Source organism: Streptomyces sp. GbtcB6 (genome assembly GCF_019091475.1).
GTDB classification, from domain to species: Bacteria; Actinomycetota; Actinomycetes; order Streptomycetales; family Streptomycetaceae; genus Streptomyces; species Streptomyces hyaluromycini.
On record NZ_JAGXJL010000017.1, the window covers coordinates 1 to 56,138 of the forward strand.

Below are 56,138 nucleotides of genomic sequence, written 5' to 3' on the forward strand. Positions count from 1 at the left end.
CGGTGACATCGAGCAGCAGCGGCAGCAGCGCGTCGCCGTACTTGACGGCCAGGTCGTCCAGGGTGGCGATGTTCCGGACAGTCGCGGCGACCTTGTCGCCACGCTCCAGGGCGGACTCGGCGAACGCGCGGCCGATGCCGCGGGGCGTGCCGGTGGTGAACCAGACCTTGCTCATGTTTTCTCCCTCCGGGTCTGCCGCCACCGTAACCCGAAACTTAGACTCGTCCAAAATGAGACTCGTCCAGGAATCGTGGCGACGGGACGTAGAATGGCGTGAGGGGAGGAACGAAGAACCATGAACCTGCGGGAACGCAAGAAGCTCGCGACCTGGCGCGCCGTCCGGAACGCCGCCATGGAGCTGCTAGCGGAACAGGGCTACGACGCGACGACGGTCGAGCAGATCGCCGCCGCGGCGAACGTGTCACGCGCCACCTTCTTCAACTATTTCGCCAGCAAGGAGGCCGCGGTCCTCGACCCGGACCCCGAGGAGCGACAGGAGTGGCAGGACGCCATGCACGAGCGTCCTGCGGACGAGCCGTTGTGGGATGCGCTGACCGCGATCCTGACGGGTTGGTGTACAGGCCTGCGCGAGCGCATGCCGCTGCAGCGCCGCCTCAAAGCGGAGTCGCCGGCCTTCGCCCAGACCGCCCAGAGCTTCGGCGAGCAGTTCTTCGCCGACCTCAGGGAGTGGGTGTTTTCCCGTACCACCCAGTCCGACCGGTTGACCGCGACCTTGCAGCTGAACGTCGCACTGGCCGCGATCAACACGGCGTACCAGACCTGGCCCGAAGACGAGGCCTTCGACGGCTTTCTGCAGAGGCTCGAACGCTGCCTGCGCCAGGCGCGCCCATCGGTCCAGGACTAGGGCCGCCCCGCGACGCCGGCGTGATCCAAACGACAGGCCCTAGGGCTTGAGGACGATCTTGCCGTGGGTGTGGCGGCGTTCGAGCTCGGTGTAGGCCTCTCGGACCTGCGCCAGCGGGTAGACGTTCGCGATGGGCACCTCAAGGTGTCCGTCGGCGATCAGGCCGGCCAGTTCGGCGAGCACCTTGGCACCCGGCCCGGCCGCGCTCCCCCCGTCGGTTTTCACCCCGTACTTCGCCGCGGCCGCGAAATCAGCGATGGTGTCGATCCGCTCGGCCGCGACACCCAGGGCGAGGGCCAACTCGACGTACCCCTGGCCGAAGGTGTCGATGAAGGCGTCGACGCCGCTCGGCGCGGCGGCCCTGATCCGGTCCGCGACTCCGTCACCGTATGCGACCGGGATCACGCCGTGGCTCTTCAGCCACTCGTGGTTGCCTTCACCGGCCAGGCCGATGACCGTGGCCCCGGTCCGGCGCGCGATCTGAACGGCCAGCGAGCCGACACCCCCGGCGGCTCCGGAGATGACGACGGTCTCGCCCTCCTCGGGCTGGACGGCGTGCACCGCCCCCCACGCGGTCACGCCGACGACGTACAGGCTGCCGGCCACCTCCCACGAGACCTTCTCCGGCTTGCGCGTGAGGTCGCCGGCCTCGACCAGGACCAGCTCGGCCTGGGAGGCCCGCTTGTCGCTGAACCCGATCACCTCGTCGCCGGGCGAGAATCCGCCGACCCCGGCGCCGACCTCCTCGATGACCCCGGCGAGGTCGCTGCCCTGCCCGGACGGGAACGTCGACGGGAATATCTGCGCCACCGCCCCGGTGCGGATGGCCGCCTCGCTGGGGTTGATTCCGGCCGCCTTCACCCGCACGAGGACCTGTCCGTCCGCGGGCACCGGGCGTTCCACGTCGTCGACCCGCAACACGTCGATTCCGCCGAACTGGTCGTACCTGACCGCCTTTGGCATGATCTCTGCATCTCCATTCGACTGGAACCCGCCTGGCAGCACCCCAGGCGGTCCCGCCCTGTCAAGGCTCGACGACGCCTCCGAGCACGTTGACCCGGTGCAGCTCTCGGTGGATAAGGGCTCGGCTCGGCAAGCGTGACGATCAGGTCCCCGAGGCGCTCTCCTCGTTCGCCGCCCGCCATTCGTTGTCATGTAAACAAACCGGTTTCACCCTAAGAGGCAAAGGGTTACATGTCAACAAACTCGGATGGCCCGGCGACCGGCGCGCGACTTCGGGCCGGCCGAGGCGCGCCCACGACATGGCAGCCGACCGTGGCGTGCAGCGGGCAGGACAGCCGTGGGCGCGCGCCCACGCACGTCAGGGAATCCGATCAGGACCCCGCTCCGGCCACCGGGGGCCCCGGCCGTCGCCGCCGTGCGTTCCGGCCCGGCCCAGCCTCAGATCAACGCACCGCCCGACCGAGATGAAGGGTGTCGTCGCGGAGGGCATTGGGCAGGGCGGCGGATATCTCGCGGAGCCCGGGGCGAGTCCGCCGTCGACGGTCCGGCGGGCGAGGCGGGGTGCGCCGTACCGTCAGCCCGCGCCGGGGTGTTCGGCGTGCCTGGGCAGTGCCGCGCTGTAGTGACTGTCGATCGTCTCGGCGCCGGAGCAGTGCTGCGCGCTGTAGTGGGTGTCGATCGCCTCGGCGATGCCGGTGAGGGCGTCGAGCTGCTCCCCGGAGAGCACATCGGCGAAGCAGTGGCGGATTCCCTCCACCCAAGCCGGCCAGGCCGCCTGGAATGCGACCCGGCCCGCGTCGGTCAGCACGACGTCGTAGCCACGGGCGTCGCCCTCACTCGGTGCGCGCGTGACCGTGCCGCGAGCCTCCATCCGAGAGACCTGGCGCGAGAGGCGGCTGCGCTCCCAGTGCAGCGCGACTGCCATGTCGCGGGCACGCAGCCTGTACTCCGGACTTCTGGACAACCTCAACAGGATCACGAAGTCCGCCTCGGTCAGACCGAAGTCGCGCGCCAACCGCCGGGCGAGCACCTCGTTGACCTCGATGCGCATGCGCTGGAACGCGATCCAGGCCCGGGTCTCCCGCTCGTCCAGTCGCTCCTGATCCATACGGCCGAGCCTACCCGGGGCGCCGACACGTACCGCCGGCCGATTCCGCCCCCACTCCCGCCCGTCCCCCAACACGGCGCTGGAGCGCACGCCGCCGCCAGGGGCGCGTCGCCCTCCTCCCTGAGCGCGAGGACCATCGCGGAGTTCCGAGCGAACGAGGGCAAAGCCGGCGGGGCCTTCGAGGGCGCTCCGATCGTCCTGTTGCACCACCGCGGCCGCAGGAGCGGGCGCGAGTACGCACTACGACCTGGTCGCCGCCGGTGACGGCACTGTCGAACGCGGAACCGAGACATACAGTGCGAATGTCCGCGAATTGCCCGGCGCTGAACGCGACCGCATCTACGCCGAGCAGGCGCGGCGCTACCCGGGCTTTGCCGAGTACGCACGCCAGACCGCGGGAGTCCGCACCATCCCCGACCTCGGTCACGACCTGCACGTGGTCGCCGTACGGGAAGAGCGCCTCCCGTCCCACTGGGGTGCGCGGGGTTGGTCGGGCAGGGCGGCACCGCGAATCGGTCAGTCCCGTTCGCCCGGGGCCGTGCCGGCGGCAAGGTCCTCGGCTCCGGGCGAGAGCCCGATCAGATCGCTGCCCGTCGGTGGATCGTCCGGTCGTGCGGAGTGAGGTCGCTGGTGCGGGCGCGGATGGACTCGGGGTCTTCCAGCTCGGCGCGGTGCACGACGAGTTCGCGGCCCAGCAGCAGGGCATGGCGGGAGGCGGCCACCTGGAGGGGGTCGGGCAGGGTCGTCAGGTCGGTGAGATGGGCGAAGCCGATGACGCGGCGGATGATCTCCGTACCCGCGAAGCCGACCGACTCCGTCCAGACGCGGCCCAGGAACCGCTCCAGATACGCGTCGTCGAAGAAGGTGTCGACGCGCGACGGCCAGAGGCGGCGGAACTCGGCCTCGAACCCCTCCCAGCTCAGGCGCAGTTGCTCGGCGTGATCGCCCTCGGCGCCCAGCGCGTGCGCACGGGCCTCGGAGACGAGGACGTTCGCCCAGTACAGGCCGAGGTCGAAGCCGATCGGGCCGACGAAGGAGAACTCGGGGTCGAAGACCCGGACGACCTCGGCGCCGTCCCGCCGGCCCAGCATGACGCTGCCGGTGTGCAGGTCGCCGTGGAGCAGCGCCTGACCGCTCGTCATGAAGACGTGGCGGAGTTCGGCGACCTCGGTGCGCAGCCGGGTGTCGGCGCGGAACCCGGCGGCCAGGTCGTCGAGCCCGGGGTGCCAGTGGTTGTGCTCGTGCTCGACATACGGCTCCGACAGCACCACATCCTCGGTGATCTTGCAGAGTTCCGGGTTGACCGAGGCGGCGATCAGGGCCTTGCGTTCGGCGGAGGGCATGCCGAAGTCGCTGGTGGCGAACGAGAGCTGCGCGACGAGTTCGCCGATGCGGGCCGAGGTGTACGGGCCGTAGGAGCCGCCCTCGTTGAGGTGCGTGCGCAGGACCTGGAGGTCGGACAGGTCCTCCATGACGAGGGCGTGGTTCTCGGCGTCGTAGCCGTGGATCGCGGGGATCTTGTCCGGGGCGGCCTTGGCGATCTGTTCGTAGGCGCGGGCCTCGGCGTCGGAACGGTCGGGGCTCAGCGGCCACGAGGGGCCGGCGACGCGGACCCAGGGCAGGGCCTGCTTCACGGCGAGGCTGCGGGTACCGGCGCTGTTGGCGGCCAGGAACACGCGGTTGAGATTGCCGTCGGAGACCTCGCGGACGTGGATGTCGTCGAGGTCGTCCCAGTGGCCGCGCTCGCGGAGGTAGCCCGGGATGTCGTCGGTGTCCAGGATGCGGTAGCCCATGGTGTCGGTTTCCTTATGCGGTACGGCGCTTGGACAGGGTGAAGCTGAAGACCAGGGCCAGGATGAGGACGGCGCCCTCGACCACGTCCTGCGTGTAGTACGGCAGGCCCTTGATGGTCAGGCCGGTGGTGATGATGCCGATGAGGACCGCGCCCAGGGCCGTGCCCCAGACGTTCGGGCGGCCCCGGCCCAGCACCGAGGTGCCCACGAGGGCGACGGCTACCGCTTCCAGGAGCTGGGAGGTGCCGGCGCTCACGTCGCCCTGGCCGATGCGGGAGGCCAGGATCAGGCCGCCGACCGAGGCGAGCACGCCGGAGATGACGTAGGCCAGGGCGCGGTAGGCGCCGACGCGGATGCCGGCCAGCCGGGAGGCCTCGGGGTTGGCGCCGATGGCGTACAGGACCCGGCCCCAGCGGGTGCGGGCGAGGAAGACCCAGGCGGCGACGGTCAGCGCGCCGAAGATCAGGACCGAGACGGGGATCCCCAGGACCGTGCCGCGGTCGATGCGCAGGAAGCCCGCGGTGAACTTCCCGGGCGCGGTGCTGCCGTCGGACATCGTCATGCCCGGGGTGATGGACTGGCCGTCGACCAGGATGAGTTTGCCGCCCTGGATCACGAACATGGTGCCGAGGGTGGCCAGCATGTCGGGGATCTTGAGCACGACGATCAGGAGTGCGTTGAGCAGCCCTGCGAGGGCGCCCGCCGCCAGCACCGCGACGATCGCGACCGTGCCGACCTGGTTGTGGACGACCATCGTCTGGGCGGCGACCGAGACGCCCAGGCCGGCGACGGCGCCGACGGACATGTCCATTCCGCCGACGGCCATGGTGAGGGTGACGCCGAGGCCGAGGATCGCGGCGACGGAGACGTACCGAAGTGTGTCGAGGAGGGTCGCCGACTCGCGGAAGGTGCCCTCGCTGAGCGCGAAGTACAGGAAGAGCGCGACCGTGACGAGGATGAAGCCGTACTTGATCACGGCGTTCTGGACGCGTGCGGCGGTGGAGGTCGCGGGCCGGGTCGCCGCCTTGGCGGGGGTCCCGGTGCTCTGGGTGGTGGTCATGGGTGCTGCTTCCTTCGGCGGCCGGTGTCGGGGGCTCAGACGGACCCGGCGATGGTCTGGATCACGCGGTCGCGCTCCGCTTCCTCGCCGTACACGTCGAGGTGGACCTCGCCGGCCGCGAGGACGACGACCCGGTCGGCGATCTCGAGGATCTCGTCGACGTCGGCGGACAGGACGAGGACGGCCGAGCCCTCGGCGGCCAGGGCGCGGGCGCGGCGGCCGATGTCGCGGCGGGCGCCGATGTCGACGCCGCGGAACGGCTCGTCCAGGATGAGGACGCGGGGGATCTCGGCGAGCCAGCGGCCGACGACCACCTTCTGCTGGTTGCCGCCGGAGAGTTCCTCCACGGTGCTGTGCTCGTCGCGCGCTACGACACCGAGGGCGTCGATGGTGTCGCGGCCGAGGGCGTCCTCGCGGGAGCGGTTCACCAGGCCCGCGAGGGAGAGGGACCTGAGGAACGGCAGCGAGATGTTCTGCGCCACCGACCAGCCCGGGACGAGCGCGTCGGCGTGCCGGTCCTCGGGGACCAGGTGGATACCGGCCCGGATGGCATCGGCCGGGCGGCGGGGCGCGTAGGCCCTGCCGTCCAGTGCGACGGCCCCGGTGCGGAAGGGCTCGGCGCCGAACAGGCCGCGGGCCAGCTCGGTCTTGCCCGCGCCCAGCAGGCCGACGACACCGGTGACTTCGCCGGTGCGCAGGTCGAGGTCGAGCGGGGCGCGGCCGTCGAAGAGCCGGACCCCGCGCAGGGAGAGGACGGTCTCGCCCTGGTCGCCCTCGCGGGTCGGGCGGGCCGTCTGAGCCTCCTGCGCCTGGGCGAGCATCGCGCGCAGGGCGGCGTCCCAGTCGAAGGGCCTGGCCTGGTCCTCGGTGAGACGGCCGTCGCGCAGCACGACCAGCCGGTCGGCGAGGGTGTCGATCTCGCCGAGGCGGTGGGAGACGTAGAGCACGGCGATGCCGTCGTCGCGCATCTTCTCGACCAGCGCGAAGAGGCGTTCGGCCTCGGCCGCCGAGAGCGCGGAGGTCGGTTCGTCGAGGATGAGGAGGCGGGGGCGGGTGGCCAGGGCGCGGGCGAGGATCAGCAACTGGCGGTCGGAGATGCCGAGGTCGGTGACGTCCTGGCGCAGGACCGCGTCGCTCCAGTCCAGGCCGAGGCCTGCCTGGATCTCACGGGCCCGGGCCAGGGTGCGGGCACCGCTCAGGAACGGGTTGCCGCGCCTTTGGGCGAGCTCCTCGAAGACCAGGTTCTCGGCCACGCTGAGGCCCGGCACGATGCCCTCGCCGATGCGCTGGTGGACCGTCTGGATGCCCAACTGGCGGGCGGCGAGGGGCGACGGGAGAGCTACGGGCTCCCCTGCGACCCGTACCTCACCGCCGTGGCCGGCGTGCACGCCGGACAGGATCTTGATCAGCGTGGATTTTCCGGCGCCGTTCGCCCCGAGCAGCGCGACCACGCTGCCCGGGGCGATGTCGAGCGAGACGCCGGCGAGCACCGTCTTGCCGCCGAAGGCCATGCTGACGTCCGTCAGGCCGACCGCGGGCGTCCCGTCAGGAGCCGTCTCAGTGGGCGACATTGGGGATCCAGTCCGCGGTGCTGACCTTGGAGAGGTTCAGCGCGGGCAGGGCGGTGCGCAGCTGGTCCATGTTCTCGATCTTGTTCTTGACCAGGAAGTCCCGGGTGATGGCGACGGCCGGGAACTCGACCGAGGACTTGTTCAGTTGACCGGCCAGCTCCAGCGCGGCCGTGCGGACCACGGCCGCGCCCACGGCGGACGGGTCGGTGCCGGCGGTGGCGACCCAGGGGCTGTCGGCGGCCGTCATGTTCTGGATGTCGGCGTTGGAGACGTCCGCGCCGAAGACCTTCACCTTGCCCTGGAGCTTCTTGTTCTGCACGGCGAGGACGGTGCCCTTGGCAAGCTCGTCGTAGGGCGCGAAGACGCCTGTCACGTCGGAGTGCTGGGTCAGCGCGGCGGAGACCAGCGGGACGTTGTCGGTGGCGGTCGAGTCGGTGACCTTGCCGACCTTGAACTCCTGGGTCCAGCCGTTGGCGGTGAGCGCCTTCTTCCAGACCGAGTCGCGCTTGTCGAGGGCGGCGTAGCCGGCCACGTTCACATAGCCGACCTTGGCGTTCCTGCCGACCGTCTTGGCCATCACGTCGAGAACGGCCTGCGCCATGCTGGCGTCGTCCTGCTCGGTGCTGACGACGGACTTGTTGGTCTGGTCGACGTCGTACACGACGACCTTGATGCCCTTCTTCACGGCCTGGTCGATCTCCGGCTGGATGGTGGCCGGAAACCCGTGGTCGACGATGATCGCCTGTGCGCCGGAGTTGATGGCGGAGGAGAGGTCGGTGGCCTGCTTGGCGTTGTCGGCCTGGGCGTCGTACACCGTCAGGTCGATACCGAGGGCCTTGGCCTGGGCCTTGGCACCGTTGCCCCACTGCTCGAAGTAGTCACCGGCGCCGCTCTGCCGGACCAGGGCGACCTTGACCGTGCCCTTGCTGAACGGTGCGGGCTTCTTGCCGGTGGCGGCCGAGGCCGAGGCGGCGGTGTCGCTGCCCGTCCGGGTGGAGGCGTCCGAGGACTGCGAGCAGCCGGAGAGGACCAGGGCGGAGACGGACGCCAGCGAGAGCGCGGCGAGGGGCAGGCGGACACGGGACATGACGGGCTCCAGGTGCAAGGGGTGGTGCGAAAGGTGGTGCGAGGGGTGTGCAAAGAGCGAACGCGGGACAGCGCGAGGAAGAAGACAGGGGCTCGGACCGGAGCGGGAACAGGAACGCGCCACTGCACGACCCGTGGCATACGCCCGGACGGCGGGCGTGCAGGGGCTCCGGGAGAGGTCAGCGACAGCTGGCCGTGGTCGACCGGAGCAGGTCCACGTACAGCCGCCGCACGAGCAGCGGCGTCTTCATAGGCAGATCATGGGAACGTTTTCAGCCGTTCGTCAAAGAAATGGAAGCGGTTTCTCACGACGTGAGACGACGATGCGTCACAGCCGGTGATCGTCCGGCCGGGAGTTACCATCACGGGACCGGCACCCGATCCGGCACAGTGAGGCCCCGATGACGACACCCTGCGCGAACACGCTGCCCATGCTTGGCATGTGCCGCTGTACCAGCGCGCGCTGTCGTGGCTGATCCGACGTCCGCTGCCGCCGCGCGCCGTCTCCGATTCCCCGCCCCGCGCGTCCGGTCCGTCTCGGTATCCGGACTTTCCCTCCCCCTCCTGGAGTTGCTCCCATGACGCTGCTGACGACGTGGTCCGAATCCGGCCCCGACACCCCGATCCGCCGCACCTCGGACCCCGCCGAGATCGCGGAGGCGCTCAAGCCGCTCGGTGTGCGCTACGAGCAGTGGCCGATCCGCGAGGACGTGCCGTTCGACGCCGACAGCGAGACCGTGTTCGCCGCGTACGGTCCCGAGATCGACAAGCTGAACGCCGAGGAGGGCTTCACCACGGTCGACGTCCTCGGCCTGCATCCCAGCGACGACCCCGAGTTCCCGGCGAAGGCGAAGGCCGCGCGGGAGAAGTTCCTCCAGGAGCACACCCACGACGACGATGACGAGGTCCGCTTCTTCGTCTCCGGCTCCGGCATCTTCTACCTGCACGTGAACGGGGAGGTGCACGCGGTCTTCTGCGAGAAGGGCGACCTGCTGGGCGTGCCGCGCGGTACCACCCACTGGTTCGACATGGGCACGAAGCCGTCGTTCACCGCGATCCGCTTCTTCCACGAGGAGGACGGCTGGATCGGCAACTTCACCGGCGCGACCATCTCGTCCCGCTTCCCGGACTACGACACGATCGCGGCCGGGTACGAGGCGGACAAGGGCGCGGTGTGAGCCTGCCGGGCCCGGCCCTCCGTTTCGATGTGGACGCCGTGGTGCTCGACATCGAGGGCACCACGAGCGCCACGGGCTTCGTCGTGGACGTGCTGTACCCGTACTCGCGCGCTCGCTTCGCGGCACTGCTCTCCGAGCGGAGCGGTGATCCGGAGGTGGCACGGGCTCTCGCGCAGGTGCGCGAGCTGACCGGCGACCCGCACGCCGACGCGGCCGCGGTCGTGAAGACCCTGGACGCCTGGCTCGACGAGGACCGCAAGGCGACCCCGCTCAAGACCCTCCAGGGCCTCATCTGGTCGGAGGGCTTCGCCCGCGGTGACCTCGTCTCGCACTTCTACGACGACGTCGTACCGGCCCTGCGTGCCTGGCACGCGGCGGGCCTGCGGCTGTACGTGTACTCGTCCGGTTCGGTGGCGGCCCAGCGGGCGTGGTTCTCCTCGACCCCCGAGGGCGACCTGCTGCCCCTGGTCTCCGGCCTCTACGACACCGAGAACGCCGGTCCCAAGCAGGAGCCGGAGTCCTACCGCCGTATCGCGGAGTCGACGGGCCTCGCGCCCGAGCAGCTCCTGTTCCTCTCCGACCGGCCCGGCGAACTGGACGCGGCCCGCGCGGCGGGCTGGCACACCGTCGGGATCCGCCGCCCCGGAGAGCCGTTCCACCGGCAAGGCGTCGGCGACCACGCACAGGCGGGGACGTTCGACGAGATCAGCATCAGCACGACCGGGAGCACCACGTGAGCGCCGACATCACCGCAACCGACCTTCGGGAGGCGGGGGCGGTCCTCGCCGCCGAGTCCGCCCGGTTCGCCTCCTTCGGCTGGATGCGCGGCACGTCCGGCAACCTGTCCGTGGTGCTCTCCCGGGACCCGCTGCGGCTTGCGGTCACCGCGAGCGGCCACGACAAGGGCGAACTGACGCCCGCGGACGTGGTGCTGGTCGACGGACAGGGCGCCGCCGTGGGCGAGGGCAGGCCGTCGGCGGAGGCCGAGCTGCACGCGCGCGTGGCCGCGCTGACGGGCGCGGGCGCGGTGGTGCACGTGCACACCGTGGCCTCGGTGGCGATGGGACACCGGCAGCCGGGCGGGATCGTCTTCAGGGACCTGGAGATGCTCAAGGGCGTCGGACAGCCCGCCCATGACGTCGAGGTGACGCTGCCGGTCATCGGCAACAGCCAGGAGATGAAGGTGCTCGGGGACCGGCTGGAGGCGGCGCGGGATCCGCGGATGCCGGCGGTGGTCGTGGCCGGGCACGGGCTGTACGTGTGGGGCGCCGATCCGCGGCAGGCCCGGCACCACACGGAAGTCGTGGAATGGCTGCTGGAGTTGGAGCTGACGCGACGCTGAGTTGAGTTGAGAGGTACGAAGGCCACGGTCGGTCGACCGTGGCCTTCGGTGTGTTCAGCGCAGCCGGTCCCCGGGCAGCTCCCCCGCCGACACCTCCAGCACGCCCCGCTCGGTCACCAGCCCCGTCACCAGCCGGCCCGGCGTCACGTCGAACGCCGGGTTGTGGCCGCGGGACCCGGCCGGCGCCGTGCGGACGCCCGCCCACTCCAACACCTCGTCCTCGCCGCGGAGTTCGATGTGGATGCCGTCGCCGGTCGGCGTCGACAGGTCGACCGTGGTGGTCGGTGCCGCCACCAGGAACGGGATCCCGGCGTACGCGCACGCGAGGGCCAGCCCCACGGTGCCCACCTTGTTCGCCGTGTCGCCGTTGGCCGCGATCCGGTCGGCGCCGACGATCGCCGCGTCGACCTCGCCGCGCAGAATGGTCCCGGCGGCGGCCGCGTCGGCCTGGACGTAGTGCGGGATGCCCTCCTGGACGAGTTCCCAGGCGGTCAGGCGGGAGCCCTGCAACAGGGGGCGCGTCTCGTCGGCGTAGACGACCTCCAGGCGTCCGCGCGCGTGGAGTTCGCGGATGACGCCGAGCGCCGTGCCCCAGCCGGCCGTGGCCAGCGCGCCCGTGTTGCAGTGGGTGAGGATCCTCAGCGGCCGGTCCTCGCCGGCCTTCTTCAGCAGCCAGTCGGCCCCGTACGCGCCCATCGCGCGGTTGGCCTCGACGTCCTCGCGCTGGACGGCGGCGGCCTCCTCCAGCACGGCGCCGAGGCCCTCCGCGAAGCGGGCCATGACCCGGTCCACGCACACCATCAGGTTGACCGCGGTCGGACGGGCCTCGCGTATACGGGCCACGGCCGCACGCACCTGCGCCTCGCTCCAGCCCTCCCGCTCGCCTTCGAGCAGCGCGAGAGCGACGCCGTAGGCACCCGCCGCCCCGATCGCGGGCGCGCCACGCACCACGAGCCGCTGGATCGCGTCCACCAGAGTGTCCACATCCCGGACGTCCACCGTCTCGGTACGGTGCGGCAGCCGGGTCTGGTCTATGAGCGTGAGACCGGTTCCCGTCCAGTCGACGGCACGCAGTTCCTGAGACATAACGGGACACTCCTGATGTTCTGATGGCGCCTGCCACCGTACATGACCTGGGAGAACCACAGTTCGAGACAGATGGGCGGTTGGCCGGATCCGGGTGTTACAGTCCAGCACCCGCATTCCACGGGCCGATACCCCCGTTCCGCGGACCGAGACGACGAAGGAGGACACATGCCACTGCTGACCCGGCGTCTGTTCCTCGACTTCGGCCGCTGCACCGGCGACTGCTGTCACTGCTGAGCCTTCCCCCCTCAGCACACCGTCGCCCGATCACCCCACTCTCACGCGCCCACCGCCGAGCGCGCCTTGCCGTATCCGGAAGGTCCCCCGATGCACCGCAGACACCGTCGTACCCTCCAGCTGACCGCGCTCGCCGCCGGAACCGTCCTCCTCGCCACCGCCTGCAACGCGGCCGCCAAGAAGGACGGCACCTCCGCCTCCGCGGGCAGCAGCGGCAAGTCGTTCACGCTGGTCACCCCGGACTCCGTCGGGGAGAACGAGTTCCTGAAGCTGGCCGTCAGCGGCATCAAGGACGCGGCGAAGCAGCACGACGGGACCTCGAAGGTCTACGAGTCCACGGACACCGCCTCCCAGCAGCAGAACGTGCAGGCCGCCGTCGACGCCAAGCCGGACGTCATCGTGCTGGTCGGCTTCGAGTTCGCCGACATCGTCGCGCAGCAGGCCGAGAAGAACCCGAAGCAGCAGTTCCTGATGGTCGACGCGTGCACCACCAAGACGTACAAGAACGTCAGTTGCGCGGTCTTCCGCGAGCACGAGGGCGTCTACCTCGCGGGCGCCGAGGCGGGTCTGCTCAGCGAGTCGGGCAAGGTCGGCGCGGTGGACGTGCTCGACACACCCCAGTTCCGCCGCTACAGCGACCCGTTCGCGGCCGGTGCCGAGAAGGTCGCCGCGAAGACCGAGACGTCCACCCGCTTCGTCGGCGGCCAGTCCCCCTTCGACGACTCCGCCCGCGCCAAGGAGCAGGCGAACACCCTGCTGTCCAAGGGCTACGACCAGATCATGGCGGCCGCCGCGGCCGGCAACTACGGCGTCTTCGAGGCCGCGAAGGCCAAGGGCGCCTTCGCGTACGGCGTCGACGTCAACCAGTGCCCGTCGGCCCCCGGCACGGTCGTCGACAACGTGATCAAGCGCACGGACGTCGCCGTGGAGAAGGGCATCGAGTCGGTCCTCGGCGGCAAGTCGGGCACGACCGTGTCGTACGGCCTGAAGGAGGGCGGCATCAGCCTGACGGGGCTGGAGGCCGGCGTCGACTCGTCCAAGTGCGTGATCGCCCAGCACAAGGACGTTCTGACGAAGGTCAAGGCGCTGCGTGACCAGATAGTTTCCGGTGAGCTGACGGTCGATGACCCCGCAGCCGAGTGACCGGCCGGCCGGGGCCGTCGAGGCCCCGGCCGCAGGCGGCGCCGCCGTGGAACTGAGGGGCATCACCAAGGAGTTCCCCGGCACGCTCGCCAACGACGCGGTCGACCTGACCGTCCGCCAGGGAGAGATCCACGCCCTGATGGGTGAGAACGGCGCGGGCAAGTCCACGCTGATGTCGGTGCTGTACGGGATGGAGCGGCCCGACGCCGGTTCCGTACGCATCGACGGGCGCGAGGTGTCCTTCGGCGATCCCGGGGACGCGATGGCCGCCGGGCTCGGCATGGTCCACCAGAGCTTCAAGCTGTTCGACTCGCTGACCGTCGCCGAGAACGTCGTCTACGCGGCCGAGCCGCGCCGGTTCGGTCTTGTGGACCGGGCCGCCGCGCGCAGCCGCGTACACGAACTCGCCGAGGAGCACGGCCTCTCCGTCGATCCGGACGCCCGGGTCGGCGACCTGCCGGTGGGGCTGCGGCAGCGCGTGGAGATCCTGAAGCTGCTCCACCGCGGCGCCCGCACCCTCATCCTCGACGAACCGACCGCGGTGCTCACACCGGCCGAGGCCGACGCCCTGTTCGCCGTGCTCAAGTCGCTCGCCGCACAGGGCCGCACGGTGATCCTCGTGACGCACAAGCTGCGCGAGGTGCTCGAGGTCAGCGACAACGTGACGGTGCTGCGCGACGGCAGGGTCGCCGCACGGCTGCGTACCGCCGAGACCACCGCCGACGAGATCGCGGCGGCCATGACCGGCCGCTCGGTGGAACTGGACCGCGTGCACGCCCCCGGCACCCCCGGGGATGTCGTGCTCGACGTCGCCGGGCTGAGCACGGGGGACGCCGTACGCGACGTCGACCTGACGGTCCGCGCGGGCGAGATCGTCGGTGTCGCGGGCGTCGCGGGCAACGGCCAGAGCGAGCTCGTCGAGGCACTGGCCGGGCTGCGACCGGTCACCGCCGGCCGTGTCACCCTCCTGGGCCGGGACGTCACCCACGCCCCGGCGGCCGCCCACCGTGCCGCGGGCCTCGCCTACGTGCCCGAGGACCGGCACGCGGTCGGCACCGCACCCGCCGCGTCCGTCGCGGACAACCTGGCGATGGGCCATCACCGCACGGCGCTGTCCTCCCGGCGCGGTCTGCTGCCGCGCGCGGCCGTACGCGCCCATGCGCGGCGTCTCGTCGAACGCTTCGGCATCAAGGCGGCCACGCCCGAACTGCCCGCGGCGACGCTCTCCGGCGGCAACCTGCAGAAGCTGCTGATCGGACGCGAACTCGCCCACGACGCACCACTGCTGCTGGTCGAGCAGCCCACCCGGGGCGTCGACATCGGCGCCATCCAGAACATCCACGACCAGATCGTCGCCTACCGCGACGCGGGCCACGCCGTCCTGCTGGTCTCGGCCGAGCTGAGCGAGATCCGCGGGCTCTCGGACCGGGTCCTGGTGATGTACGAGGGCCGGGTCACGGCCACGTACCCGAAGGACGCGGCGGACGAACGCACGCTCGGCCTGGCGATGGCCGGCGGCACGGCGCAGCGGCCCGACGCCGTGCAGGACGGAGACGGAGACTGACATGGCCCGCATACCGGACGTGACGTGGGCATCGAAGGCACTGCGCTCCCCCGTCACCTTCTCCCTGCTCGCCGGAGCAGTCATCGGCGCGCTGTTCCTCGTCGGCACCGGCGCCGATCCGCTCGCGGCCTACGGCGCCGTCCTCACAGGATCGCTCGGGGCCGACGGGATCGGCGCGACGCTGAGCACCTGCACCAGTGTGCTCGGCATGGCGCTCGCGCTGGCCGTCCCGCTGCGCGCCGGGCTCGTCAACCTCGGCGGCGACGGGCAGATGGTGCTGGGCGGGATCGCCGCCGCCGTCACCGGGCTGTACGCGCCGCTGCCCCCGTCCCTCACCGTGGTGCTCGCGCTGCTCGCCGGCATGGCGGCCGGCGGCGCGTATGCCGCGCTCGCGGCGCTGTGCGAGAACCGCCTCGGGGTTCCGCTCCTGGTGAGCAGCCTGTTGCTCAGTTATCCGGCGGTCAGCCTCGCCTCCTATCTGGTCCGCTATCCGCTCAAGGAGCCCGGCTCCAGCCTGCCGCAGACGCGCCGGCTGCCCGAGGGCGTGGCGCTGCCCGCCTTCGGCTCGTCGACCGTGACGGTGGGCCTGCTGCTGGTGGTGCTCGCCGCGGCCGCGTACTGGTTCGCCGACTCCCGTACCGCCATCGGGTACGAGATCCGGATGACCGGCCTCAACTCCCGCTTCACCGCCTACGCGGGCGTCGACCGCAAGGGCCTGACGCTGCGTCTGATGGCGACCTCGGGGGCGCTGGCCGGGCTCGTCGGTGCGATCGGTGTGCTGAGCTTCCCGTACCGGTTCCTCGACGGCTCGCTCACCTCGCCCGGCTACACCTGGACGGGTCTGACCGCCGCGCTGCTCGCGTCCGCCGGCCCGCTGGGCACGGTCCTCGCGTCGTTCTTCTTCGCCGTGCTGCAGGTCGGCGGGCTCGCCATGGAGCGCACCACCGAGGTGCCGCGGGAGCTGACGCAGGTGCTGCAGGCCATCGTCATCGTCTTCCTGGCGGCCCGGCTGCGCTTCCCGCGCAGACGCACGGCGGCAGCCGGCCGGGAGCCCGTCGCCCAGGGGGAGTTGGCCTGATGTCCCTCGACTCCGATCTCCTCATGTCCGTGCTGCGCGCGCTCACCCCGATCCTGCTGGCCGCGCTCGGCGGTGCGCTGTGCGAGCGCGCGGGCGTCTTCAACATCGGCCTGGAGGGCCTGATGCTGGTGGGGTGCTTCACTGCCGTGTCCACCAGCTGGTTCACCGGCAGCCCGTGGCTCGGTGTGCTGGCGGCCGCCGTCGCCTCCGCCGCGTACTCGCTGATCCTGGCCGTGGGCGCGGTCACCCTGCGCGGTGACGCGGTGGTCCTCGGCGTGGCCATGAACCTCCTCGCGGCGGGCCTGACCAGCTACCTGCTCCGTACGGTCTTCGGGGTCCAGGGCACCTTCGACGACCCGAGCCTCGCCGGCCTCCCGGTCGTCGGTGGCTTCTCGCCCCTGACGTACCTGGCGTGGGCCGCCGTCGTGGTCACCGCCGTACTGCTGTCCAGGCACGTCTGGGGGCTGCGCCTGCGCGGTGTCGGCGAGGCTCCGGACGCCGCGGCGACGCTCGGCGTGAGCCCGGCCCGCTACATGTACGCGGCGGTGCTCGTGTCCGGGGCGCTGTGCGGGCTCGCCGGGGCACAACTCGCCCTCGGCAATGTGACGTTGTTCTCCGAGAACATGACGGCCGGGCGTGGCTGGATCGCGGTCGTGGCGGTCATGCTGGGCCGTGCCATGCCGCTAGGTGTGCTGCTCGCCGCGCTGCTGTTCGGCATCGCGGAGGCCGTGGGCTTCCGTCTCCAGGGCCTCGGCCTGCCGCAGCAGGCGACCGACGCCGCGCCCTACGTCGTCACCCTCGGCGCCCTGTTCCTCACCACGGCCCGGCGCCGTGGCCGCACCCCCCGTACCGCCCGTTCCCGCCGTTCCCCCCGTTCCACCGGACCTTCCGGAGTCGCCTCATGACCCACGATCTGCTGCCCGTCACCCGCATACCCCGCACCGGCCTGCCGCCCCGTGCCCTGGTCGTGGGCGACCCGGCGCGCGCGGCGGACGTCGCCGCGCTGCTGGAGGGTGCCGAGGAGATCTCGTACCACCGCGAATACCGGGTGTTCAGCGGCAGTTGGAAGGGGCTGCCGGTCACCGTCGCCTCGCACGGGGTGGGGGCGCCGGGCGCGATCCTGCTCTTCCAGGAGCTGGCGGACGCGGGTGTCCGCACGCTCCTGCGGTTCGGCACCGCGGGCGCGATGAAGCCCGGGATCCAGGACGGCGACCTCGTGATCGCGGAGGCGGCCGTGCGCGACGACGGCGTGACCCAGCAGCTGCTGCCGCCCGAGTACCCGGCCGTGTCCGCCCCCGAGGCGGTGTTCGCACTCCGGCGCGCCGCACGCGAGGCGGCCGCCCCGCACCACCGGGGCATCGTGTGGACCCGGGCCGCCTTCCAACCGGGTCTGCTGCCGCTGAACGCGTACGACAGGGCCGGGCTCGCCGCGATCGAGATGGAGCTGTCGGCGCTGCTGGTGACCGCCTCGCTGCGCGGGCTCGTCGCGGGCGGCGTGCTCGTCGTGGACGGCGCCAACGCGGACGAACTGGTCGACGAGGAGGCACCTTTGTCGACAGGCCACTACGACCCTCACCGCGAGGTCGTGGTGCGGGGCGTGGAGCGCGGCGCCGTCGTCTCGCTGGAGGCCCTCCGGCTGCTGGCGGAGGAAGCTGCGGAGGAGGGGGATCGGGCGTGACCGTCCCTGCCGACCTCCTCGTGCACGGCGGTGACGTCCTCACGGTCGACGACGCCGGCACCCTCGTACGCGACGGAGCCGTTGCCATCGGCGACGGCGGGATCCTGGCCGTCGGCCCCGCGGACGTACTGCGTGCCCGGTACGCCGCCGCAGACACGCTCGACGCGACCGGCTGCCTGGTGGTGCCCGGCCTCGTCAACACCCACACCCACCTGGCGATGACGCTGCTGCGCGGCCGCGCCGACGACGTGACGCTGCAGGGCTTCCTGGAACGGGTGATCCGCTGGGAGGGCGAGCTGCTGTCGCCGGAGAACGTGGCCGCGGCGGTCCGCGTGGCGGTCGCCGAGAGCGTGCGGGCGGGCGTGACCTCCGCCCTGGACATGTACTGGTTCCACGAGGCCGCCGAGCTTGCCGCACGGGAGTCGGGCTGGCGGCTGCACACCGGCCCCACCTTCATGGACGTACCGGACCCGGCCGACGGCATCGCCTACGAGGACCGCCTTGAGTGGGCCCGCCGCGACCTGGCGGCGCGCCCGGCCCGGCCCGGCACCCGGCCCGTCCTCTTCGCGCACTCCACCTACACGCTGTCTCCGGAGCAGCTGACGGACATCGCCGCGCTGGCCCGGGAGTTCGGCGCGCTGCTGCACATCCATGCCGCGGAGAACGCCATCGAGGTCGCCACGGTCGAGGTGGCGCACGGCAGGCGCCCCGTGGAGCTGCTGGACGCGCTCGGACTGCTCGGCCCCGATCTGCTGCTCGCCCACGCCGTGGACCTGACGGGACCCGAGATCGTGGCGCTGGCCCGCACCGGCACCTCGGTCGCCCACTGCCCGGTGTCCAACCTCAAGCTCGGCTGCGGCATCGCTCCGGTGCCCCGGCTGCTCGGCGCGGGTGTGACCGTCGGGCTCGGTACGGACGGCGCGGTCAGCTCCAACACCCTCGACCTGCTGGGAGCGGTGCGGCAGGCCGCGCTCGTGCACAAGGCGGGCGGCGACCCCACGGCGGTCGGTGCCGAGCAGGCCGTGCGCATGGCGACGATCGAGGGCGCCCGCGCGCTCGGCCTCGACGGGCAGCTGGGCTCCCTGGAGCCGGGCAAGCGCGCGGACCTGATCGTGCTGGACCTCGACAAGCCTCACCTCACCCCGCGCCACGACGTGTGGTCGATGCTCGCCTACGCCGCCCACTCCTCCGACGTACGGGACACGGTCGTCGACGGGCGGGTGCTGATGCGCGACCGTGCGCTCACCACCCTCGACGAGGCCGCGGTCCTGAAAGCCCTGTCGGACCTGGACGCAGGCTCCGGGCTGGAGGCCGTGGCATGACCGTCACCCGGGGTTTCACGGGACGCTCGCGCGCCGACGACCGAGATCCACGGCTGCCGCCCGGCCAGTACGACGCGGGGGACTCCTGGCCCGTGCTGTCCGCCGAGGTCACCCCCGACCTCACGCCCGCCGACTGGACGTTCCGCGTCGACGGCCTGGTGGCCGAGGAGCGCACCTGGTCGTGGGAGGAGGCGCACACGCTGCCGCGGTCCGGGTACGAGGGGGACATCCACTGCGTCACCAGCTGGTCGAAGTTCGGGGTGCGGTTCGGCGGAGTGTCCCTGGACACCTTCCTGGACCTCGCCCGCCCGCACTCCTCGGCCACGCACGCCGTCGCGTACGCGCACACCGGATACACCACGAACCTGCCGCTGTCCGACCTGACGGGCGGACGCGCGTGGATCGCCTGGGAGTTCGGCGGCGAGCCGCTGGACCCAGGACACGGCGGCCCGGCACGGCTCGTGGTACCCCACCTGTACTTCTGGAAGAGCGTCAAGTGGATCGCGGGCCTGCGCGTCCTCGACCACGACGAGCCGGGCTTCTGGGAGCAGAACGGCTACCACGCCCGCGGGAACCCCTGGAACGAGGAGCGCTACGCCGGTGACTGAGAGCGCGCCCGAGGCCTTCGCTCCCCCGACCCGGTTCGCCGTGCCGGGACGGATCGCCGTGAGCAACCGCGCCGCGGCCACCTGGCAGCCGGCCCGCCTCGTCGAGGTCCGCCGCGAGACGCCGCGCGCCTCGACGTTCCGGTTCGCCGTGCCCGGCTGGGCGGGCCATCTGCCCGGCCAGCACCTGATGCTGCGTCTGACGGCCGCCGACGGGTACGTCGCCCAGCGCCACTACTCCATCGCGTCGGCGCCCGGCGACCGCGGTCACGTCGAGCTCACCCTCGACCACGTCGAGGGCGGCGAGGTGTCCGGCTGGTTCCACCGGGTGGCCCGGCCCGGCGACACCGTCGAGCTACGCGGCCCGCTCAGCGGGTTCTTCGCCTGGCCCGGTGACCGGCCGGCCCTGCTGCTCGGCGCCGGCTCCGGTGTCGTACCCCTGATGTCGATGGTCCGCGACCACCGCCTGCGCCGACTGACCGTCCCCGTACGCCTGCTGGTCTCGGCGCGCACTCCCGAAGACCTGATCTACGCGGACGAGTACGGGGACGAGACCACTCCCGTCTTCACCCGCACGGGCCCGCCCGGAGTGCGGCCCGGCCGCCTCTCGGCCGCCCATCTGGAGCCGTACCTGGCGCGGCCTCCGGCCGGGGGCTGGGAGGCCTACGTCTGCGGCTCCAACGCCTTCGCGGAGCACGCCTCCCGGCTGCTCGCCGAGCTGGGCCAGCCGGTGGCGCGGATCCGCGTCGAGCGCTTCGGCTGACCTCGGACTCCGGAGGGGTCACGCCCCTTCCCCTTCTCCCACCGGTGCGGGCCTCCCGGTCGGCCGCGGCAGCCCCAGGTGTTCGCGCAGCGTGGTGCCCGTGTAGTGCGCGCGGAACAGGCCGCGACGGCGCAGTTCGGGGACGACCAGGCCGGCGAAGTCGTCGAGGGTGCCGGGAAGGTAGGGGAAGACCACGTTGAAGCCGTCGGCGGCACGGCCGTGGAACCATTCCTCGATGTGGTCGGCGATCTGCTCGGGTGTGCCGGTGAGGGTGCGGTCGTCGTCGGCGACGCGCCGGACGAGGTCGCGGATGGTGAGGTTGTCGCGGCGGGCGTCCTCGTAGATCTGCTGCTGGGCGGTGTGCGACTGGTTGGAGACGGGGAGTTCGGGCAGCGGGCCGTCGAGCGGGTAGCCGCTGAGGTCGAAACCGCCGAGCCAGTAGGAGAGGTCGGCCAGGGCCACCTGCGGAGGCAGCAGTCCGGTGAGGCGGGCCAGTTTCCGCTCTGCGGCGGCGGCGGTGGGGGCCGTGACCACGGACAGGGCCGGGAGGACCTTGAGGTGGTCCGGGTCTCGGCCGTGGGCGGCGGCGCGCTCCTTGATCTCCGCGTAGAACTCCTGGGCCCGGCCGAGGTCCTTGATGCCGGAGAAGATCACGTCGGCGACGCGGGCGGCGAGGTTCTTGCCCGCCTCGGAGGCGCCGGCCTGGACGATGACCGGGTGGCCCTGCGGGGGCCGGGCGATGTTGAGAGGTCCGGCGACCCTGAGGTGCTTGCCCTCGTGGTTCAGGGCGTGCAGCTTGGCCGGGTCGAAGTAGATGCCGTCGGCCTGGTCATGGCGGAAGGCGTCGTCCTCGAAGGAGTCCCAGAGCCCGGTGACGACGTCGTGGAACTCCTCGGCGCGCTCGTAGCGGGTGGCGTGGTCGAGGTGGCTGTCGAGGCCGAAGTTCTGGGCCTCGCCGTCGTTGAGGGAGGTCACCACGTTCCAGCCGGCCCGGCCGCCGGAGATGTGGTCGAGGGAGGCGAAGGTGCGGGCCACGTGGTAGGGCTCGTTGTAGCTGGTCGAGGCGGTGGCGATGAGGCCGATCCGGGAGGTGCCGGCGGCGAGCGCGGCGAGCAGGGTGGTCGGTTCGAAGGAGTCGTTGACCACGCTGACCCGGCTGAGCACGTCCTCGCTCGCGAACGGCACGCCGACGAGGTCGGCGAGGAACACCGCGTCGAAGGCGGCCCGTTCGGCGGTCCGGGCGAAGGAGAGGACCTCCCGGATGTTCACGCCCGCGTCGGCGGCGGTGTCCGGGTGCCGCCAGGCGGCCAGGTACTCCCCCGGCGGCTTGAGGAAGGCGTTGAGGTGGAGCTGGTCGGTGCGGCGGCTCATCGTCCGGTCTCCTGGAGGTGGCGGGCAGCGGCGGCGGGCCGCGGCAGCCCGAGGTTCTCGCGCAGGGTGGTGCCCTCGTACTCGGTGCGCAGCAGCCCGCGTCGCTGGAGCAGGGGCACGACCTGGTCGACGAAGTCCTCGGCGGGGCCGGGCAGATAGGGGAAGGAGATGTTGAAGCCGTCGGCGGCGTAGGCGTGGAACCAGGTCTCGATGTGGTCGGCGATCTGCTCGGGCGTGCCGGCCACCGCCGACCCCGCGGCGAACCGGTGCGCGAGCTGACGTATCGTCAACTTCTCGTCGTGCGCCGGCTTCAGGAGCAGGTCGCGGCGGGACTTGCTGCGGTTGGTCTCGGGGATGTCGGGCAGCGGGCCGTCCACCGGGTGGTCGGTCAGGTCGAGGTCGCCGATGTTGTCCTGGACGAGGCGGCGGGCGACGTCGTCGTGGATGAGGTCCTGGAGTTCGGCGAGGCGTTGCCGGGCCTCGGTCTCGGTGGACGCGACGAACGGGGTGAGACCCGGCCAGACCAGGACGTGGGCGGGGGCACGGCCGCGGGCGGCCGCCCGCGCCTTGACGTCCGCGTAGCAGGCCTGCGCCGCGCCGAGTTCGTGCTGGGTCGTGAAGAGGACCTCGCCGTGCCGGGCGGCGAACTCCCGCCCGGTCTCCGAGGATCCGGCCTGGAAGACCACCGGATGGCCCTGGGGCGGCCGGGAGATGTTCAGGGGGCCGCGGACGGCGAAGTGCTCGCCGCGGTGGTGGGGGGTGTGCAGTCCGGCCGGGTCGTAGTAGCGGCCGCCCGCCTTGTCCCGTACGACCGCCTCGTCGTCGTAGCTGTCCCAGAGCGCCTTGACGACCTGCACGAACTCGTCGGCACGCCGGTAGCGCAGCTCGTGTTCGAGATGGCGGTCGTAGCCGAAGTTCGCTGCCTCCAGCGGTACGACGGAGGTGACCACGTTCCAGGCCGCGCGGCCGCCCGAGATGTGGTCCAGGGAGGCGAACTTGCGGGCGATGTGGAAGGGGTGGTGGTAGGTCGTGGTCGCCGTCGCCGCCAGGCCGATGTGCTCGGTCACCAGGGACAGCGCGGCCAGCAGGGTCAGCGGCTCGAAGTGCTCGGCGCGGCCGGTGCGGGACAGGGAGTCGAGCTGGTGCCCCCGGACGGCGACGACGTCGGCGACGAACAGGGCGTCGAACCGGCCGCGTTCGAGGGTACGGGCGAGGTCGGCGTGGAAGGCGAAGTCGAGCTGTCCGTCGGGGCGGGCGTCGGGGTGCCGCCAGCCGGCGATGTGGCCGCCGGAGCCGTGGACGAGGGCTCCCAGAGTGAGCCGGCGTGCGGGGTGCGAGGTCATACGGTCCTCCCGGTCAGGCGGGCAGCCGGGGTACGGCGGCCAGCAGGCGGCGTGTGTACGGGTGGCGGGGCTCGGCCAGCACGGTGGCGGCCGGCCCCTGTTCGACGGCTCGGCCGTCCTTCATCACCAGCACGTCGGTACACAGCCGCCGTACGACGCCGATGTCGTGCGAGACGAGCAGCAGCGTCAGTCCGTAGGCCGCGGCGAGGTCGTCGAGGAGGGCGAGGATCTGTGCCCGCACGGACACGTCGAGGGCGCTGAGCGGTTCGTCGCCGACGAGGACCTTCGGGCCGGGGGCGAGGGCGCGGGCCAGGGCGATGCGCTGCCGCTGTCCGCCGGAGAACTCGTGCGGATACCGGCCGCGCACGGAGGGGTCCAGGCCGACCGCGCGCAGCAGTTCGTCCACCCGGTCGTCGTGGTCGCCGGGCAGCCGCAGGCACTCCAGCGGCTCGGCGACGATGTCGCGGACGGTGGCGCGCGGGTCGAGCGAGCCCATCGGGTCCTGGAGCACGACCTGCACCTCGCGCCGGAACCAGGGCAGCCTGCCCGGCTTCACCTCGCGCCCTCGGTAGTGCACCGTCCCGGAGTCGGGCCGGTCCAGGGCGAGCAGCAGCCGGGCCAGGGTCGACTTGCCGGAGCCGGACTCCCCCACGATGCCGAGGCTGTGGCCTTCGCGCAGCTGAAGTGACACGTCCTGGACGGCGTGGCGGTGGACGGCCGGGGCGAACAGCGAGGTGCGCGGCAGCCGGAAGCTGCGGCTGAGGCCGGTGCCCTTCAGCAGCTCGGTCATCGGGTGACCTCCTCGGATCCGGTGGCGCGGGCGGCCGCCACCAGCCGCTGGGTGTAGGGGTGTCGAGGACGCCGAACCAGGGTGTCGGTGGCGCCCTCCTCGACGAGCCGGCCGTCCTTGAGCACGGCGGCCCGCTGGCACAGCTGGGCGACTACGGCGAGGTCGTGGCTGATGAACAGCAGCGCGGTGCCGTGCTCGCGGACGAGTCCGTCCAGGAGGGCGAGCATGTCGGCCTGGACGGTGACGTCGAGGGCGGTGGTGGGTTCGTCGGCGATCAGAAGCGCCGGGCTGGTGGCGAGGGCCATGGCCAGGCCGACCCGCTGGCGCTGGCCGCCGGAGAGCTGGTGGGGCCAGGAGCGGACGACGAGTTCCGGGTCCGGCAGGCCCACCTGCGCGGCGAGTTCGACGGCGGCGGCCGCGGCCCGGCGCCGGTTCAGGCCGCGGTGCAGCCGCAGCGGCTCGGAGAGCTGCCTGCCGATGCGCATCAGGGGGTTGAGCGCGCTCATGGGTTCCTGGAAGACCATGGCCATGCGCTCGCCGCGCAGCCGGGACAGGGCGCGGTCGCCGAGGCCGAGCAGTTCCCGCTCGCCGAAGCGGACGCTGCCGGTGGCCCGGGCGCCGTCGGGCAGCAGCCCCATCACGGCGAGGGCGGTGAGCGACTTGCCGGAACCGGACTCGCCGATCAGCGCGAGCCGTTCCCCGGGGGCGAGCTCGAAGCCGACCTCGTCGACGACGGTGGCACCGCCGATCCGCACGCTCAGATCGCTGACCGTCAGCAGGCTCATGACGCCTCCCGGACCCGCGGGCGGGTGTCGACGGCGTCCCGGACCCGCAGGCGCGCGTCGGCGGCCTCGCGCAGCCCGTCCCCGAGCAGGTTGAACCCGAGGACGGAGGCGGCGACGGCGAGCCCCGGCCAGATCACGAGCAGCGGGCGGGCGGCGATGTACTGCTGCTGCTCGTGCAGCATGCGCCCCCAGGAGACCGCGGGCGCCGGCGCCCCGAACCCGAGGAACGACAGGGCCGCCTCGGCGAGCACCGCCACGGACAGCACGAGCGAGAGCTGCACCACGAGGGTGGGCGCGATGTTCGGCAGCAGGTGCTTGCGCACGGTGCGCCAGGTGCCGGAGCCCGCGGCGTGGGCGGCGAGCACGTAGTCGGTGTTCAGCACGCGCCCGGCCTCGGCGCGGGCGACCCGGGCGAGGTTGACGCCCGCTCCGATGCCGACGGCGCCGACCACGGTCCACGTGGAGCCGCCGTACACCGCGGTGAGGATCATCGCGATCAGCAGGACGGGGAAGGCGATCAGGACGTCGGTGAGCTGCACGACGGCGGCGCCGATCCAGCGCGGCACCAGCACCGCCGTCAGCGCGAGGACGAGCCCCACGACGGCGGCGACGGTGGCCGCGAGGACGGCGGTGAGCAGGGTGGCGCGGGCGCCGGCCAGCAGCTGGCTCAGCTCGTCGCGGCCCAGCCGGTCGGTGCCGAGGACGTGCCCGCCGGAGAAGGGCAGCAGCCAGCCGTCCTGCGGACGCGCGAGGGTGGGGTCGTACGGCGTCCACACCAGGGAGACCAGGGCGGACAGGACGAGGAGGCCGACGAGGACGGTTCCGGCGAGACCGCTGCGGCTGCGCAGCAACGCGCGGGCGACGACGGGGATCCTCATACCGCGCTCCGCAGTCTCGGGTCGATCAGCCGGTGGGCGAGGTCCACCAGGAATCCGATGACGAGCACGGCGCCGGTGAGCAGCAGGACCTCGCCCTGCACCTTGTCCAGGTCGCGGTTGCCGACGTCCGTGATCAGCATCTGGCCGACGCCGGGCAGCACGAAGACCTGCTCCACGACGACCGCGCCCGCGATCAGCGCGGCGATCTGCAGACCGAGCACCGACACCACGGGGACGGCCGCGTTGCGCAGCCCGTGCCGTACCAGTGCGCCGGTCCGGGTGTGGCCCTTGGCGCGGGCGGTGCGCAGCCAGTCCTGGTGCAGGACGTCCAGGACGGCGGACCGGACGAACCGCAGCAGGACGGCGCCCTCGGAGAGGGCCAGCGTCAGCCAGGGCAGGACCAGGCTGCGCAGTGCCTGCCCCGGCTCGTCCCAGCCGTCCACGGGGAACCCCTGGGCGGGCAGCCAGCGGACCTGGACCGCGAGGACCACGACGAGCAGCAGCCCGACCCACAGGGTGGGCAGCGCGATGCCGAGCTGCCCGATGGCGTTGACCGCGCCGCCGAGCCGTGACTCGCGGCGGACGGCGGCGAAGACGCCCAGGGGGACGGCGAAGGCGAGTGCGAGGACGACGGCGCCCGCGGCGAGCGGCCCGGTCACGGCGAACTTCTCGGCGAGCTGCCCGGACACCGACGTGCCGTCCAGGGCCGAGCGCCCGAAGTCACCGGTGACGACGCCGCCGATCCAGCTGCCGTACTGGGCGGCGAGGGGCCGGTCCAGGCCCAGGTCGTGGCGTACGGCCGCGACCTGGGCCGGGGTGGCCTTGATGCCGCCGATGGTCTGGGCGACGTCGCCGGGCAGCAGCCGCAGCACCAGGAAGACCAGCAGGCTGGCGGCGAGGAGGGACACCACGAGGAGTACGGCCCGGCGCACCACGTAGAGCGTCACGCGGGCCTCACTTCTTCGCCACGGCGAGGTCCGCGAGGTCGTAGCGGTTGCTGGTGAAGTTGCGCGGCACGCCGGTGACTCCGCCGCGTACGACGGTGAGGGTCTGGTTGACGAACAGCCAGTCGGCGGCGGCGTCCTCGGAGACCTGCCTGGCCGCCTTCCTCAGCAGCGCGTCGCGCTCGGTGTCGCCGGTGGCGGTCTGGGCGGCGGCGTACCACTTCTGGACGTCGGCGTTGTCGTAGCCGAAGTAGTAGGCGGGGTTGGCGAAGTTGCTCAGGTCGCGGGCCTCGGCGTGGTCGACGAGGCTGAGCTGGTAGTCGTGCTTGGTGTAGACGGAGTCGAGCCAGGTCTGGAACTCGACCTGCCGGACGGTGAGTTGGATGCCCACCTGCTTCAGTTCGGAAGCGAGGTAGTCGCCGATCTCCGTCGGGTAGATGTTGGGGATCTGCACGGTGAGCTTGAGGCCGCTGCCGTAACCGGCCTGCTTCAGCAGCTTCCTGGCGCTCGCGGGGTCGTAGGCGTCGACGGCGGTGAGGTCCGCGTAGCCGGGGTCGGTGGCCGGGACGGGGCCGCCGACCAGCCTGGCCGCGCCGCCGAGGGTCTTGACGAGGCCGGCGTTGTCGACGGCCCGGCGGATCGCGCGGCGCACCCGGAGGTCCTTGGTGGGGCCGGAGGCGTTGTTGAACGCGAGCGTGAACTTGTCGGTGGTGTCGCCACGCAGCACGGTGTACTTGCTCGTGTCGGCGAACGGCTGGAGCAGGGTCGCGTCGGCGGCGGTCTCGATGTCGGTCTGGCCGGTCTGCTGGGCGTTGTTGGCGGCGTTGTCGTCCTTGATGTAGTGGAGGACGACCTTGGCGACCTTGGCCTTCTTCCCCCAGTAGGCGTCGTCGCGGACGAAGGTGATGGACGAGCCGCGCTTCCAGTTGCCCAGCTTGAACGGGCCGGTGCCGTTCTCCTTCCCGGCGAGGGAGGAGAAGTCGGTGCCCTTCTTGAAGACGATGCCGGCCCGGCCGGTCAGCCCCCAGGTGAAGCCGGTGTCACGGTGCTTGAGTGTGACGACGACGGTGTGGTCGTCGGTGGCCGAGACGTTCTTCACGGAGACGAGCGCGGCCGCGTCGGGGTTCTTCGAGCCGGCCGCGGTGACCTGCCGCAGCGACCAGACGGCGTCGGCCGCGGTGACCTCGGTCCCGTCGTGGAAGGCGGCGTTCTCGGCGAGGTGGAAGGTGTAGGTGAGCCCGTCCGGCGACTGGTCGTAGGACGTGGCCAGGCTCGGCTCGATCTTGTTGTTCTCGTCGCGGGTGAGCAGGCCCTGGTAGATGTTGTCGAGCAGGATCTGGTCGAGGGCCGCGCCCGCCGTGTCGGCGATGTCGAGGCTGGTCGGCTCAAGGACGAGGCGTACGTCGACGGTGGCGCCGGTGTCGATGGCGGTGGGCTGGGGCGCCTGGCTGGTCTGTCCGGCGTTGGCGGGGTCGTCGGCCGCGCCGGTGCCGCAGGCGGTCGCGGCCAGGCCGGCGAGGACTGCGGTGGCGGCGAGCCGGAGGGCGGTGCTGCGGCGCATGGCGGATCGGGCTCCTCGGGCGCGTGCGACGGGGTTCATACGGCGGCTGCTCGCAGGCCTGCGTCGAGGTCGGCGATCAGGTCGTCGACGCCTTCGATGCCGACGGACAGCCGCACCAGACCGGGGGTGACCCCGGCCGCGGCCTGCTGAGCGGGATCCAGCTGGGCGTGGGTGGTGGAGGCGGGGTGGATGACGAGGCTGCGGACGTCGCCGATGTTCGCGAGATGGCTGAACAGCCGGACCCCTTCCACGAAGCGCCGGCCCGCCTCCAGACCGCCCGCGAGTTCGAAGGAGAGCACCGCTCCGGCGCCGCGCGGCAGATAGCGCTTGGCCTGCGTCCGCCAGGGGCTGGAGGGCAGTGCGGCGTAATGCACCCGCGTCACTTGGGGCTGTTCCTCCAGCCAGGTGGCGAGCAAGTGGGCGTTGGCGACGTGTCGTTCGATGCGCAGGCTGAGCGTCTCCAGACCCTGCAGGAGCAGGAAGCTGTTGAAGGGGGAGACGGCCGGGCCCAGGTCCCGCACCAGCCGGGTGCGCAGGCGCAGTGCGTAGGCGAGTCCGAGGCCGGCGAATGAGTCCCAGAAGGACAGGCCGTTGTACGTCGGGTCCGGGCCGGTCAGTCCGGGCCAGCGGCCGGGATCCGCGCCGAAGTCGAAGCGCCCGCTGTCCACGACGACCCCGCCGATGCCGGTGCCGTGGCCGGACAGGAACTTGGTGGTGGAGTGCACGACGATGTCGGCGCCGTGTTCGAGGGGCCGCAGCAGGTAGGGGGTGAGCACGGTGTTGTCGACGACGAGCGGGACACCGGCCTCGTGGGCGATGCGGGCGACCGCCTCGGTGTCGAGGACGTTGCCGCGCGGGTTGCCGAGGGTCTCGCCGAAGAACGCCTTGGTGGTGGGCCGTACGGCCGTGTACCAGGCGCCCAGGTCGTCCGGGTCGTCGACGAAGGTGACGTCGATGCCGAAGTCGGCGAACGTGTGCTCCAGCAGGGTGCGGGTGCCGCCGTACAGGGACGACGAGGCGACGATGTGGTCGCCCGCGCGGGCCAGGTTGAGCAGGGCGAGGCTGGTCGCGGCCTGGCCGCTGGCCACGGCGACCGCCGCCGAACCGCCCTCCAGGGCGGCGATCCGCTCCTCCGCCACCGCGGTGGTCGGATTCGACAGCCGGGTGTACGCGTGGGTGGCGAGGTCGGCCAGTTCGAAGGCCGCGGCGGCGTGCCCGGTGTCCCGGAAGAGATAGCCGGCGGTCGCGTGGATCGGTACCGCCCGCGCGCCGGTGGCCGGGTCGGGGACCGCGCCGGCGTGTACCTGCCGGGTCTCGAAGGCCCAGTCGGCGGTGCTCATCGGCCGCCCTCCTGCCTGGCCAGGACGTCGGACCACCAGCGTTCGGCGACCCGTGGATGCGAGCGGAGCCAGCCGACGACCGCGTTCTCACCGAAGGCGGCGAGCAGCGGATTGCCCGGGTCGTCGGTGACGCCCCGGCTCAGCGCGGCCAGTTCGGGAGGGAGGCTCAGCGGCTTGACGACCGCGTCCAGGCGCGGGCCGAGGAAGAAGGGGATCGAGTAGCGGTCGATACCCGGCTGCGGGCTGACGACCCGGTGCCGAGTGGCTTTCAGATAGCCCTGGGTGGCGATCTCCAGCATCTCGCCGATGTTGAACACGAAGGCGTCGGGCACCGGCACCGCGTCGATCCAGCCGCCGTCCTCGCGCTGCACCTGGAGACCGCCGACGTCGTCCTGCTGGAGGAGGGCGAGGTAGCCGTAGTCCTTGTGCGCGCCCACCCCCTGGTCGGCGTCCTGCGCGGCCCGCGGCGGATAGTGCACGATCTTCACGTGGACGGCCGCCTCGTCGTCGAACCACTGGTCGAAGTAGCCCTCGTCCTGTCCGAGCGCCGCCGCGAGGGCACGCAGCACCTCCCGGCTGACCCGCAGGGCCTCCGCCTGCCAGCGCAGCACGATGTCCTTCAAGTCCGGGAGCGCGGAGGGCCATTGGTTGGGGCCGACCAGGCGCAGGTAGTCGGGGTCGTCCGGGCCGGTGTCCAACGCCGCCCGCTCCGGACCGATGTCGATCTGCTCCCGCCAGTCGGCGCTGCCCGCCGTGTACTCGGTACCGGTGCGCGTATAGCCGCGGAACTGGGGCGAGTTGAGGTTCTCGATCGCCAGCCGCTGCTTCTCGGGCAGGGCGAAGAAGGCGCGTGCCGCGGCCAGCGCCTCGTCCCGCAGAGCTGTGGGGACACCGTGTCCGGTGACGTAGAAGAACCCCACCTCGTGGGCCGCGGACCGGAGTTCGGCGAGAAAGGCGGCACGGTCCGTGTCCGCGGCACGGAAGCGGGAGATGTCGATGACGGGCAGGGCTGTGGGCTGGGCCATGGGGGTTCCTTCGCGGCAACGGCGGTCGGCCGCCCCTCACAACTCGCCCTGGGTACGGGCTAGTCGAGGGCAGCCGGAAAGAGCAGACGGGAAGAGAGGAACGAGGTCGCGAGCCGTGGGACGGCGGTCAGCAACAGACCTGGTCGAACTGGTCGGCGCGGCGGCTCACCCAGAACGGGTCGAGCAGCACCGTGTGTGCCGGGCCAGTGGTTTCCATGGCCGGATGAAAGCACACCCGGGATCGGTGCGTCCACCACGCGTCCCAGCGGGCGAGACAGGACCGCTCCGCCGACGCGCAGTGCCGTCGACCCGGGCGACGGCACCCGCCCCCGTGCGCGGCACAGTGGATGCGGCGGCGGGGAACGCCCACGGACCGGCCATGGATCAGTCGGGGAACTCGGGCCCCACCGCGGTTCGGGCGCCGAGTGTTCTTCCCCTGCCCCAGCCGAGTTCGCGGCGGTATCCGCCGAGCAGGCCGGACCGCTCCAGCTCGCCCGCGTCGTGGAAGCGCGAACCCGGAGCGGCCGCGGTCACCAGCGGCGCGACGAAGAGGGCGTCGGTGGGGCAGTACGCCTCGCACTGGAAGCAGGTCTGGCAGTCACCCTGTCTCGCGATCACCGGGACGCCGTCCGGGCCGCGGTCGAACACGCGCGTCGGGCACACGTCGATGCACAGGTCGCAGCCTGTGCAACGGTCCCGTTCGACGATCTCGATCACGCGGCCCGACCTCCTCCGGCGAGCGCCGCCCGAGGCGCGGACTCCGGACGGCTCCAGACCTCGTCTAGCCCGCCCGTGAGCAGCCGGTAGTGCTGGGCCGGGTCCTGCGCCGGCCGGTCGATGCGCTTGTGCATGCCGCGCGACTCCGTCCGCCGCAGGGCCGCGTGGTACATCCAGCGGCCGTGCGCGACCATCGCGGCCGCCTCCCTGGCCCGGAACAGGTCCTCGCCGCGTGCGCCCAGCCCTTCGCGCACCGCGGTCCACGTCCCGTGCAGGAAGCGCAGGGCCGGGCCCAGCCGGTCCGCGTGCCGCAGGTAGTTGCGGTCGTACGGCAGCACCTGGCGCTGTACGTCGGCGACGACCTCGCGGTGGCCGACCGTCACGGCACCGGTCGGCCGCAGACCGGCCGTGCCGACCGCCCGCAGCCCGTGGCCGGGACGGCCTCGCCGGGTGGCGAACGCGGCGGCGCCCCGGCCCGCCCAGCTGCCCGAGGAGTCGGCCCTCGGGGCGTTGTGGCTGCCGCCTCGGGTGAAGCCGCCGCAGATCAGCTTGCGTGCCGTGGTGTCCCCGGCCGCGTACAGGCCGGGGACGTCGGTCGAGCAGTCGTGGCCGGCGATGCGTACTCCGCCCGTCCCGCGCACGGTGCCCTCGGCCAGCAGGGTGATCTCGAAGAGGTCCGTGAACGGGTTGATGCCCAGCCGGTCGAAGACGAGGAAGGTGTTCGGCTGCCCCTTGCGCATCGCTCGCTGGTCGTCGGGCGTCGCCCGGTCGAAGCGGGCGTAGACCGGTTCCCTGAGCAGCGCCCGCGCGATCGCCGACCTGCCGCCCTTGCTGGCCGCCCCTTCGAGTACCGAACCGTCGGCACGGTAGAAGCTCGCCCAGGAGTAGTAGGCCGTCTTGGTCAACGACGTGCCCTTGGGAGCGATGGCATAGGCGTTGGAGAACTCCATCCCGGACAGCTGTGCTCCCGCCTCCACGGCCAGCAGTGCGCCGTCCCCGGTGTTGACGTCACAACCGAGGGTCTTGGACCGGAAGGCGCAGCCGCCGGCGGCGAGCACGACCGCACCCGCCTCGATGCGCACGCTCTCACCGGTCGTACGGTCCAGCGCCCGCGCGCCCGACACGACCGAGTCGGCATCGACCAGCAGCTCCAGTGCGGGTGTGTGGTCGAGGATGCGTACGCCCAGGCGCTGTACGCGGATCCCCTGCCGGCGCATGTACTCGGGGCCTTGGAGGTCACCGCGGAGCTGACGGCCGTGAGCGTCCATGGGGAAGGGGTAACGCTGGACCCGGGCGAGCTCGTCCATGCGGGCGTGGGTCTCGTCGAGGACCCGGGCCATCCAGTCCCGGTCGGCGAGGTGGCCGCCGAGGCCCTCCCGGCTCGCCATGGCGGCCTCGCGCAGTTCGGGGACGTCGTCGACGTACCAGATGCCGGTGCCGACCGATGCGGTCGCTCCGCTCGCACCCGTGTGGCCCTTGTCGGCCAGGACGACGTCGGCGCCGGCCTGGGCGGCCTTGATCGCCGCCCAGGTGCCGGCGGGGCCGCCGCCGATCACCAACACGTCGGTTTGGAGGGTCTGTTCGGAATCGGTGCTCGTCATGGCATGCGTTCCTTCCCGCGACGGGGATCAGGGTCAGGGGATCAGGGCTTGAGGCGGCCCGTGGCGAACATGGCGGCGGACCATGCCGAGAGCGCGGCGGCTAGGGCCCAGACCACCAGCAGGGCCCAGCCCGCGCCGACGTCGCCCTGGCCGAGGAAGCCGATCCGCTCGACCTGGACCAGCCAGAAGACCGGGTCGAGGTGGCTCAGGACGTCCCAGACCGGCGGGAGCCGGCGGACCGAGTAGAAGACGCCGCCGAGGAAGCCCAGCGGCAGCAGGATGATCGACTCCATGGAGTAGACGTGGTCGAGGGACTTGGCGAGGCTGCCCGCGATCACGCCAACCTGCGCGGCGACCAGGAGCACGCCGAGCGTTCCGAAGAGCAGGACGAAGGGGCGGGCGACGCTACCGCTCCCGGTGAGCGGGAGGGCCACCGCCAGAACTCCCCCGCCCACGATCGTCCCTCGGGCGATACCGCCGCTCACCAGCGCCGCGTTGATCTCCCACCAGCGCAGCGGGCTGGCGAACACGTCGTGGATGTACCGGTCGCGGCGGGCCTCGAACAGGCTGGTCGTGCCGTTGAAGAAGCCCACGTTGACGATCGCCTGCGCGAAGAGGCCGGGCACGATGAAACGGCCGTAGGAGACACCGTCGATCGTGTCGACGTGGCCGCCGAGGGCGGAACCGAAGACGACGACGAACAGCACGGTCGACAGCACCGGGCCGACGACGCTGTAGCGCCAGATCGTCAGGAAGCGCAGGATCTCCCGCTCCAACAGCCAGAGGAACGGCGCCCGTTCGGGCTTGAAGGGCTCGTCGTACGACGGGAGGGCCGCCGCGTCCGGGGTGCCGGTCATGCCACCCCCTCCCCCGTGATCACCCGGTCGTAGACCTCCGAGATGTCCCGCGCCCCGTAACGGCTGCGCAGGGAGGCCGCGGAGCCGCGGTCGACGATCCGGCCGGCCCGCAGCAGGGCGATCTCGTCGCACAACGTCTCCGCCTCCTCCAGGTAGTGCGTCGTGAGCAGGACAGTGGTGCCGGCCGCGTTGAGGCCCTTGACCAGCCGCCAGATCTCCGAGCGCAGCTCCACGTCGACACCGGCCGTCGGCTCGTCGAGGATGAGCAGCCGGGGGCGGTGCATGAGCGCCCGCGCGATGACGAGCCGGCGCTGCATCCCGCCGGACAGTTCGTAGGCGCGGGCGTCGGCCTTGACGTCGAGGCGGAACACGGCGAGCAGTTCGTCCGCGCGCCGAACCGCCGCCCTCCGGCCGATGCCGTGGTATCCGGCGTGGTAGATCAGCATCTGACGGATCGACAGGAACCGGTCGACGTTGATCTCCTGCTCGGCAAGACCGAGCAGCCGACGCGCCTCCCGGGTCCGGTGGTCGTGGCCGAAGACGGTGAGGGTGCCGGTGGTGGGCCGGACTATGTTGCACACCGAGCCGATCAGCGTGGTCTTGCCGGCGCCGTTCGGGCCGAGCAGACCGAAGAAGGCCCCGTCGGGGATCTCCAGGTCCAGCCCGGCCACCGCGGTGAAGCCGTCCTCGTACGTCTTGCTGAGCCCCTTCACGCGCAGGGCGGGAGGTCCGGTGTCAGCCATCGGAGCGGTGGAACTGGTTGGCCGGTACCGGCAGTCCGTAGTGCTCGCGCAGCGTCGTGCCCTCGTACTCCTCCCGGAACAGGCCCTTGCCGCGCAGGATCGGCAGCACGTGCTCGACGAAGGCCGCCAGGCCGGACGGCAGGGCCGGTGCCATGATGTTGAATCCGTCGGCGGCACCGCCCTCGAACCAGGTGATGATCGTGTCCGCCACCTGCTCGGGCGTGCCGACGAACTCGAAGTGGCCGCGACCGCCCCCGAGCCGCGAGATGATCTGGCGGACCGTCAGCTTCTCTCGTACGGCGAGCTCGATGATGAGGTCGGAGCGGCTCTGCGAGCCCTCCAGTTTCGGCCGGGCGAGGACGAAGTCCGGCAGCGGGGCGTCGAGTTCGAACACCGACGGCTCGGTCTCGAAGATCGATGCCAGCTGACGCAGCCCGTACTCCGGTACGCGCATCTCGTCGAACTCCTTCGCCAGCGCTCGCGCTTCCTCCTCGGTCGACCCGATGTACGGGACGATCCCCGGCAGCACGATCACGCCGTCCGGGTCCCGTCCCGCGGCCCTGGTCCTGGCCTTGATGTCGGCGTAGAAGGCGGTCGCGCGCTCGTACGTCCGGTGGGCGGTGAAGATCGCCTCGGCGTGCCGGGCCGCGAAGTCCTTGCCGTCCTCGGAGGAGCCGGCCTGCACGAGCAGCGGGTAACCCTGCGGCGGACGCTCGACGTTGAGCGGGCCGGCCACCGAGAAGTGCGTGCCCCGGTGGTCGAGCCCGTGCAGCCGGGCCGGGTCCGCGTAACGCCCCGTGGCCTTGTCCGCCACGACGGCCTCGGACTCCCAGCTGTCCCACAGCGCCTTGGCGACCTGGAGGAACTCGTCGGCCCTGGCGTAGCGCCGGGCGTGGTCGGGACGGTCGACGAGGCCGAAGTTGGCCGCCTCGTCGGCGCCCGCCGAGGTGACGATGTTCCAGCCGGCGCGGCCGCCGCTGACGTGGTCGACCGAGGCGAGGCGACGGGCCAGGTTGTAGGGCTCGTTGTACGTCGACGACACGGTCGCGATGAGGCCGATCCTGCTGGTCGCCTGGGACAGGACGGTCAGCAGCGTCAGCGGTTCGAGCTGGCCCGGCGGCCGGAACTCGCCGGTGCCGTTCAGGGCCGGGCCGTCGGCGAGGAACAGCGAGTCGAACTTGGCGCTCTCGGCCAGCCGGGCCAGCTCGATCCAGTGCCGCAGGTCGAAGTCCGCCCGCGGGTTGCTGTGCGGGAGCCGCCAGGCGGCCTCGTGATGGCCGGCCTCCATGAGGAAGGCGTTGAGGTGGAGCCGGCGTCGTCTCTCGCCCACGGGGTTCACGAGGCTCATGACGTGACCTCCAGCTTCGAGCTGTCGTACCCGGCCGGGAGGAGGTTGTCGGTGATCGACCCGACGTCGACCGTCTTGGTGATCTGGCCCGCCTCCAGGAAGGCGTCGGCGAGCTTCTGCTCCGCCGCGATGTCCGACTTCTCCACCGGGGTGACCCGGGTCTCGAAGGTCTTCAGGGAGGCCTTCGCGTCGGCCAGGGGGATGCCCTCCTCCTTGGATATCGCCTCCGCGTACTTGTCCTCGTGCTGGACGGCCCAGGCGAACTCGTGGGCCAGCCGCTTGAGGACGTCCGTGAGGGCCGCCCGCTTCGTCTTGTCGTTCAGCGACTTCTCGCTGGCGACGTAGTAGCTGCTGGTCTGGTCGATGGGCGGGAGACCCTTCGCCAGGATCCGCGCACCGTTCTTGACCGCGATCGCCGACTGCGGGTTCCAGATGGACCAGGCGTCCACCTTGCCGGTGTTGAACGCCGTGGCACCGGCCGCCGGGTCGAGGAAGACGAGTTTCACGTCCTTGGGGCCGAGACCGACGCTCTTGAGCGCGTTCAGGGCGAGACCGTGGGCCGAACTGCCCTGCGGGACGGCGAGTTTCTTGCCCTTGAGGTCCGCGAGCGTCTTCAGGGTCGAGCCCTTCGGCACGATGATGTTCTCGTTCGCCTGGTCGGGCCTCAGGGATCGGTTCACGGCGACGACCTTGAAGCCGTACTCCTTCGCGGCGCCGGTGATCGGCGGTACGTCGCCGACGCTGCCGAGGTCGATGTCGCCCGACGCGGCGGCCTGGACGAGCGGCGGGCCGTAGGTGAAACGGGCGAACTTCACCTTGTACGGCGCGTTGTCGAAGACTCCGGTGATCTTCGCCAGCTCCTGGCTGCCGTCGCCGCCGTTGTCACCGATGGTGAACGTGTACTTCTTCCACTCGGGGTGGCTGCCGGCGCTCGATCCGCTCAGGTTGCTGAGCGGTGCCGCCGCCTCCGACTCCGTTCCGCATGCGGCGAGGGGGCCCGCGAGGGCGAGCAGGCCGAGGGCGCCGACGATTCGGGAGGATCTTGTGGGCATGGTTCTCACGTGCTTTCTGTGCTGGGACGGGAGTATGCGGGGGGGGATGACTCGCTTGGACTCGGTTGGATTCGGTGGGCTTCGGTCGGTTTCAGTGCTGGTTGGCGAGACCGAGGTCTTCCAGGAGCGCGGAGCGGATCTCCTCGCGGGCGACGCTCGCCTCGCGGTCCGCGGCGGACAGCTCGACGCGGTGCGAGGTGCCGATGCGTCCGTTGCTCATGACGACGACCCGGTCGGCCAGCGCGATCGCCTCGTCGACGTCGTGGGTGACGAGCAGCATGGCCGCGTGATGCTTGCTGCGCAGCGCCCGCACGAGGTCGTGCATGCGCAGCCGGGTGATCGCGTCGAGTGCCGCGAACGGCTCGTCGAGCAGCACGAGTTCGGGCTCCGAGACCAACGCCCGTGCCAGGGAGACCCGTTGGGCCTCGCCGCCGGAGAGCTCCTTGGGCCATGCCTTCTCGCGGCCCGCGAGTCCGACCTCGGCGAGCACGTCGAGGGCCCGTTGGTCGGCGTCCGGTCCGCGCAGGCCGAGGGTGACGTTGCGCAGCACCCGCTGCCACGGCAGCAGCCGGTCGGCCTGGAAGACGATCGCGCGCCTGGCCGGGACCTCCACCCGCCCGCCGTCGGGCCGGTCGAGACCGGCGAGCAGACGCAGGAGGGTGCTCTTGCCGCAGCCGGAGGGGCCCAGGAGGACCACCAGCTCCTCGTCGGCGATGGTGAGGTCCAGCTGGTCCAGGACGATCCGGTCGCCGAACCGCCGGACGACCTTCTCCACGACGGCGCCGGTCTGCTGCCGGGGCTGTGTCCCAAGGGTGGTGCTCATGACGCCTCATAACTGGGACGCCACCGCAGCAGCACCCGCTCGAGAACCCGGACGAACTGGTCGGCGAGCAGACCGAGGAGCGAGTAGATCACCAGCCCCACGAAGACCTGGTCGGTCTGCAGGTACGTCTGCCCCTGCGTGATGAGGAAGCCGAGGCCCTTGTCGGCGTTGACCGTCTCGGCCGCGACCAGGCCCAGGACGCTGTACGCGAGCGAGAACCGGAGGCCCACCAGGAATCCGGGCAGGGCGCCGGGCACCAGCACCCGCGTCACCAGCCGCCAGGTGCCCGCACCCGTCGTCCGCGCCATCTCGATCAGCCGTTGGTCGACACCGCGGATCGCGGCGAAGAGGTTGACGTACATCGGGACGCCGGCGCCGAACGAGATCAGCAGCACCTTCGTGAGCTCGTCGATGCCGAACCACACGATCATCAGCGGCAGTACCGCCAGCAGCGGGATCGTGTTCAGGATCTGCACGACGCCGTTGAACAGGTACTCGCCGCTGCGCAGCAGCCCGCCCAGTACCCCGCTGACGATGCCCACCGTCAGGCCGATGGCCAGGCCGATGCCGGCACGTTGCAGCGAGATGGCCAAGTCGGGCCCGAGGACGCCTTGTCGCCACAGGTCGACGGCGGACCTGACGATGGAGGTCGGCGCCGGGGCATAGGTCTTCTGCAGCACTCCGGCCCTGGCCAGAATCTCCCAGGCGATGAGGATCAGGGCCGGAGTGGTGTAGATGCCCAGGGGCCACCGCAGCCGCTCGCGGAGTGTGCGCAGCGGGGTCCGGCGGCGGGCGTCGCTCGGCAGGAAGACCTCGCGTCCGGGCGGACTCGCCGTCTCGGCGACCACCGGCACGACGGCCGGCCTCTTGAGGCTGACCTCGGTCATGTCGCCGCCTCCAGCACATGGTCGTCCGACGTCTCGCTGTCGACGGCGAGCACGTTCGTGGTCCCGTCGGCGGCCGGCAGGTTCGGGTGGGCGGTCGTCAGGTCGCCGAACCACCCGGCCACCCGCTCCTGACCGGCGTTGTCGAGGTGCACGTCGTCGAACACGATGGCCTTGTGCTCGTCGAGGGCATGGCGGAGCGCCGTGATCGTCGAGAGTTCGGCGGGCGCGGCGAGGTCGACTCCGTCGACGAAAGCGCCGATGCGGCCTGTGAGTTTACGGATGGTCGGAGGCATGAGGATGTCCCTCTCCAGGAATTCGGCGCACTGCTGGGTGCTGGGAGTCGGAGTGAACGAGTGACGAGCAGCGGTGAACGGCTGCGCAGCCGGTACTCGGTCCGGCAGCGATGTGCGGGCCCGACGACCTCGCGAGGAATGCCGGGTCAGGTCAAGCCGTGCGGTGGAGGTGCGGCGACAGCGTCGATCGGCGCGTGCTGCCTGGGGGTGCCCTGTGCAAACCCCGCCCGACCCGCGCCACTTGTGGGAAATGTCCTCGCCCCGCAGCCGACGGCGCATCCCCTGCCGGTCTCGGCCACGCCGTGCGCCCCCCTCCCCGAGGGAGCCGGGGAGCCGGGGGCCAGGGAGTCAGGGGGGAGAAGCAGTCGTGCGGTGGACACCGGCCGTTGCCGAGAGCCGCTCAGTGGCGGATCAGCGACACGCCTTCCGGTTCAACGGCAACAGAACGCGCTGGAGACGTGCGCCAGGTCTATGTGGCGCCTCCGGGTCAAGTCCACGCGCGGTGTCATGGAACGTGAGTTGAGCAGACGTCCACGCCGTCGGTCAATATGTTCCGGACAGCCCTCACATTGCGGAAACATCGGCCGCCGTGGAGAGGGGGACCGCGGCCGGGGCGCACATACGGTTGACCAGGTCGGTCTTCGGCGCGTTGGGGCCCCGCGCGCCGGGAGCGCCGCGCGGCGCCGGAACGGCGCACTGGCTCGAAGGCCACCACACGGACGCCGACCGCGAGGAGCCGCCCGGGGCGATCGCCCGGGGCGGCTCAGGGACCGGCGCAGTCCGTCGGGGCGGATGCGGCGGCCGTCTCTCGTCAGGTGCGCTGCTGCTCCGAGAGCGCCTTGGTGAAGTGGGTGACGGGACGCTCCACCCGTTCGCCGTCGACGGTGATGTCGACCGCCTCGTTGTAGAAGGCGAGGAGCCCCTGGACGGCGCCGACCGCGGGCAGCGGGTCCGGGTAGCTCCAGACGACGTTCGGGGGCACGTCGGACCCGCCGCGCCAGGACCAGTACTCGGCGGTGCCCTTGTAGGGGCAGCCGGTGTGGTGGTCGGTGGCCTCCAGCAGGTCGAGGCGGACGTCCTCGCGCGGGACGTAGTAGCGCGTGGGCAGGCCGGTTTCGAAGAGCAGGACCGGCCGGCGGGTGTCCGCGACGACCGTGCCGTCGATCTCGATCACGAGGTGGCGGCTGCTCGGGACGGCGTCCACCCGCTTGTGCGGGTCACGGGGGTGGACGAAGATCTCTTCCTCCTCCTCGTACCAGTGGTCCAGGCCCCGGCCGACGCGCCGGAACCACTCGAAGGCGATGTGGTCCGCCAGGTCGGCGGCCGGGAAGGTCCAGGCGGCGTTCTCCAGCAGTTCGCCGTCGACCTCGACGTCGTAGAAGATCCGCGAGCCGGTGTGCGTGCCCGTCGGGGGGTTCTTCGCGGGGCGGAGCAGGTCCTCGCGGACTTCCGCGCGCGGGAACGCGTACAGCGGGACGGGAACACCCGGCTCCCAGACGAGGACGGGGTGCCGGCTGTCGACGACTGTGACGTCGCCGTGGCGGCCGCGCACCCAGCGCTCGCTCGGCTCCCACAGGAGCCCCTCGGGAGTGGTCCGCACGGCCTGTGCGGTGGGGAACGTGCTCATGAGCGACTCTCCTCCAACTGGTTCACGCGCTGACTTCGGCGACGTAGGGGCGGTTCTCCCGCCAGGCCGCGAGCTGCTCGGGGCGGCCGAAGACCCGCAGGTACTCCTCGACGTTGCCGCTGGCACGCTCCCACACCGAGACGGGCTCGAAGTCGGAGCCGTCGGGGTCGGCGAAGGCCGGCAGCGGTTCCACGACCGTGTCCAGGCTCGGGTGGACGAACACCGCGGACGAGCGCCGCGTCACCGAACCGCCGGCCACCACCCGGTGCCGTCCGGGGCGCAGCCTGCCGTCCGTCCAGTTGGTCAGCAGGGTGCCGGTGAACACCTGCAGGGCGTCCGGCCGGATCGGCACCGGGGTCCAGGTGCCGTCGGGACGCTGGCCCTGCAGGCCCGCGTAGTCACCCTCCTGGTGGAGCACCGTGAGCGCGGAGCTGTCGGCGTGTTCCAGGAGGAGGAGCTTCTCCTCGTCCGACGCGCCGTCGTAGGGCCACTTGGGGTAGTTGTTGACGACCAGCGTCGTGTAGACGTCGTCGCCGAGCGGGAAGGTCTCCGCGGGCACGTCCAGTACGCGGGCGTACAGGGTGAGGACGCGGCGGGCGACGGCCACGAACGCGTCGTGGTAGCGGTGGGTCGCGCTCCGCAGGGCGGGCTCCTGCGGCGGCCACACGTTGGCGTGTGCGTAGAGGGTGGCGTGTTCCGGGGTGAGCCCGGCGGCCTCGGCCGCGTCCGTGTCGTCGTACTGGCCGATGTTGAACCGTTCGAGTTCCAGGCGGCCGAAGTCGTCGGGCCACTGCCGCCAGCCGCGGTAGGGGTGCCCGGTGGGGCTGGCCAGCTGCTCCTTCTCGTCGCGGGGCAGGTCGAGGACGCGGCGGAAGCCGTCGTTGAACCCGGCGATCACCTCGGCGGGGACACCGTGGTTGACCACCTGGATGATGCCGATGGTCTCGGCGGCGCGGCGCACGGTGGCCAGCAGGTCCTCGGGGGCGTCGTCGGCGAGGGCGGCGGCGAGGTCGATGACGGGGATGTCGTCCGACATGGCGGGTGCTCCTTCGGGGATCGGTTCAGTGGGTCAGGGGGCGCAGGACGTCCGCGAGGGCCTGCGGATCGGCGTGGACGGTGACGATGTCGCCGTCGGGTACCTGGGCGCGGAAGCGGTCGAGGGACCCGGCGTCCAGCGGGCCGCCCTCGGTGCGGACGAGCAACGGGGCGGGGACGGCGGCGAGTTGCTCCCAGAGGGTCTCGTCGTCGAGTTCGGTGGGTGCGTCGGTGGGGAGGCTGCCGAGGTGGTGACGCCAGGACCAGGTGCCGTCCGCGCCCCGTTCGCTCTCCAGTTCGGCCGTGCGGGCGGCGCCGGTCGCACCGCGTTCTTCCAGCCAGGCCGCCGCCTCATCGCGGGTGGTGAACTCGGGGCTGGGCGTGGGCCACAGCCGCAGGCCGGGTGAGAGCGTGCCGGGCAGCGCGTCGACGAGGACGAGGCGTCCCGCGCTGTGCGGGAACTTCGCCTTCAGCGCGATGGCGGCCAACGCGCCGAACCCGGCCCCGGTGACGGGCACCCCGCCCGGGGCGAAGGAACGGACGGTCTCCTCCAGCGTGGCGGCCAGTCGTCGCGGGCGGTAGTCGCCCCGGCCGCGCCTGCTGGAGCGGCCGTGGCCGGGCAGGTCCAGGGCGACGGCGGGCCGGTCCAGGGCCAGCAGGACGTCGTCCCAGGCGCGGGCGCTGGAACCGGCGTCGTGGAGCAGGACGAGGGTGGGCTTCTGCGGGTGCCAGAAGACGCCGCCGACGTGGCCGCCGCTGGCCACGGTCACCCAACGGCGTTGGATGACGGGCGCGTTCGGCAGGCCGGCGAACTCCTCGGCGGCGGTGCTCGTGGTCGTGGTCATGAGGACTCCCGGGGCTCGGGGGGTATCGGGTCACAAGAGGTCGGACACTCTCGGCACGGCGGTGGCGGGGATCCCGGCCGGCAGGTCGGCGGGGGCGAGGTGACAGCGCACGACATGGCCCGCGCCCAGATCGCGTTCCGGCGGCGGTACGTCCTCGCACAGTCCGTCGATCCGGCGGGTGCAGCGGTCGGCGAAACGGCAGCCGCTCGGTCGGGCCGGGGCGTTGTCCGGGGGTTCGGGCGGGCTCGTCGTCACCGGGCGCGCGGCGGCCTCGACCAGCAGGGCCGTGTAGGGATGCGACGGACCGGCCAGTACGTCGCCCGCGGGCCCCTCCTCGACGATCACGCCGCGGTACATCACGGCGATCCGGTCGGCCAGGTAGCCGACGACCGCGAGATCGTGCGAGATGAACAGGTACGACGTCCCGGTACGGTCCCGCTGGTCGGCCAGTACCTCCAGTACCGCCGCCTGCACGCTGACATCCAGGGCGGACACGGGTTCGTCGCAGATCATCAGGTCGGGGCGGCCCGCGAAGCCGCGGGCGATCGAGACGCGCTGTTTCTGCCCGCCGGAGAGCCGGGCGGGGCGGCGACCGAGGAGATCGGGGTCGATACGGGTGCGGTCCAGGAGTGCGTCGAGGGACGTACCCGAGGAATCTCCCAGGGTGGCGAGTGCTCTCCTCAGGACCGTGCGCACGGTGTGGCTGGGGTTGAGGGAGGCGTCCGGGTTCTGGAAGACCATCTGGATGCGCGGGCGCAGGCGCGCGTCGCGCCGGGCGAGGCGTGCGGGCAGGGGCTCGCCGCTCAGCCGCAGGTCGCCCTCACCGTCGGGGGCGAGGCCCGCGACGGCGCGGGCGAGGGTGGTCTTGCCGCTGCCCGACTCCCCCACCAGGCCCAGGACTTCACCCTCACGGATCGTCAGATCGACATGGTCGACCGCGACGGTCTGCCCGAACCGCCGTACGAGGCCCCGCACTTCCACGAGGGCGGCAGGCGTCTCGCCCGGCCGCTCGCTGCCCGCCTCCGCGCCGGCCTCCACCGTGGCCTCCCCCGGGTGCAGGCAGCGCACCGCCCGGCCCGGCACGGCCCCCGCGTCCAGCGGGGGTTCGACTGCCCGGCAGGCGTCCTCGGCCAGGGCGCAGCGTGGTGCGAAGGCGCAGCCGGTCGCGGTCTCGCCGGGCAGGGGCAGCCTGCCGGGCAGGGGCCGCAGCGGGCGCTCGTGCCGCGTGACGCCGAGGACCGGGACGGCCGCCAGCAGGCCCGCGGTGTACGGATGGGCAGGGGCGGCCAGGACCTCACCGACCCGCCCGGTCTCGACGAGGCGTCCCGCGTACAGCACGCCCACGCGATCACACATGCGGCCGATCAGGCCGAGGTCGTGGCTGACGAAGACCACCGCGGCATTCAGCCGGCCGCGCAACTCCCTCAGCAGGCCCAGGACTTCGTGCTCGACCGAGGCGTCGAGCCCCGTCGTCGGCTCGTCCAGGATCAGCAGCCGTGGCTGTACTGCGAGGGCGGCGGCGATCACGACGCGTTGTTGCTGCCCGCCGGACAACTGGTGCGGGTAACGCCGTACGAGCCGCTCCGGGTCGGGCAGCCGCACGGTACGCAGGAGTTCGACGGCGAGTCCGGCACTCTCACGACGTGACAGACCGCGCCCGCGCAGCACTTCGGCCAGCTGCCTGCCGATCCGCATCGTCGGGTCCAGGGATCCCGCCGCGTCCTGGTGCACGAAGGCGAGCCGGGACGCCCGCCACTCCCGCAACCGCCGCCCGCCGAGGCCCAGTACGTCGGTGCCGTCCAGCCGTACACCGCCGCCGAGCACCCGCCCGCCCGGCGCGAAGTGCCGGGCCAGTGCGTACGCGAGGGTCGACTTGCCACAGCCCGACTCGCCGACCAGGCCGAAGATCTCGCCGGGTGCGACGGTGAACGACACGTCGTACAGGACCTGGGCGGAGTCGTACGCGGTGCACAGTCCCTCGACGACGAGCCCCTGTTCGTCCGTGCTCATGCGGCCGCACCTCCCGCCGCCCGCCGTGAGGTGTCCGCGACCAGCGCCACCCCTACCACCAGGGAGACGATCGCCAGGGCGGGCGCCAGGACCGTCCACGGCGCGTTGTACAGCCACACCCGGTTGTCGGCGACAGCCGCGCCCCACTCCGGTGAGCCGGGCGGCTGGCCGAGGCCCAGGAAGGAGAGGGTCGCGGCGGCGAACACCGCGTCCCCAAGCCGTGAGGTCGCCTCGACGTACACCGTGGAGCGGACGTTGGGCAGGATCTCGCGGCCGAGCAGCGACCACAGGGGCTCACCGCGCAGCCGGGCCGCCTCGACGTACGGCTTTCCCCGCTCCACGAGGGTCGCCGCCCGTACGCTGCGCGCGACCAGGGTGGTGAGGGCGGTCGCGACGACGAACACGAGCACCGGCGTCGAGCGGCCCAGGAAGGCCACGAACAGCACCGCGGCGATGATGGCCGGAAAGACCACGACGGCGTCGACGATCCGCATCACCACGTCGTCCAGCCAGCCGCCCACCCCGCCCGTGACCAGCCCGATCACGGTGCCGGCCAGGACGGCCAGCGCGGTCGCGGCCGGCGCCACCGCCAGCACGGGGCGTGCCCCGGCAAGGGTGCGGGAGAACACGTCACGGCCGAACTGGTCGGTACCCAGCCAGTGTTCACCGCTCGGCGACAGGAACCGGTCCTGTGGACGCTGTACGTCCGGTGCGTACGGCACCAGGTGCGGCCAGAACAGGGCGACCGCGGTCCACAGCACGATCACGGCGGCTCCGACGGCGGAGGCGCCGGGCAGTCGGCCGCGTCGGCCAGGTCGGCCCAGTCGGCCCAGCGGTCGCAGGGCTGTCGATGCGGTGCTCATGCCGCACCCCCGAGCCGTATGCGCGGGTCCAGCAACCGGTGGACGAGGTCGGCGAGCAGCACGACCAGCATGTAGAGGGCACCCAGCACCAGGGCGCTCGCCTGGAGCGTCGGCAGGTCCTTGTCCTGCGCCGACTGCAGCAACAGGGCCCCCGCACCGGGGTAGTTGAAGAGCAGTTCGACCACGACGATGCCGCCGAGCATGTACTGCAGCTGGACGCCGAGGGCGCTGGTGGCCGGCACCGTGGCGTTGCGCAGCACGTGCCGCAGGACGATCCGCGCCGGGCCGGTGCCGCGCAGCCGGGCCGCGCGGACGTAGGGCCCCTCGACGACGGCGACGGTGCTGGCGCGCACGTGCCGGGCGACATAGCCGGTGCAGACCAGCACCAGCGAGATCGCCGGCAGGAGCAGATGCCACAGGGTCTGTCCCAGGCCGTCGGCCCCGGGCTGGGTCTGCGCGGACGCGGGCAGCCAGCGCAGCTGCACGGAGAACACCACCAGCAGGACGACCCCGGTGACGAACTCCGGTGTGGCGCCGAGGGCGAGAGTCGTGGAAGTGATCGTCCGGTCCAGCGCCCGGCCGTGGTAGAGCCCCGCGATCACGCCGAGGGTGAGCGCGACCGGCACCAGCAGCACGAACGCGAACGCCGCCAGGAAGAGCGAGTGCCCCAGCCGCTCCAGGAGCAGCCCGCGCACGGGTACGTGCAGCGTGTACGACGTTCCCCAGTCGCCGGTGAGGAAGCGCCCGAGCCAGCTCCCGTACTGCACGGCGAGCGGTCGGTCGAGGCCGAGTTGGTGGTTGAGGTCCCGCACCGAACGGTCCGAGGCCTCCCGGCCCAGGACGGTGCGGGCCACGTCGCCGGGCAGTACCTGGGTGGCGAGGAAGACCAGGAGGGAGACCGCCAGCAGGGTCAGGGGGACGGCGGCGAGGCGGCGGAGCAGAAACCGGGTCATGGCTCAGACCCGGGAGACGGTGGTGAAGTCGACGTACTGGCTGGGGTGGGCCTGGACGCCGCGGAACCTGCCGCCGTCGTAGGCGCGGGCCGCACCGCTCCAGTACGCGATGACGATCGGCACGTCCTCGTGCAGGGCCTTGGCGATGATCTCCGCCTGCTTGCGCCGTTCGGCGTCGCTGGTGGCGGCGTCATAGGCCTCGGCGGCCGCGTCGAGGGCCTTGTTGGCGTACTTGGAGCCGTTCCAGACGCCGTTGCTCTTCACCATGGGGATGATGAACTGGCTGGGCACGGCTCTGCCCGCCCAACCGACCAGGTTGGCGGTGGTGAAGAGCCAGGGGGTGTCCTTGGCCTGGTCGCCGCCGTAGAACTCCTTCGAGGAGCGCTGGTCGAGGTCGACGGTGATGCCGGCCTCCTTCAACTGGCTCTGAATGGTGACCGCGTAGTCCTTGCTGGGCGGGTCGAAGGTGAGCGTGAAGCGCAGGCTCTGCAGGCCGGCCGCCTTGAGGAGTTCGGTGACCTTGGCCTTGTCCTGGGCGCGCTGCGTGATGTCGGTGGGGGCGGCCGGGAACAGCGGCGCGAACAGGTGGTCGTTGCCGAGGTCGCCGAGTCCGCTGCCGGCGGCCTGCCGCACGGCGGGCCGGTCGAGGGCGTAGGCGACGGCCTGGCGGACCTCCTTGCGGTCGAAGGGCGCCTTGTCGACGCGGAGGGTGAGCACGGTGACGCCGGTGCCCCTGACCTTGTCGACGGCGATGCCCCCGCTGTTCCCCAGCGGTTCGACGAGCGCGGGCCGGCTGAGGAACTGGGCGTCGATGTCGCCGGACTGCAGGGCGACGAGGTCGGCCTGGTCGTCGGCGTAGAACCTGACGTCCACACCGTCGAGGTAGGGCTTGGGGCCGTCCCAGTACGCGGGGTTGCGGACGAAGGCCGCGCCCGTCGACACGTCGTACGACTTGAGGGTGAAGGGGCCCGTGCCGATGCCGTGTTTCGTGAAGTCCCCGGCGTAGTCCTTCTTCAGGATCACCGCGTTGTAGTTGCCGGCCGAGACCAGGTACGGGAAGTCGGAGAAGGGCCGTTCGAGGGTGAAGACGACGGTCGAGTCGCCCTGGGCCCGCACACCGCCCGCCTTGAGGACGGTGTCGAAGGCGGACAGCGCCGCCGACTTGCTCTTCGGGTCGAGCAGCCGGTCGAACGACGCCTGCACGGTGGCGGCGTCGAGCTTCGTGCCGTCGGAGAAGGTGACACCCCCGCGCAGGGTGAAGGTCCACTCTCGGCCGGTCGCGTCCGAGGTCCACTTGGTGGCCAGCCGCGGCACCAGCTTGAAGTCCTTGTCGAGCCAGACCAGGTACTCGGCGACCAGTTGGTAGAGGGCGATCGCGGTGCCGTCGTAGGCCGTCACCGGGTCGACGGCGGTGGGCGGCGGCGGGGTGCCCACGCGGAGTGTGCCGCCGCGCTTGGCCGGGCCGGAGGCGGAGGCCGTCGCCCCGGCCGACGTGTCGTCCGCGGCGCCCGGGGCGCAGGCCGCGAGCAGGGCGGCCAGGGCACCGCCACCGGCAAGGGTGAGAAAGCCGCGGCGGGAAAGTCCGGCGGGCAGGACGTCCTGCCAGTGCTGGGGCAGCGCGCCGTCATCGGATGCAGGCATGGGTTCTCCAGGGAATGACCGACGGCACGGCACAACCGTGGGGGGCTGTACGCGGGCGTGGGCGGAGCAGGCAGGAAAGAAAAAATGGGGGAAGGTGACGAGGGGCCTGGGCCGTCAGAGGACCGGCGTGGTTCGCGCGGTCGGATGCCTCAGCGCTGCGTACAGGCACACGTGCCGACGCGCGCCAGATCCACGTGGATCCTCCGGGTCAGCAGCGTGTTCGCGGTCACGATTCATTGATAACAGCGGGGATCGGCGGCAGACAATGCGGGACTTGTTTCAGAATCGAGAAACTCTCCCGCAAAACTCCGCTCGTACACTTCCGGCATGACCGACTCCACGCGCTTCACGGCCGGCTGTCGCCGCCCCGGTTCCGACGACCACCGGCCGTCCCCGAGGCACGACACAGGAGTTGCCCCCGATGCAGCCACCCGCGCACATACGGCTCGACGGTCCGCCGCACTCTGACACCGGGAGCCGCGCCCGGTTCGGCCCCCCGTCGATCGACGACCTGCTGGCCCGGGCGCGCGTCCGCCTCGACCGGCTCACTCCCGAGGACGCGGCCGGCGAACTCGCCGACGGGGCCCTGCTGGTGGACGTCCGCGCGGACCTGGTGCGGCGGGCGGAGGGCGAGATCCCCGGCTCCCTCGTCATGGACCGCAACGTGCTGGAGTGGCGGCTCGACCCGTGCAGCGCGTGGCGCATCGAGGAGGCCACCGACCACTCCCTGCGCGCCGTCATCATGTGCTCCCAGGGCTATATGTCGAGCATGGCCGCCGCGGGACTGCACGACCTCGGCCTCGTGCGGGCCACCGACATCATCGGCGGCTACGAGGCGTGGCGCACCGCCGGCCTGCCGGTGGTGCCCGGCGGCACCATGCCCGGCTCGTACGTGGCCACCGCGCCGTCCCCGATCAGCCTCGACCCGGGCGGGCAGCGCATGCTGGTCGACGGTGCTCCTGTCGCGCTCACCCCGCTGGAGTTCCGGCTTCTGACCGCTCTCCTGCGCGGAAACGGCCGGGTGATCCCGCGTGAGGACCTGCGCGCGGGCCTGGGCGAATGGGCCGGCAGCCGCAGCCGCTCCGTCGACCTGCACGTCCACCGCATCCGCCGCAAACTCGGCCCGCGCGCCGCGGCCCTGCTCACCACGGAGCGAGGCGTGGGCTTCCGCCTGCGCGCGACACCGGCGCCCGTCGACGGCCGCTGACGGCGCGTCGCCGAGGGCGGCGGGGCAGTACGCCCCACCCCGAATTCGTCGTCGATCACTGCCGCCCGGGATCGCGGCCGGCGGTCGCGAGGTCACCGAGGTGGAGGATGAGCGAGGCGAGGGACTCGTGCGGATCCTGTCCTGCCGTGTCGACGATGACGTGCTCTCGGTCCCAGGGTGCGTAGTCGCGGTCGAGGACCTGCTGCCAGTCGGGCAGGGGCAGGTCGGGGATGTCGGTCGAGCGTGAGGTCACACGGTGGCGATGCTCGGCCGGATCCGAGCAGATCACTTCGACCTCGATGGTGGGAACGCCTGCCTTGGCGCCGACGCCCCGCCAGGTGTCGCGAGTGACGGCAAGAGGGTTGACGGATTCCGCGATCACGATGAGCCCCTGCTGCAGGTGCTCCTCTGCCAGGGCGTACCCAACCGCGTAACCGACCGGTCCGAGGGGAGGCCGGGCCAGTCCCGAGCGGACGATCGCCTGCTCGATCGTGTCGATGCGCAGGTGAACCGCACCGGTGCGGGCGGCGAGGAGGCGAGCCAGTGTGGTCTTGCCGGTGCCGGGCAGTCCGCCGATGACGATGAGCATGTGCTCATGCTGCCGCAGGGTGGCACGCCCAGGTGTCCGCGCGTAGTGACTCGCCCTCGGATCGCTGGGACACTGACCGAAGATCCAGAAATACTCGACCGTGCATGTCCCCGGTACATTGAAGCCCCCCGAGCACAGCCGCCGCCGAAGTCCCACGCATCAGCCGGCCCATGGCGTAAGGATACGAGAGCCACGTGGATCGCAAGAAGGAATCGCTGCCGCTCAGGCACCGCGCCACCGAGCACTGACGCGGGACACGGACAGGCCAACTGCCGTGAAACCAATACTGACCTGGGATAACACCAGCTCACAGGGGAGCTGGTGAAGTGAAGGGCGAGCCGTGTTCTACTACCTGCTCAAGTACGTACTGCTGGGGCCTCTGCTGAGAGTGGTGTTCCGGCCGCGGATCGAGGGCCTGGAACATGTGCCGCCGTCGGGACCCGCCATCGTCGCCGGCAACCACCTCTCCTTCTCCGACCACTTCCTGATGCCGGCCGTCCTCAAGCGGCGCATCACCTTCCTCGCCAAGGCCGAGTACTTCACGGGGCCCGGGGTGAAGGGCCGGCTGACCGCCTTCTTCTTCCGCAGCGCCGGGCAGATCCCGGTGGACCGCTCCGGCAAGGAGGCGGGCCAGGCCGCGATCCGGGAGGGGCTCGGGGTGCTGAGCAAGGGCGAGCTGCTCGGCATCTATCCGGAGGGCACCCGCTCGCACGACGGCCGCCTCTACAAGGGCAAGGTCGGGGTCGCCGTGATGGCGCTGCGCGCCGGTGTCCCGGTGATCCCCTGCGCGATGATCGGCACGTTCGAGGCGCAGCCGCCCGGCAAGGTCATCCCGAACATCCACCCGGTCGTGATCCGCTTCGGCAAGCCCCTCGAGTTCTCCCGCTACGCCGGAATGGAGCACGAGAAGGCCGTCCTGCGCGCCATCACCGACGAGATCATGTACGCCATCCTGACCCTGTCCGAGCAGGAGTACGTCGACGAGTACGCGGCCGTCGTCAAGGCCGAGCAGGCGGCGGCGAAGGGCGAGAAAGAGCGCAAGTTCCCCCGTGCGCCGCTCAGTTGAGGCCGTACGAGCGTTGAGGTCCCGCAGCTGGGGCGAGGGGCGGCCGGAGTGTTCCGGCCGCCCCTCGTCGTCGTACGGGAGCGGTTACGGCTGCGGGGTGGCGTGCGGGGTGCAGGTGACGTCCGCGCTGTCCAGCGTGCCGGTGAGCAGGTAGGTGTCGACGCGGCTGTTGATGCACGGGTTGACCAGGCCGGTCACGCCGTGCGAACCGGCGCCCTGCTCGGTGATGAGGCGGGAGCCCTTGAACCGCTGGTGCAGTTCGACGGCGCCGGGGTACGGGGTGGCGGCGTCACGCGTGGACTGCACGATCAGCACCGGCGGCAGGCCCTTGTGGGTCTTGACGTTCACCGGGGTCTGCTGCTTGACCGGCCAGGTGGCGCACGGCAGGTTCAGCCATGCGTTGGCCCAGGTCATGAAGGGGTACTGCTTGTTGAGCTCGGTGTTGTCGCGGTCCCACTTCTTCCAGCTGGTGGGCCACTTGGCGTCGGTGCACTCGACGGCCGTGTAGACGGCGTTGCCGTTCTCCGAGGTGATGTTGCCGGCGGTGTCGGTCAGGTCCGGAGCGGCCGCGTCGACCAGGGCCTGGGTGTCACCGGCGAAGTACTTGCTGAACACCGTGGCGACCGGGACCCACGAGGAGTCGTAGTACGGCGCGCTCTGGAAGAAGCCGATCAGCTCGGCCGGTCCGACGACCCCGCCGATCGGGTTCGCCTTGGCGGTGGCGCGCAGCTGGAGCCACTTGGCCTGGACGGCATCCCGCGTGGTCCCCAGGTGGAAGGCGGAGTCGTGCGCTGCGACCCAGTCCTCCCAGTCCTTCCAGCGGCCCTCGAAGGCGACGTCCTGGTCCAGGTTGGCCTGGTACCAGATGTTCTTCCGCGACGGGTTGACGACGCTGTCGACGATCATCCGGCGCACGTGCCCCGGGAACAGCGTCCCGTACACCGCACCGAGGTAGGTGCCGTAGGAGACACCGAGGTAGTTGAGCTTCTTCTCGCCGAGCGCGGCCCGGATGACGTCCAGGTCGCGGGCGGTGTTCGCGGTGGTCATCTGCTGGAGCATCGCGCGGCCGGTGCGCTCGGCGCAGCCGTCCGCGTACTGCTTGGCGAGCTTGCGCTGCGCGGTCTTGTCGGCCTCGGTGTCCGGCACCGGGTCGGCCTTGGGGGCCTTCACGAACTCCTGCGGGTCCTCGCAGGAGATGGGCGCCGAGTGGCCGACACCGCGCGGGTCGAAGCCCACGAAGTCGTACGCCTTCGAGGCGTTGACCCACAGGGGGTTCTTGTTGGTGACCCGGAGCGGGAAGCGCATCCCCGAGCCGCCGGGGCCGCCGGGGTTGTAGACGAGCGCGCCCTGGCGCTCGGCCGGCGTCCCCGTGTTGCCTATTCGGTCGACGGCGAGCCTGATCTGCTTGCCGTCGGGCTTCGTGTAGTCGAGCGGCACGCTGACCCAACCGCACTGGACGGGCTTGGTCAGAGCCCAGTCGGCCGGGCAGTCGGCCCAGTCGATCCCGGCCTTCGCGGCCCGTGCGGCCGCGATCGCCGCGCCCTGCTGTGCGCGGTCCTGGCCGCCGTGCCGGGCCTCGGCACCGGCGGCGGGTGCCGCGAGCGCTCCGGTGATCAGGCTGGCCGTGACGAGCGCTCCGGCCGAGCCGAGCGCCAGCACCCGGCTCCTCGATCTGAAGTTTTCCCTCAAGTGGGCCCCTCCCCCTGCATGGTTACGAATGGTCAGGGGGATCCTTCCGGCTGTGAGGTCCCTGAGAACAGGTCTCAACAGTCGTCTTTACCAATCCGATAACCGGACTCCCGCGTCCCGCTGAGCGGATCACCCGCCCAACTGGGTCAAAGCCTCGTCCAGTACCCGGCGCAGGCGCAGCGCATCGCCCGCCACCGCACTCACCAACACGGCGGGCCCGGCGAGCGGAGTGAGCGCGGCGCACTCCCCCAGCATCCGTGCCGCCATCGGCTCCACCGCGAACTCCGGCCGTACGACGACAAGTTGCCCCACCGCGCGATGTCCCGCCAGCACGGCGGGCCCGTCCCAGCCGCCGGGCGCCCCAGGCCCGCAGGCCAGTTCCTGATCCAGTACGGCCCTCCCGGCCACGCGCACGGTGAGCCGGCTGCCGAGCCGCCCGGGCTCCTCCCCGACCCGCCCGAGCACCTGCTCCTCCCGCAGCACGAGCCGGCCCCGGGCCCCGACGTCGACACGCGTGGAGACGCGCAGATCACTCCCCCCGGCCGAGATCAACTGCTCCGGCAGCCACCGTAGTTCACCCCCGTCGGCGACATCGAGCCGGACGTCGTACCGGGCCTCCTCCTTCCCCTGCCCCGGCAGGGCGATGGTCGCGGCGGCCGACCCGACACAGAGCCGGGCCCCGTCCTCGACCCGGGCCTCGATCACGAACCGGTCCCCGCCGAGCGGCCCGCTCATCGCCCCGACGACCATCACCCGGGCCTCGGCCCCGCTGCCCCGGGTGCGCCGCAGCGCGAGCGGCCCCTCGCCCTCCAGCACGGGGAGCGAGGTACCGCCGCGCCCGTCGTCCCGGGCGACGATCCGAGCGGTCGCGTGCACGCCGGTGAGCGTCATGCGGTCCACGCGGCGAACCGCTCCCGCACCCACACGGCCACGTCCCCGACACCGGTCTCGCCGCGCAACGACTGAAAGACGACGGGTAGTTCGGCCCGCTGCGCCTTGGCGTCGGCGGCCATCCGCGCCAGATCCGACCCGACGTACGGAGCGAGGTCCGTCTTGTTGACGACAAGCAGGTCGGCCGTAGTGACACCCGGCCCGCCCTTGCGCGGGATGTCGTCGCCTCCCGCCACGTCGATCACGAAGATCTGCGCGTCCACGAGCCCCTTGGAGAAGGTGGCGGTGAGATTGTCCCCACCGGACTCGACGAGGATGAGGTCCAGCGGCCCGACCTCGTCCTCCAGGTCCTCCACGGCTTCCAGATTGGCCGAGATGTCGTCCCGGATCGCGGTGTGCGGACAGGCCCCCGTCTCCACGGCGGTGATCCGCTCCGGCGGCAACACGGCCTCCCGGAGCAGGAATTCGGCGTCCTCGCGGGTGTAGATGTCATTGGTGACGACGGCCAGGGACAACTCGTCGCGCAGCGCCCGGCACAGGGCGGCGACGGTGGCGGTCTTCCCGGACCCGACAGGACCGCCGAGCCCGATACGGAGAGCCCGACGGGCCCCGTCGGGTCGGCGAGCGTCGGCGCTGAGCGCAACGGGACCGTGGTGGTGATCGTGATCGAGGTGCATGTTCGGCTCCTTGTCAGTAGGCCTTGTGTTTCAGCCCGTCCGGCGTTTGAGGACGAGGCCGTTCAGGCCGAAGCGGGGGTCTGGGGGCGGCAGCCCCCAGGGACGGGGGTCGAAGGGGGCCCGGCCCCCTGAAGGATGGGACGGGTAGGGGCGGCGGGGGCGCCGCATCCGTCAGCGCCTCCGCCGCGGCCCCCTACGACGCGAACAACCGCACCGCCCACCCCGCATGCCACTCCGCCCCGATCTCCGCCAACGGCGCCGACGCCGCAGGCAGCGCGTCGACCCCCGCCCCTCCGACCACCCCCCGCGCCGCCTCCACCGCCCGGTCGGCCACCCGGTCCACCTCCGCCGTCAACCGGGCAAGCACCCCCGTCGCCTCGAACGGATCCAGACTCAGCAACCGCACCACCGCCGTGGCCGGCCCGCTCACGCACTCGTACGCCGCGCAGTACGCCGCGTCCTCCGCCGAGAGCCCCGCCGCCCTGGCCACCACCCCCAACACCACCGGCTGATGGGCCCCCTTGGGGAACTCCCGTGCCAGGGCGTCGAGTTCGGCCCCCGGCCAGGCCACCCGCGCGGCCCGCAGCAGCTGCCGCCCGAGCCTGCGCGCCGCACCCCGCAGCGCGGCCGACGGCGTCCGCGCATCGGCGGCCGCGTCCAGCTCCCGTACGTCCGCGCCGAGTACCGCGGCCGCGGCGAGCGCAGCCGCCACCAGCCCCGCCGTGTGCAGCCGCCCCCGGCAGTACTCCTCCAGGCTCGCGGCCCCAGTGATCCGCCCGGCCCTGACGGCCGCCTCCGCCCCGCCGGAGTGCGCATGCCCTCCGGCGGGGAAGCGGCCGTCGGCCAGAACCAGCAACGCTGCCCGAGACACCACACACACCAGCTCTCAGAACAGGAAGTAACGCTGGGCCATGGGCAGTTCCGCGGCCGGTGTCGCCTCGACCAGTTCCCCGTCGATGTACACGGCGAAGCTGTCGGGATCGACCCGGACGCTGGGACGCGCGTCGTTCTCCCGCATGTCCGCCTTGGTCACCCCACGGGTCGACTCGATGGCGACGAACCGCTTCCCGAGCTGCAGCCGCTCCGGCAGCCCGTCCTCGATCGCCAACGGGGCGACGAAGTTGAAGGAGTTGGCGGCCGGTGCCCGCCCGATCGCCCCGTACATCGGGCGCGGCAGGATCGGCTGGGGCGTCGGGATCGACGCGTTGGCGTCGCCCATCTGCGCGTAGGCGATCTGCCCGCCCTTGAGGACGAGGTGCGGCTTGACCCCGAAGAACGCGGGCTCCCAGAGCACGAGGTCGGCGAGCTTCCCGGTCTCCACCGAGCCGATCTCCCGGGCCAGCCCCTGCGCGAGGGCCGGGTTGATCGTGTACTTGGCGACGTACCGCCGTACCCGGTGGTTGTCGGCCCGCCCGTCACCCGGCAGTGCGCCCCGCCGCCGCTTCATCACATGGGCGGTCTGCCAGGTCCGCAGGATCACCTCGCCCACGCGGCCCATGGCCTGTGCGTCGGAGGAGATGATGGAGATCGCGCCGAGGTCGTGGAGTATGTCCTCCGCCCCGATGGTCGACGGCCGGATCCGCGACTCGGCGAAGGCCAGGTCCTCCGGCACCGCCGGGTTGAGGTGGTGGCACACCATCAGCATGTCGAGGTGTTCCTCGGCGGTGTTCACCGTGTACGGCCGGGTCGGGTTCGTCGAACTCGGCAGCACGTGCGGTTCGGAGACGACGGTCATGATGTCCGGGGCGTGCCCGCCGCCCGCGCCCTCGGTGTGGTACGCGTGGATCCCCCGCCCGCCGATCGCGGCGAGGGTGTCCGCGACAAATCCCGCCTCGTTCAGCGTGTCCGTGTGGATGGCGACCTGGATGCCGGTCCGGTCGGCGACGGTCAGGGAGGCGTCGATGACGGCCGGGGTGGATCCCCAGTCCTCGTGCAGCTTCAGGCCCAGTGCCCCGCCCCGGATCTGGGAGAGCATGGCCTCGTGCGAGACGGTGTTGCCCTTGCCGAGGAAGCCGATGTTGAGGGGGTACTGCTCCATCGCCTCCAGCATCCGGGCGAGGTGCCAGGGGCCGGGGGTGACGGTGGTCGCCTTGGAGCCCTCGGCGGGGCCGGTGCCGCCGCCCACCAGCGTCGTGATGCCCGCCGCCAGCGCCTCGTCGGCGATCTGCGGGCAGATGAAGTGGACGTGCGCGTCGACCCCGCCCGCGGTGAGGATGCGCCCGTTGCCGGCGATGACCTCGGTCTC

The 56,138-nt window shown here is 71.8% G+C and carries 52 protein-coding genes and 1 pseudogene (1 of these 53 running past the window's edge); 14 read left to right on the forward strand and 39 right to left on the reverse strand.

The annotated features are described in order from the left end of the window. Positions 1-295: 295 nt before the first annotated feature. Entirely contained in the window at positions 296-865 is a 570-nt protein-coding gene (locus KVT45_RS27090; protein WP_217551709.1) for a TetR/AcrR family transcriptional regulator, read from the forward strand. Between the two features lie 39 nt (positions 866-904). On the opposite strand, the gene KVT45_RS27095 is transcribed toward KVT45_RS27090, so the two are convergent. The 6 genes from KVT45_RS27095 to KVT45_RS27120 all read right to left on the reverse strand — a co-directional run bounded on the left by KVT45_RS27095 (position 905) and on the right by KVT45_RS27120 (position 8,447). Beyond that, positions 905-1,828: an NADP-dependent oxidoreductase gene (locus KVT45_RS27095; protein WP_217551710.1), complete on the reverse strand. Its 924-nt coding sequence runs from the start codon at positions 1,826-1,828 to the stop codon at positions 905-907. A 574-nt stretch (positions 1,829-2,402) separates the two neighbouring features. Then, entirely contained in the window at positions 2,403-2,936 is a 534-nt protein-coding gene (locus KVT45_RS27100) for a MarR family winged helix-turn-helix transcriptional regulator (protein ID WP_217551711.1), read from the reverse strand. A gap of 578 nt (positions 2,937-3,514) precedes the next feature. Beyond that, positions 3,515-4,729: an S-methyl-5-thioribose kinase gene (mtnK, locus tag KVT45_RS27105; RefSeq protein ID WP_217551712.1), complete on the reverse strand. Its 1,215-nt coding sequence runs from the start codon at positions 4,727-4,729 to the stop codon at positions 3,515-3,517. A gap of 13 nt (positions 4,730-4,742) precedes the next feature. Next, positions 4,743-5,789 (reverse strand): ABC transporter permease, encoded by a 1,047-nt coding sequence (locus KVT45_RS27110; RefSeq protein WP_217551713.1) that lies wholly within the window; start codon positions 5,787-5,789, stop codon positions 4,743-4,745. A 35-nt stretch (positions 5,790-5,824) separates the two neighbouring features. Continuing rightward, positions 5,825-7,360 (reverse strand): sugar ABC transporter ATP-binding protein, encoded by a 1,536-nt coding sequence (locus KVT45_RS27115; protein ID WP_217551714.1) that lies wholly within the window; start codon positions 7,358-7,360, stop codon positions 5,825-5,827. After that, positions 7,347-8,447, reverse strand: coding sequence for a substrate-binding domain-containing protein (locus KVT45_RS27120; RefSeq protein WP_217551715.1), 1,101 nt, complete (start codon positions 8,445-8,447; stop codon positions 7,347-7,349). Before KVT45_RS27120 ends, KVT45_RS27115 begins: the two co-directional genes overlap by 14 nt. Before the next feature lie 577 nt (positions 8,448-9,024). Here KVT45_RS27120 and KVT45_RS27125 point away from each other — a divergent pair. Genes KVT45_RS27125 through mtnB form a run of 3 tightly spaced genes read left to right on the forward strand, consistent with a single transcriptional unit; the run spans position 9,025 to position 10,966 of the window. Beyond that, complete coding sequence (locus tag KVT45_RS27125) at positions 9,025-9,624, forward strand: acireductone dioxygenase (protein WP_217551716.1); 600 nt, start codon at positions 9,025-9,027, stop codon at positions 9,622-9,624. Next, positions 9,621-10,361, forward strand: a complete 741-nt coding sequence (gene mtnC / locus KVT45_RS27130; protein WP_217551717.1) for an acireductone synthase — start codon at positions 9,621-9,623, stop codon at positions 10,359-10,361. The genes KVT45_RS27125 and mtnC overlap by 4 nt, the downstream gene beginning before the upstream one ends. Continuing rightward, positions 10,358-10,966: a methylthioribulose 1-phosphate dehydratase gene (gene mtnB / locus KVT45_RS27135; protein WP_217551718.1), complete on the forward strand. Its 609-nt coding sequence runs from the start codon at positions 10,358-10,360 to the stop codon at positions 10,964-10,966. The genes mtnC and mtnB overlap by 4 nt, the downstream gene beginning before the upstream one ends. A 54-nt stretch (positions 10,967-11,020) precedes the next feature. Here the strand turns inward: mtnB and mtnA are convergent, their stop codons facing one another. Beyond that, positions 11,021-12,052, reverse strand: a complete 1,032-nt coding sequence (gene mtnA, locus KVT45_RS27140; RefSeq protein ID WP_217551719.1) for an S-methyl-5-thioribose-1-phosphate isomerase — start codon at positions 12,050-12,052, stop codon at positions 11,021-11,023. Between the two features lie 327 nt (positions 12,053-12,379). Between mtnA and KVT45_RS27145 the strand changes: the two genes are divergently transcribed. From KVT45_RS27145 to KVT45_RS27180, 8 genes are read left to right on the forward strand one after another with little or no spacing between them, the layout of a single operon-like run. Then, the gene (locus KVT45_RS27145; RefSeq protein WP_217551720.1) at positions 12,380-13,432 is read left to right on the forward strand and encodes a BMP family ABC transporter substrate-binding protein; all 1,053 of its coding nucleotides are present in this window, start codon (positions 12,380-12,382) and stop codon (positions 13,430-13,432) included. Then, positions 13,413-14,996, forward strand: coding sequence for an ABC transporter ATP-binding protein (locus KVT45_RS27150; protein ID WP_217551721.1), 1,584 nt, complete (start codon positions 13,413-13,415; stop codon positions 14,994-14,996). The genes KVT45_RS27145 and KVT45_RS27150 overlap by 20 nt, the downstream gene beginning before the upstream one ends. 1 nt (position 14,997) lies before the next feature. Continuing rightward, on the forward strand, positions 14,998-16,074 hold the full coding sequence (locus KVT45_RS27155; protein WP_217551722.1) for an ABC transporter permease: 1,077 nt from the start codon (positions 14,998-15,000) through the stop codon (positions 16,072-16,074). Beyond that, positions 16,074-16,979, forward strand: a complete 906-nt coding sequence (locus tag KVT45_RS27160) for an ABC transporter permease (RefSeq protein ID WP_217551723.1) — start codon at positions 16,074-16,076, stop codon at positions 16,977-16,979. Before KVT45_RS27155 ends, KVT45_RS27160 begins: the two co-directional genes overlap by 1 nt. Continuing rightward, positions 16,976-17,752: a nucleoside phosphorylase gene (locus KVT45_RS27165; RefSeq protein WP_217551724.1), complete on the forward strand. Its 777-nt coding sequence runs from the start codon at positions 16,976-16,978 to the stop codon at positions 17,750-17,752. The genes KVT45_RS27160 and KVT45_RS27165 overlap by 4 nt, the downstream gene beginning before the upstream one ends. Continuing rightward, positions 17,749-19,074 carry an amidohydrolase gene (locus KVT45_RS27170; protein WP_217551725.1) on the forward strand — a complete coding sequence of 442 codons (1,326 nt, stop codon included), beginning with the start codon at positions 17,749-17,751 and terminating at the stop codon, positions 19,072-19,074. The genes KVT45_RS27165 and KVT45_RS27170 overlap by 4 nt, the downstream gene beginning before the upstream one ends. Next, complete coding sequence (locus tag KVT45_RS27175) at positions 19,071-19,682, forward strand: sulfite oxidase-like oxidoreductase (protein ID WP_217551726.1); 612 nt, start codon at positions 19,071-19,073, stop codon at positions 19,680-19,682. The genes KVT45_RS27170 and KVT45_RS27175 overlap by 4 nt, the downstream gene beginning before the upstream one ends. After that, positions 19,675-20,442 carry a ferredoxin reductase gene (locus KVT45_RS27180; RefSeq protein WP_217551727.1) on the forward strand — a complete coding sequence of 256 codons (768 nt, stop codon included), beginning with the start codon at positions 19,675-19,677 and terminating at the stop codon, positions 20,440-20,442. Before KVT45_RS27175 ends, KVT45_RS27180 begins: the two co-directional genes overlap by 8 nt. An 18-nt stretch (positions 20,443-20,460) precedes the next feature. Here the strand turns inward: KVT45_RS27180 and KVT45_RS27185 are convergent, their stop codons facing one another. The 26 genes and pseudogenes from KVT45_RS27185 to KVT45_RS58475 all read right to left on the reverse strand — a co-directional run bounded on the left by KVT45_RS27185 (position 20,461) and on the right by KVT45_RS58475 (position 48,004). Next, entirely contained in the window at positions 20,461-21,813 is a 1,353-nt protein-coding gene (locus KVT45_RS27185; RefSeq protein ID WP_217551728.1) for an LLM class flavin-dependent oxidoreductase, read from the reverse strand. Then, a complete protein-coding gene (locus KVT45_RS27190) occupies positions 21,810-23,156 on the reverse strand; it encodes an LLM class flavin-dependent oxidoreductase (protein ID WP_217551729.1) in 1,347 nt (448 codons plus the stop codon). Before KVT45_RS27190 ends, KVT45_RS27185 begins: the two co-directional genes overlap by 4 nt. A gap of 13 nt (positions 23,157-23,169) precedes the next feature. Next, positions 23,170-23,946: an ATP-binding cassette domain-containing protein gene (locus tag KVT45_RS27195; protein WP_217551730.1), complete on the reverse strand. Its 777-nt coding sequence runs from the start codon at positions 23,944-23,946 to the stop codon at positions 23,170-23,172. Next, positions 23,943-24,731 carry an ABC transporter ATP-binding protein gene (locus KVT45_RS27200; protein WP_217551731.1) on the reverse strand — a complete coding sequence of 263 codons (789 nt, stop codon included), beginning with the start codon at positions 24,729-24,731 and terminating at the stop codon, positions 23,943-23,945. The genes KVT45_RS27195 and KVT45_RS27200 overlap by 4 nt, the downstream gene beginning before the upstream one ends. Beyond that, the gene (locus tag KVT45_RS27205) at positions 24,728-25,609 is read right to left on the reverse strand and encodes an ABC transporter permease (RefSeq protein WP_217551732.1); all 882 of its coding nucleotides are present in this window, start codon (positions 25,607-25,609) and stop codon (positions 24,728-24,730) included. The genes KVT45_RS27200 and KVT45_RS27205 overlap by 4 nt, the downstream gene beginning before the upstream one ends. Further along, positions 25,606-26,556, reverse strand: coding sequence for an ABC transporter permease (locus KVT45_RS58140; protein ID WP_217551733.1), 951 nt, complete (start codon positions 26,554-26,556; stop codon positions 25,606-25,608). Before KVT45_RS58140 ends, KVT45_RS27205 begins: the two co-directional genes overlap by 4 nt. A gap of 7 nt (positions 26,557-26,563) precedes the next feature. After that, the gene (locus tag KVT45_RS27215; protein ID WP_217551734.1) at positions 26,564-28,114 is read right to left on the reverse strand and encodes an ABC transporter substrate-binding protein; all 1,551 of its coding nucleotides are present in this window, start codon (positions 28,112-28,114) and stop codon (positions 26,564-26,566) included. 35 nt (positions 28,115-28,149) lie between these two features. Beyond that, positions 28,150-29,454, reverse strand: coding sequence for an O-acetylhomoserine aminocarboxypropyltransferase/cysteine synthase family protein (locus KVT45_RS27220; protein ID WP_217551735.1), 1,305 nt, complete (start codon positions 29,452-29,454; stop codon positions 28,150-28,152). Beyond that, a complete protein-coding gene (locus KVT45_RS27225; protein WP_217551736.1) occupies positions 29,451-30,479 on the reverse strand; it encodes an isopenicillin N synthase family oxygenase in 1,029 nt (342 codons plus the stop codon). The genes KVT45_RS27220 and KVT45_RS27225 overlap by 4 nt, the downstream gene beginning before the upstream one ends. A 384-nt stretch (positions 30,480-30,863) precedes the next feature. After that, positions 30,864-31,196 (reverse strand): ferredoxin family protein, encoded by a 333-nt coding sequence (locus KVT45_RS27230; protein ID WP_308310875.1) that lies wholly within the window; start codon positions 31,194-31,196, stop codon positions 30,864-30,866. After that, the gene (locus tag KVT45_RS27235) at positions 31,193-32,797 is read right to left on the reverse strand and encodes an FAD-dependent oxidoreductase (protein WP_217551737.1); all 1,605 of its coding nucleotides are present in this window, start codon (positions 32,795-32,797) and stop codon (positions 31,193-31,195) included. The genes KVT45_RS27230 and KVT45_RS27235 overlap by 4 nt, the downstream gene beginning before the upstream one ends. A gap of 41 nt (positions 32,798-32,838) precedes the next feature. After that, the gene (locus KVT45_RS27240; RefSeq protein WP_217551738.1) at positions 32,839-33,654 is read right to left on the reverse strand and encodes an ABC transporter permease; all 816 of its coding nucleotides are present in this window, start codon (positions 33,652-33,654) and stop codon (positions 32,839-32,841) included. Continuing rightward, complete coding sequence (locus tag KVT45_RS27245; protein WP_217551739.1) at positions 33,651-34,397, reverse strand: ABC transporter ATP-binding protein; 747 nt, start codon at positions 34,395-34,397, stop codon at positions 33,651-33,653. Before KVT45_RS27245 ends, KVT45_RS27240 begins: the two co-directional genes overlap by 4 nt. Then, entirely contained in the window at positions 34,390-35,745 is a 1,356-nt protein-coding gene (locus tag KVT45_RS27250) for an LLM class flavin-dependent oxidoreductase (protein WP_217551740.1), read from the reverse strand. The genes KVT45_RS27245 and KVT45_RS27250 overlap by 8 nt, the downstream gene beginning before the upstream one ends. Then, positions 35,742-36,797 carry an aliphatic sulfonate ABC transporter substrate-binding protein gene (locus KVT45_RS27255; protein WP_217551741.1) on the reverse strand — a complete coding sequence of 352 codons (1,056 nt, stop codon included), beginning with the start codon at positions 36,795-36,797 and terminating at the stop codon, positions 35,742-35,744. Before KVT45_RS27255 ends, KVT45_RS27250 begins: the two co-directional genes overlap by 4 nt. 91 nt (positions 36,798-36,888) lie before the next feature. Beyond that, a complete protein-coding gene (locus KVT45_RS27260) occupies positions 36,889-37,620 on the reverse strand; it encodes an ABC transporter ATP-binding protein (RefSeq protein WP_217551742.1) in 732 nt (243 codons plus the stop codon). Next, the gene (locus tag KVT45_RS27265) at positions 37,617-38,507 is read right to left on the reverse strand and encodes an ABC transporter permease (protein ID WP_217551743.1); all 891 of its coding nucleotides are present in this window, start codon (positions 38,505-38,507) and stop codon (positions 37,617-37,619) included. The genes KVT45_RS27260 and KVT45_RS27265 overlap by 4 nt, the downstream gene beginning before the upstream one ends. Positions 38,508-38,533: 26 nt before the next feature. After that, positions 38,534-38,800, reverse strand: a pseudogene (locus KVT45_RS27270) (TauD/TfdA dioxygenase family protein); the annotation flags it as partial. A gap of 811 nt (positions 38,801-39,611) precedes the next feature. Then, the gene (locus KVT45_RS27275; RefSeq protein WP_217551744.1) at positions 39,612-40,427 is read right to left on the reverse strand and encodes a DUF427 domain-containing protein; all 816 of its coding nucleotides are present in this window, start codon (positions 40,425-40,427) and stop codon (positions 39,612-39,614) included. A gap of 22 nt (positions 40,428-40,449) precedes the next feature. Next, positions 40,450-41,463, reverse strand: a complete 1,014-nt coding sequence (locus KVT45_RS27280; RefSeq protein ID WP_217551745.1) for a 2-oxoglutarate and iron-dependent oxygenase domain-containing protein — start codon at positions 41,461-41,463, stop codon at positions 40,450-40,452. Positions 41,464-41,488: 25 nt separating this feature from the next. Next, positions 41,489-42,307 carry an alpha/beta fold hydrolase gene (locus KVT45_RS27285; protein WP_217551746.1) on the reverse strand — a complete coding sequence of 273 codons (819 nt, stop codon included), beginning with the start codon at positions 42,305-42,307 and terminating at the stop codon, positions 41,489-41,491. Between the two features lie 30 nt (positions 42,308-42,337). Next, a complete protein-coding gene (locus tag KVT45_RS27290; RefSeq protein ID WP_217551747.1) occupies positions 42,338-44,317 on the reverse strand; it encodes an ABC transporter ATP-binding protein in 1,980 nt (659 codons plus the stop codon). Next, on the reverse strand, positions 44,314-45,180 hold the full coding sequence (locus KVT45_RS27295; protein WP_217551748.1) for an ABC transporter permease: 867 nt from the start codon (positions 45,178-45,180) through the stop codon (positions 44,314-44,316). Before KVT45_RS27295 ends, KVT45_RS27290 begins: the two co-directional genes overlap by 4 nt. Continuing rightward, positions 45,177-46,133, reverse strand: coding sequence for an ABC transporter permease (locus KVT45_RS27300; RefSeq protein ID WP_217551749.1), 957 nt, complete (start codon positions 46,131-46,133; stop codon positions 45,177-45,179). The genes KVT45_RS27295 and KVT45_RS27300 overlap by 4 nt, the downstream gene beginning before the upstream one ends. Positions 46,134-46,136: 3 nt before the next feature. Continuing rightward, positions 46,137-47,774: an ABC transporter substrate-binding protein gene (locus tag KVT45_RS27305; protein ID WP_217551750.1), complete on the reverse strand. Its 1,638-nt coding sequence runs from the start codon at positions 47,772-47,774 to the stop codon at positions 46,137-46,139. A 149-nt stretch (positions 47,775-47,923) separates the two neighbouring features. Beyond that, the gene (locus KVT45_RS58475; protein ID WP_368857558.1) at positions 47,924-48,004 is read right to left on the reverse strand and encodes a putative leader peptide; all 81 of its coding nucleotides are present in this window, start codon (positions 48,002-48,004) and stop codon (positions 47,924-47,926) included. A gap of 191 nt (positions 48,005-48,195) precedes the next feature. Between KVT45_RS58475 and KVT45_RS58145 the strand changes: the two genes are divergently transcribed. Next, entirely contained in the window at positions 48,196-48,981 is a 786-nt protein-coding gene (locus KVT45_RS58145) for a winged helix-turn-helix domain-containing protein (RefSeq protein WP_217551751.1), read from the forward strand. 55 nt (positions 48,982-49,036) lie between these two features. On the opposite strand, the gene KVT45_RS27315 is transcribed toward KVT45_RS58145, so the two are convergent. Continuing rightward, complete coding sequence (locus KVT45_RS27315; RefSeq protein WP_217551752.1) at positions 49,037-49,570, reverse strand: AAA family ATPase; 534 nt, start codon at positions 49,568-49,570, stop codon at positions 49,037-49,039. A gap of 340 nt (positions 49,571-49,910) precedes the next feature. Between KVT45_RS27315 and KVT45_RS27320 the strand changes: the two genes are divergently transcribed. Continuing rightward, complete coding sequence (locus KVT45_RS27320; protein WP_217551753.1) at positions 49,911-50,636, forward strand: 1-acyl-sn-glycerol-3-phosphate acyltransferase; 726 nt, start codon at positions 49,911-49,913, stop codon at positions 50,634-50,636. An 84-nt stretch (positions 50,637-50,720) separates the two neighbouring features. On the opposite strand, the gene KVT45_RS27325 is transcribed toward KVT45_RS27320, so the two are convergent. The 5 genes from KVT45_RS27325 to KVT45_RS27345 form a co-directional block, all read right to left on the reverse strand. Next, entirely contained in the window at positions 50,721-52,325 is a 1,605-nt protein-coding gene (locus tag KVT45_RS27325; protein WP_217551754.1) for an alpha/beta hydrolase, read from the reverse strand. Positions 52,326-52,454: 129 nt separating this feature from the next. Beyond that, positions 52,455-53,216, reverse strand: a complete 762-nt coding sequence (locus tag KVT45_RS27330; RefSeq protein ID WP_217551896.1) for an urease accessory protein UreD — start codon at positions 53,214-53,216, stop codon at positions 52,455-52,457. Then, a complete protein-coding gene (ureG, locus tag KVT45_RS27335; RefSeq protein ID WP_217551755.1) occupies positions 53,213-53,893 on the reverse strand; it encodes an urease accessory protein UreG in 681 nt (226 codons plus the stop codon). Before ureG ends, KVT45_RS27330 begins: the two co-directional genes overlap by 4 nt. A gap of 193 nt (positions 53,894-54,086) precedes the next feature. Further along, complete coding sequence (locus KVT45_RS27340) at positions 54,087-54,764, reverse strand: urease accessory protein UreF (protein WP_217551756.1); 678 nt, start codon at positions 54,762-54,764, stop codon at positions 54,087-54,089. A gap of 15 nt (positions 54,765-54,779) precedes the next feature. Next, positions 54,780-56,138: the 3' portion of an urease subunit alpha gene (locus tag KVT45_RS27345; protein ID WP_217551757.1), read on the reverse strand. The gene runs 363 nt beyond the window's last position; only the last 1,359 of its 1,722 coding nucleotides appear in the window; its start codon lies beyond the right edge, outside the window; its stop codon occupies positions 54,780-54,782.

Bases quoted from the DNA above. Each gene is read 5' to 3' on its own strand.
- KVT45_RS27115 (WP_217551714.1), bottom strand. From the start codon at position 7,360: ATGTCGCCCACTGAGACGGCTCCTGACGGGACGCCCGCGGTCGGCCTG.
- KVT45_RS27175 (WP_217551726.1), top strand. From the start codon at position 19,071: ATGACCGTCACCCGGGGTTTCACGGGACGCTCGCGCGCCGACGACCGA.
- KVT45_RS27265 (WP_217551743.1), bottom strand. From the start codon at position 38,507: ATGACCGAGGTCAGCCTCAAGAGGCCGGCCGTCGTGCCGGTGGTCGCC.
- KVT45_RS27220 (WP_217551735.1), bottom strand. From the start codon at position 29,454: ATGAGCACCGCCGACTGGGCCTTCGAGACCCGGCAGGTACACGCCGGC.
- KVT45_RS27250 (WP_217551740.1), bottom strand. From the start codon at position 35,745: ATGAGCCTCGTGAACCCCGTGGGCGAGAGACGACGCCGGCTCCACCTC.
- KVT45_RS27095 (WP_217551710.1), bottom strand. From the start codon at position 1,828: ATGCCAAAGGCGGTCAGGTACGACCAGTTCGGCGGAATCGACGTGTTG.
- KVT45_RS27315 (WP_217551752.1), bottom strand. From the start codon at position 49,570: ATGCTCATCGTCATCGGCGGACTGCCCGGCACCGGCAAGACCACACTG.
- KVT45_RS27125 (WP_217551716.1), top strand. From the start codon at position 9,025: ATGACGCTGCTGACGACGTGGTCCGAATCCGGCCCCGACACCCCGATC.
- KVT45_RS27275 (WP_217551744.1), bottom strand. From the start codon at position 40,427: ATGAGCACGTTCCCCACCGCACAGGCCGTGCGGACCACTCCCGAGGGG.
- KVT45_RS27295 (WP_217551748.1), bottom strand. From the start codon at position 45,180: ATGAGCACCGCATCGACAGCCCTGCGACCGCTGGGCCGACTGGGCCGA.
- KVT45_RS27090 (WP_217551709.1), top strand. From the start codon at position 296: ATGAACCTGCGGGAACGCAAGAAGCTCGCGACCTGGCGCGCCGTCCGG.
- KVT45_RS27235 (WP_217551737.1), bottom strand. From the start codon at position 32,797: ATGACGAGCACCGATTCCGAACAGACCCTCCAAACCGACGTGTTGGTG.
- KVT45_RS27100 (WP_217551711.1), bottom strand. From the start codon at position 2,936: ATGGATCAGGAGCGACTGGACGAGCGGGAGACCCGGGCCTGGATCGCG.
- KVT45_RS27160 (WP_217551723.1), top strand. From the start codon at position 16,074: ATGTCCCTCGACTCCGATCTCCTCATGTCCGTGCTGCGCGCGCTCACC.
- KVT45_RS27165 (WP_217551724.1), top strand. From the start codon at position 16,976: ATGACCCACGATCTGCTGCCCGTCACCCGCATACCCCGCACCGGCCTG.
- KVT45_RS27245 (WP_217551739.1), bottom strand. From the start codon at position 34,397: ATGGCTGACACCGGACCTCCCGCCCTGCGCGTGAAGGGGCTCAGCAAG.
- KVT45_RS27255 (WP_217551741.1), bottom strand. From the start codon at position 36,797: ATGCCCACAAGATCCTCCCGAATCGTCGGCGCCCTCGGCCTGCTCGCC.
- KVT45_RS27145 (WP_217551720.1), top strand. From the start codon at position 12,380: ATGCACCGCAGACACCGTCGTACCCTCCAGCTGACCGCGCTCGCCGCC.
- KVT45_RS27205 (WP_217551732.1), bottom strand. From the start codon at position 25,609: ATGAGGATCCCCGTCGTCGCCCGCGCGTTGCTGCGCAGCCGCAGCGGT.
- KVT45_RS27305 (WP_217551750.1), bottom strand. From the start codon at position 47,774: ATGCCTGCATCCGATGACGGCGCGCTGCCCCAGCACTGGCAGGACGTC.
- KVT45_RS58145 (WP_217551751.1), top strand. From the start codon at position 48,196: ATGCAGCCACCCGCGCACATACGGCTCGACGGTCCGCCGCACTCTGAC.
- KVT45_RS27185 (WP_217551728.1), bottom strand. From the start codon at position 21,813: ATGAGCCGCCGCACCGACCAGCTCCACCTCAACGCCTTCCTCAAGCCG.
- KVT45_RS27150 (WP_217551721.1), top strand. From the start codon at position 13,413: ATGACCCCGCAGCCGAGTGACCGGCCGGCCGGGGCCGTCGAGGCCCCG.
- KVT45_RS27290 (WP_217551747.1), bottom strand. From the start codon at position 44,317: ATGAGCACGGACGAACAGGGGCTCGTCGTCGAGGGACTGTGCACCGCG.
- KVT45_RS27280 (WP_217551745.1), bottom strand. From the start codon at position 41,463: ATGTCGGACGACATCCCCGTCATCGACCTCGCCGCCGCCCTCGCCGAC.
- mtnK (WP_217551712.1), bottom strand. From the start codon at position 4,729: ATGGGCTACCGCATCCTGGACACCGACGACATCCCGGGCTACCTCCGC.
- KVT45_RS27300 (WP_217551749.1), bottom strand. From the start codon at position 46,133: ATGACCCGGTTTCTGCTCCGCCGCCTCGCCGCCGTCCCCCTGACCCTG.
- KVT45_RS27260 (WP_217551742.1), bottom strand. From the start codon at position 37,620: ATGAGCACCACCCTTGGGACACAGCCCCGGCAGCAGACCGGCGCCGTC.
- KVT45_RS27155 (WP_217551722.1), top strand. From the start codon at position 14,998: ATGGCCCGCATACCGGACGTGACGTGGGCATCGAAGGCACTGCGCTCC.
- KVT45_RS27195 (WP_217551730.1), bottom strand. From the start codon at position 23,946: ATGACCGAGCTGCTGAAGGGCACCGGCCTCAGCCGCAGCTTCCGGCTG.
- KVT45_RS27215 (WP_217551734.1), bottom strand. From the start codon at position 28,114: ATGCGCCGCAGCACCGCCCTCCGGCTCGCCGCCACCGCAGTCCTCGCC.
- KVT45_RS27330 (WP_217551896.1), bottom strand. From the start codon at position 53,216: ATGACGCTCACCGGCGTGCACGCGACCGCTCGGATCGTCGCCCGGGAC.
- KVT45_RS27190 (WP_217551729.1), bottom strand. From the start codon at position 23,156: ATGACCTCGCACCCCGCACGCCGGCTCACTCTGGGAGCCCTCGTCCAC.
- KVT45_RS27110 (WP_217551713.1), bottom strand. From the start codon at position 5,789: ATGACCACCACCCAGAGCACCGGGACCCCCGCCAAGGCGGCGACCCGG.
- KVT45_RS27285 (WP_217551746.1), bottom strand. From the start codon at position 42,307: ATGACCACGACCACGAGCACCGCCGCCGAGGAGTTCGCCGGCCTGCCG.
- ureG (WP_217551755.1), bottom strand. From the start codon at position 53,893: ATGCACCTCGATCACGATCACCACCACGGTCCCGTTGCGCTCAGCGCC.
- KVT45_RS27240 (WP_217551738.1), bottom strand. From the start codon at position 33,654: ATGACCGGCACCCCGGACGCGGCGGCCCTCCCGTCGTACGACGAGCCC.
- KVT45_RS27225 (WP_217551736.1), bottom strand. From the start codon at position 30,479: ATGGCCCAGCCCACAGCCCTGCCCGTCATCGACATCTCCCGCTTCCGT.
- mtnA (WP_217551719.1), bottom strand. From the start codon at position 12,052: ATGTCTCAGGAACTGCGTGCCGTCGACTGGACGGGAACCGGTCTCACG.
- KVT45_RS27200 (WP_217551731.1), bottom strand. From the start codon at position 24,731: ATGAGCCTGCTGACGGTCAGCGATCTGAGCGTGCGGATCGGCGGTGCC.
- KVT45_RS27120 (WP_217551715.1), bottom strand. From the start codon at position 8,447: ATGTCCCGTGTCCGCCTGCCCCTCGCCGCGCTCTCGCTGGCGTCCGTC.